Origin of the sequence: Sphingobacterium sp. UBA7625 (assembly GCF_002484085.1) — a bacterium.
GTDB classification, from domain to species: Bacteria; Bacteroidota; Bacteroidia; order Sphingobacteriales; family Sphingobacteriaceae; genus Sphingobacterium; species Sphingobacterium athyrii.
Window position 1 is genome coordinate 1 of record NZ_DLJD01000036.1, and the last position, 41331, is coordinate 41331.

Sequence of the window (41331 nt, forward strand, 5' to 3'; positions counted from 1 at the left end):
CCGTTCAGGAACGCAAAAATGGGAAAAGTATCGTGGAAGCAGCGATCAGTGGGTCAAAACTGCGGTTGAGACCGATCCTAATGACCAGTCTCGCGTTTGTGGCGGGGGTGGGGCCCCCCCCNNCCCTGATGTGGACGGTTGGCCCATCCGCCATAGGTAATCACTCCATTAGCTTCAGCGCTGCGGGAGGGATGTTATTAGGTGTTGCCTTCGGCATCTTTATTATTCCGGTACTGTTTGTTGTTTTCAAAGGTCTGGATGAAAAATTACAGGATAAACTCGCTAAAGAAGAAGAAGAATGAAGAACATAAAAAAATACATTTCAGCGCTATGTCTAGCTACGGGGCTACTGATTTCGATGAATGCCTGTAAAATCGGTAAAGATTATGTTCAGCCCAAATTAAAACTACCCAGTGCCTTCCGTGGCGATACATTGGATTTTTTTGGAGATACCTCAAGTATGGGGCTGATCCATTGGAAAACCTTCTTTCATGATCCCACGCTCAAGATGCTGATCGATTCAGCACTTGCCAACAATTTTGAGATGAAAACAGCACTGCTGAATCTGCAGATCTCCAACAGAGTTCTGGCACAGAATAAATCAAATTATTTACCAAGTGTAAGTGCCACCCTAGCCAATGGAAGCCGTACCTGGCGATCGAAAGATTTTGGAAGCGGCCCCCTCACAAAGTATTATGACCGCAAAGGTGAAAAAGCGCCCGAAAATATGTTTGTCTACCAATCCCAGTTTGGTTCCGACATCAGTTTCAGCTGGGAAATAGATATCTGGAAAAAGATCAGCAGCAAACAAGAGCAGCTTTTAGCCGAGTATCTGGATACACAAGAAGCCAAAAATGCGATTCAGACCAATATCATTACCTCTGTCGCCAAAGGCTATTTCAACCTGCTGATGTTAGATGCCAAGATTGAAGTAGCCAAACGTAATGTTCAGCTGAATGACAGCACATTGCGCATGATCAAGCTTCAATACACCGCTGGAGAGATCACTGCACTGGCCATTCAGCAAACAGAATCTCAGCGTCTGCTAGCAGCCTCACTGGTACCAGAATTGGAAAAGCAGATTGTTATTCAGGAGAATGCCCTTCAGACATTAACGGGAAAACTCCCCGACAGCATCAAGCGCGGGACTTCATACGAACATCTCTTTGCCGAAAGCAAAGAGATATCCTTAGGTTCACCCGTCGAAATTATACGAAATCGGCCAGATATCCGCTCTTCTGAGTTTCAACTGATGGCCGCCAATGCGAACGCCAATATTCAGCAGGCCATGCGCTACCCTTCGTTCAATATAGGCGGTGTGCTCGGTGTAAATGCGATGCTTCCCCGAAACTGGTTCAATATTCCCGGAGCCCTATTAGGTGGCATCACCGGCAATCTGACCACGCCTATATTCAAGAATAAAACATTAAAAACACAATATGAAGTTGCGAAACTGGAACGGGATAAAGCCGAAATCCAGCTTCAACAGAAAGTGGTTGAAGCCGTTGCCGAAGTCTCCAATGCTGTCGTAACAGTAGACAAACAGCGGGAACAGCTTGAACTGGCAAGAAAAAGAGTGGACAATGCACATCTTGCGGTAAAAAATGCAAACTTGCTCTTCAAAAGCGGATATGCAACGTACCTGGAAGTCATCACCGCCCAAAGCAATGCTCTGGATAGTGACTTAGATCTCGTCGAATTGCGCCAGCAACATCTGGATGGATTCTTAGATCTCTACCGATCTTTAGGAGGTGGTTGGAGATAATGATTTAAAACTCTATTTTTGTCTTATGACACCAGAGGAATTACAAGAATATTTTCAGTCACGGGACTTGCCCAAATCACTGGAGATACAACAAGATATGCAAGTATTTGATGTGGAGCGATTTATCAGCACAAGTTTTATCCATGTTGGATTATGGAAAAAAGACCTGAACAAATGCCCTTCATGGGTCAGGCTCTTAAAGTTTAAAGAAGCATTGGAAAATAGCGAAAAAGCCTAACAAATGTTAGGCTTTTTATTTTTTTAGCTAAGTTGCTTCAACAATACGGACATCTCCTCCTTCGAAAAGATCTGCTCCGCTCCTCCCGCCAGCATTTCAAGGCGTTCACGCTCATCACTACTCGAGGTCAGACCAAAAATACGAATGGCGGGAAACTTATCCCTGACTATCTTCGCGGTTTCAATGCCATTTAAGATCGGCATGTGCAGATCCAATATACATACCTCAGGAAGTGCGTTTTTATGTTCAGTCAAATAGTCGATCAGATCTCTACCATTAGCAGCGCAATAAATTATTTCCAATGAATGGGATTGGGCCATTGCCTTCATCATGACATGATGGATCATCGCATCATCTGCGTAGACAATCTTACATTTGCTTTTGGTATCCATTCGAAAAAGATCTCATTCAACTAATTAATATAATAAAATTCTATAAATATGTGATAAAAATAAAAAATTTGATAAGAAGTTAGCAAAAATTATGTTAATATGCAAATCTTATTAAAAAAAATGCACAACAGCTCTTCCATTAAATTCAGTTAGTTCGAATAATAAGAACATCATTAGGTAGTAAAATGTTGCTTAGACAATAAGTCTAACTCATTTGGATCAGTCGAAGGATTTAATTTAACGACAACATGATATCATTAAAAGTCATCCGCTATAATTTCAGCCACTCGCCCCACCTGGCCATCCGTCAGTCTTACTTTTATCCCTCTTGAATGATAAGATGAGGATGTCAGTAAATCCTTTACAATGCCTTCTGTGAGATTACCGCTGCGTTGGTCCTTTTTCAAAATAATATTGACCAACATTCCTGGTTTTACGTCCGCTCTATTTCTTCCGTCCATGGTCAAATGTAAGAAATAAAAAAGGAGTTTTCCAAAAGAAAACTCCCCTATTTTTTGTTGAATTATGTATTTTTTTTCCTCCCCCTATATACGCCGGGGTCCTTGCTGTGATCACCATGACCTATATTTTTTGTTTTCAGCAATATACGTCAGCAGTTAATGGATCTTGGCTTATTACAACGACAAGATCGCCTGGAATATTCCTATTAATGATGGTGTTCCATCACGGCCATGCGTCAATCTATTTGAACAACTTGAAAATATCATTTCCGAATATAAACACCATCAGGCCCAAAAGGATAAAGAATCCGACCATTTGTGCTTTTTCTAGAAATTTTTCACTCAGCGGCTTGCCTTGAATCATCTCAATCAGTAAGAATACAACGTGACCGCCATCCAGTGCTGGAATAGGTAACAAATTCATAAACGCAAGAGCCATTGAAAGCATACCAACCAAAGACCAGAACCGAATCCAATCTACTTCAGTGCCGAACAGTGTAGCAATACCGATAGGTCCAGATAGCGCTTTATCAGCACGCACCTCCCCTTTGAAGATTTTACCGAATCCTTTCGCATTATCCGTGATTACCGTAAATGCTTTTTTAGCACCGATCGGAAAAGCTTCCATAAGTGTATAATGCGTTGTAAACGACTTGATCGAATTATCATGATTGACACTGATACCCAACATCGCATCCGCTGGTACATTTCCTTTTAGGGAAACCTCCGTTCCCGCACGGATTACTTTAATGGCAACAGGTTTATTGATATTTGCTTTAACTAATGTTCTGAATTGATCAAAGAAAGGTACCGGAGTGTCATTTAGAGCAACAATACTATCTCCTTTAACGAAGCCCATCTTGCTGGCCACGGATCCCGGAGCCACCTGTGCTACACTTGTTGTTTTAAAACGAGGTTCAATAAACTTCTCCCCCTTTTTATCGGACAAGGTATTCAATAAGTCTGCTGGAACCTTGATTTCTTTTGTCGCGCCATCACGTTCTACCGTAAGAGCCACACCGCCCATCAATACTTTCGAACTGATTAACTCGGAGTAATTTTCAACGCGTTGCCCATCTATTGCGACGACTTTATCACCGGCCTTCAGACCGATAGATTCACCGATAGATCCCGGTACGATACCGTTTACCAATTGATCCATCTTGACATCTGTATTGCCCATTTTGAAGGTCAACATCCAAAAGACAAGAATACCTACGACGATATTGACAATAATACCACCCAACATCACAATCAGACGTTGCCATGCCGGTTTGGAGCGGAACTCCCAAGGCTGAGGCTCGCCCTTCAACTGTTCAGTATCCATTGACTCGTCGATCATACCGGCAATCTTGACATAGCCACCCAAAGGCAACCAGCCTATACCATACTCACAGCCTTTATAATTGAATTTAAACAACTTCACTCCCCATGCATCAAAGAACAAATAGAATTTCTCCACTTTAATGCCAAATGCATGTGCTGCTAAAAAATGTCCTAACTCATGTAGAACAATTAAAATTGACAAGCCTAAAATCACTTGTCCGACCATAATTAAAACACCCATGTATGCTTTCTATATTTAATCTTTGATTATTTCTTTTGTTATTAACCGCGCCAACCGATCAGTTTCTAAATAGTCTTCCAGTGTCGGATTAGCTATAAATTCCACTCTATCCAAGGTACGCTCGATCACATCGCTCATTTCCAGAAAGCCGATTTTATCGTCTAAAAAAGCGCCTACAACGACCTCATTAGCGGCGTTCAGTATACAGGATTTATTTCCGCCGGCACGAAGAGTTGCGTAAGCCAGTGCCAAGTTACGAAACGTTTCCATATCCGCTTTTTCAAAATGAAGCGTTGGATAGTCCATAAAATTGAACCGTTCGAAATTGTTTTCAAATCGGGCAGGATAAGTCAATGCGTATTGAATAGGCAACTTCATATCCGGTACCCCCATTTGTGCTTTCATCGAACCATCTTTAAATTGGACCAGGGAGTGCACGATTGACTGAGGATGTACGATAACATCCACCTGATCAATGGCAAGATCGAAAAGCCATTTTGCTTCGATTACTTCCAATCCCTTATTCATCAATGAAGCGGAATCTATCGTAATTTTTGCTCCCATAGACCAATTGGGATGTTTTAAGGCCTGTACTTTCGTTACCTGTAACAGTTCATCCCGTTTTCTCCCGCGAAAGGGTCCCCCAGAGGCAGTCACGTAAATTTTCTCAATCGGATTTTGGTCCTCGCCAACCAGACATTGGAAGATTGCCGAATGTTCGGAATCTACAGGTAACATATTGACACCATATTCTTTGACCAAGGCCATGATCAGCTCCCCTGCGACCACAAGGGTCTCCTTATTGGCCAGGGCAATATCTTTCCCGGCTCGGATGGCCGTTACGGTAGGTTTTAATCCTGCAGAACCAACAATCGCATTTAAAACAATAGCAATTTCGGCATATTGCACCGCCTCGATCAGGCCCTCTTCACCGTATAAGACAGCCGTCTCCTGAGATGCCAAGGCTTCTTTAACTTTTTTGTATTGGATCGGATCGGTCACAACGACCGATTTTGGTTTAAACTCTAACGCTTGTTTGATCAATAATTCGCCATTGCTGCCGCAAGTCAGAACAACTGCCTCAAACTTATCCGAAAAGGCTCTAATAACATCCAAGGCTTGTGTACCGACACTACCCGTTGCCCCTAAAATGGCAATTCCTTTTTTACTCAAAACCTTCTCTCTTTATTAAAATATATTATTCAAAATCTTCGGATCCTCTCCACCGTGGTAGTCCGACATCATTTCCCGGTAAGCAACCGAGACAACAATACAAGCCAAAGGTACCACTAAGAACGAGCTCACAAGGTTCAAAATAATAAAAATTATGTAATATTCTAAATAATTAAAATACATCTGCAGTAATTGAAAAAAAGCAAATACTGCTAAGATCAATAATAATTTGAATACATTTCCTTTGGTCAACGCAAAACTAAAGCGTAATGACTTAAAGGTTCCCGCATGTTTATCAATGATAAAGAAAGGGTAAAACGCTACGCGAATAATCAAAATAAAAGTCAGTATTGCTGCTACGAAAACTACAAAAACAGTAAACTTACCCATGATTTCAGCACGATTTTCGCCATTTTCAAATAAATACAAAAACGGAAGCGATACTGCTCCCAATAGCATCAATAACGCAATAGACATTACCATGATACTCAGCATGGCGCCGAAAAAACAAGCTAATTCTTTTGAACTTGGTATGCAATGGATCAATTTTTTATCCTCGTTACCATCGATGAGATTGAGGATATATTTAAACAAAGTAAGATTCAGTCCAAAATACATTACCATAAAAAAGAAGGCCATAAAACCACTCAGTACCACATTAAAATCACTGATCGTCGTGGCCAAAAAATTAGATAAACCAGAGGTTACAAACAGTAAAAAACACAAGCCAGCAACCGAAAAATAATGCTTTTTCAGTAGCTCCAACGACCTATTAAAAACTTCATTTACGGCAAAAGTACTTTCCTTTAGGAATTGAATCATTTTTTCTTTGAATAAACTTTTACAAAGATGCCATTATTTTTAATTTTCAACAATTTACACCCACATAAAATTGACTTTTTTTAAGTTTTTTAACATCATATTCGATCCAGCTATTTTTTCAGGACATCTATCCATCTCACTTTATTTCAATACCCGTAAAAATGCCCTTCAAATGTGGCTAAATAAAAAGTGCGGCAGTCTAAATATTCACGACATTTTCTAAGATTTTTGCTATTTTAGAATATCCTGACAAAGTCATTTATAGTTTCATGAGAGATGCGGCTGATCGGAAAAAAGACGGTTTCGCAGGACGACCAAAAAGCCAAAAATAAGTTAAAGCAAAATCACTATAAGATACAACCAATACGTATGGAAACAGAAGATGCCTATCGGCACATGGAATTTGAAGAATTTCAGCTTTTAAAAACACCCCAGGAGCTTCATAAATTAGCGACACAATGTTTTTTCTACATCCAACAATGGATCGTTGAGAGCCCATTTTGTAGTGAGGCTACTGCCCTGATGCTATTCTGGAATAACTATCCTTTTGAAGCTATTCGTCGAAGCTGGAAAACAAGGAAAGGAACTGACGAAAACTTTGACATTATAAAAACAGTTATAAACAACTCTAAAAAAGGGTTTTATCTCAAAACAGACATCCGTTACGATCCTGCTGAAAAAATTGCACAAGCTCAAAAAATACCAGCGGCCGTCTTGCAGGCAAGCCAAGGAGAGGAACCCTATATTTATTTAGAAGAGACGGAAGTCCATAGCTGGTTTGGAGAACATCTGATCAATCAGATCAGGCGGGCTGATAGCACCATTGAATTGTTCAACATTGCCGTCTTATTGAAACATCGCGAATTCGACGTATATCAAACCGTAATCGAACATAAATACTGTGATAAAGCAATTGCTCTTATGGTCTATTGGCTGCTTGAAAGGTATTCGACCTTGGCATTATATGCTGAAGATTGGCCGGAAATAAGGCCGATTTTGGAAAATATTATTGATAAGCTCGAACGAAATGAATATCCGGAGATTTTAAGTTATGATCCGATCAAAGAAGTAAATCCCATTAAATGGCAGATTCCCGATTACTTATTTAACAGAATCAACTAACTTTTGGGCTGCAATTTCCTAGCCTGTTTTTTCTCCTCAATCCTTTGGTAATACAATTTCCTTTGCCTTTGTTTATGAAAAGGATCAACCGTAAAATAAATGAACAATAGGATGACGAGTGCAGATAATAAGGCAGCAATATACATCAGCCAAGTAAAAATAACTTTCATTTCCTTTGAATTTAATCAGTCAAAATAGTAAAGCAAATTTTAGACAGACAACATGAACTTTGAGCAACTATCTTACCTGATATCCAAAGACTATCCTATAAAAAAACACGCGATTTAGCTTAACCGCGTGTTTTTTCTGTAATTACAGCCAACAACCTACTTAAATTCTTTTGGAAGAGGTTTCTCCAATAGATATTGATAGTAGAAACGTGCACGCTCATTAAAGTCGTATTTACTTTTTGAACGGTCAAATCCATGACGGCTGCCCGGGTAGATCATCAATTCAAAAGGTACATTTCTATCTGTTAATTTATCAACCAGTTGCGTTGTATTCTGCAGATGGACATTATCATCCATATCGCCATGCATAATACGTAATACACCTTTGTAATGGTCTGTATAGGTCAATACGGATCCTGCTTTGTAACCATCAGGATTATCCCGCGGTGTATCCATCCAACGTTCGGTATAATGGGTATCGTACAACTCCCAAGACGTCACCGGAGCACCGGCAATGCCAAAGTCAAATACATCGGCCGCTTTCGTCATCGCCAGACAGGTCATGTAACCGCCATAACTATGGCCCGTGATCAATACTTTGTTTTTGGCTACCCAAGACTGAGATTTCAACCATTTTACGATGGTAGAATAATCGATAATTTCCCAATGCCCCAAATTACGGTGCATATAAGCTACGCCTTGTTTACCGAAGTGGCCAGAAGCCCTGTGATCCGCGGATACCTGGATAACACCTTCATTCGCCCAATACTGATTGCCGGTACCTTTCCAAGTATCCTTGACGGTACCCGCATCGGGGCCACCATAGATACTGAAAACAACCGGATAAGTTTTCGATTTGTCAAAATCCGTAGGATAAGTAATCGTTAATGGCAAATCAAATAGACCGTCATCTGATTTGATATGTAAATATTCTGTTTTCCCATACGTATAGGAATCAAAGTCCGCAGCTTTGCTATCCGCCAGCTGACGCACTACTTTGCCTTGATTATTCACCAAGGCAAAACGGTCCGGTGTGCTCACATTAGAATACCGGGTGATAAAATACTTGCCATCAGGTGATACGTTGACATCATGTGAATATTCACCAAAGGTCAAACGTTTCAGATTTTTACCCGAGTAATCTACGCGGTACAGATCAAAACGGGCCGAATTTTCCTTACGTGCGGTAAAATAAAGCACCTTATTTTTCTCGTCTATACGTTTGATTTCGGTCACCTGCCAATCGCCAGATGTAATCGGATTTACTAAAGTGCCATCCAACTTATACAGGTAATAATGTGCCCAGCCCGTTTTATCCGATTTTAAAATGTAATATTTGTTGTCGGCAAGGTAAGTAATACGCTCATCATGATCCAGGTTGATCCAAGAAGCTTGGCGTTCATCATAAATCTCCTTTTTAGAACCGGTATTTGGATCCACCTGGTAGAATTTCAGGTTGTTCTGATCCCTGTTCATCCATTGCACCATGATATTTTTACTATCAAAAGCCCAATATGGCTGCCCGAAATACTGATCATCCTTCTCATTGAAATCCGCCCAAGTTACCTTGCCCCCGTTCAGCTGCACGATACCCATTTTAACTTCAGGATTGGGATCACCCGCTTTCGGATAACGGGTCTCTTCGAGATAACCATGCTGTCCTTTGGATGAATAAATAGGGAACATAGGTACTTTGGTATCATCAAAACGCATAAAAGCGATTTTTTTGCTATCCGGAGACCACCAAAAAGCTTTATAATTTGTCGAACGACCCAAAATTTCCTCGTAGTAAACCCAAGAAGACCAGCCGTTGTAGATGACATCAGTACCGTCGTTGGTATATTGTGCTTCTTTTCCCGTATTTACTTCCACGCTATACAAGTTGCTTTTGCGTGTGAAGGCCACATATTGACCATCTGGCGATAAAGTTGGATTCTGTTCAGCAATCTCGGGTGAATTGGTCAGTTTTTTTGCTGTTCCAGAGCCATTTTTGATAAAAATATCATTATTCTCAACATAGACCACAGTCCCCTCTTTTGCTGGAATAGTATAGATACTTCTCTTGCCCGATTTGACATCGACCTGATAGAGCCGGCTATCGTTGACATCATTTTCGAGATAAGCAGCTCCATCCGCCCAGCCCGGATATTGATTTGTGCGCACGGTCAAAGACTGTTTCTGTCCCCAGGATTGCGCAAAATCCAATTTTTTCTGCGCAAAAGTCAGATCATGCACAAAAAACACAATAGATGCGCCTAAGAGCACTCTTGATACTGTATTCATTAATTCTTGGATATGTTTATTAATTATTTCAGCTAAGATAAAGAATTGCGGTAAATAACAACGATTTTACCTGTAACAAGCTTATTCAGTCCGATACTTGTCAGATGACCATTCTTTAAATGGGGAGGATTTTACAGCCTACCGATAATTTTCAAAAAGAGCAAGCTGCACACCTTCTTTTGGAAAATCGGTCTCTTCGACGAAGTTAGAAATTGAAATGCCAAGCAGCCTCACCTTATTCGCTAAAGCAATCTTACTCAACAGACTATGGGCTGTCGCATAAATTTTCTCTTCGGAATCAAAACTTGTATCCAGTGTAAGGCTCCGTGTCATCTGCACGAAATCAGCATACTTAAGTTTCAGCGTTAATGTCCTGCCCGATATTTCCTTTTTTCCGATACGCTCCCAAAGCTGTCTACTCAGTCTCTGAAGAATGGCGTTCAGTTCTTCAAAAGTTTCGATATCAGCCTCAAAAGTATCCTCTATTCCGACCGATTTACTGCTCCGATTGGGGGTGACCGGCCGGTCGTCTATGCCGCGGACAATACGGTAAAAAAAATGTCCGGTCTTACCAAACCAACGCACCAGATCGTCCTCACGCTGCTTTTTGAGGTCCATACCTGTAAACAAACCCAGCTCGTGCATTTTCTTGGCGGTCACCTTACCCACACCAAAGAATTTCTCTACCGGTAAGGATTCCATAAATTTCAGGATCTTTGAAGGACCGATAAATGTGAGGCCGTTGGGTTTATCCATATCGGAAGCAATCTTTGCAATGAATTTATTAACGGAAACTCCGGCAGAGACAGTCAGATTAAGTTCTTCCTTAATCGCGGTTTTAATCGCCCTTGCGATGTCAATAGCTGAACCGATCCCCTGTTTGTCCATCGTTACATCCAGAAAGGCCTCATCCAGCGACAAAGGTTCAATCAAGTCAGTATACCGCTGAAATATTTCCCGGATCTGATAGGAAACCTGTTTATACACATCAAACCGCGGGCGGGTAAATATGATATCCGGGCAGAGCTGAAGTGCTTTACGGGAGCTCATGGCAGATTTTACCCCAAATTTGCGGGCTTCGTAACTCGCTGTCGCCACGACACCCCGTCCATCTGGCGAACCACCTACCGCGATAGCCTTACCCCGGTATTCCGGAAAATCCCGCTGTTCTACAGATGCATAAAAAGCATCCATATCCAGATGGATAATCTTACGGTATGTTTGGGATGAATCCATTATCCAAATTTACAAAAATTAGCAGGAATCAAGACAATTCGCAATCAAATACTAATATAATTAGCTCACTTAACCAATTATCAGGCAGTTAATATTTTAATCGTATAATTAGCTTTTTGTTTGTCAATTTCTCAACCCGTTATAATTGGCCGAGTTCTTGTGAGAATAGGTTTTCAGTTAAAACCGTTTCAATGTGCCTACACTATAGAATGGACATGAATAACTTGAAGTGAAAGTATCGTTGGATAAAATGAAAAGAAATAATACAGTAAAAACTAGCGTAAAAAATTATGGAAAATTTACCGGAACAAAAAAAGACTAAATCAGGATTTAAGAAATTTCTATTTATTCTGTTGCTCTTTTTGTTAGTAGGCTTTGGGTCTTATGGTTACTGGAAATACTATTACGTCTTTGGTGAAGGCGTAAAATCAGGTTATCTAAATTTTGCTGTCAAAAAAGGCAATATATTTAAAACCTATGAAGGAAAGCTCATTCAGGAAGGATTTGGCAGTGCCAAGACAGGCGGAATTGCCAGCAATCAATTCGAATTTTCCATCGAAGATGACTCGATATTCCGCCAGCTGGAACTAAATAGCGGTAAATATTTTGACCTTCGGTACAAAGAGTACCATGGCGTATTGCCCTGGCGTGGCAATACGGTATATGTAGTTGACAAGATCATTAATATGAAATGATGAAGGAGGGTATCCCCTCCTTTTATGCTGAGTGCACATCTCTTACAGTTAACTGTTCTCCAAAATAGCTTTTGAGTATCGTGCCATCACCATGCAATGTCCACACTTCCCGTGGAGCAACCAGCTTAATGTAATGCAAGATATCGTTCCAGTCCACATGATCCGATATATACAACTCAATATCATTCTGTGCCTGTAGCCGCTTCCATCCGGAGGCAAAGGCACGCAATACTTTTGTAGCCCTAAAATAACTGTTGAAGGTCATGGGCGGCACCAGATAAACCTTATTCTGTTCACCCTGCTTCATTTCTCTGCGGTTGTAAGGTTCATAGCTCATTTTTTTAAGCCCATGCTCATCATATAGGCGATGATAAGGCAATATTCCACTGTGTACCAATACCCTTCTTTCCGGGCAGTACCTATTGATCAGATCCGTCACCCGTTGCGCTTTACCAAGCACGTAAGTTCCCAATAGAATATTACTTGCATGTCCCTCAAGTTTCTTGATCTCTGCAATGGGGTCGGGATGGATGATCTCCGGATTTGCGAACGTACTTTCAGTGATCAACACATCAGCCTGTTGCAACTCGATGGGTTCACAGGTCTCATCAGGCTGCAGTTTATAGTCACCCGTATACAAATAACGTACCCCATTGTATTCCATTAAGATCTGTGCCGAGCCCAAGATATGACCTGCGGGTAGAAAAGTAATTTCCACCGGACCTATTTTAAAAGTGCCGTTAAATAACTTGACCTGGTAGGAATCCTTGCGATTCTGCTTATAGCGATAGCTCATAAACAATGCTGTCCCATTGGTACAATAGACATAATCATGTCCTGAACTGGCGTGATCGCCATGGGCATGTGACACCACATTATGCGCTACAGGGCTACCAGCATCGATAAAAAAGTCGCCATAACAGCAATAATACCCTTCCGGTTTTCTGACCAGAAAGTCAGACAATATGATAGACATATATTTATTTTAGAAATTTCTGATGCAATGTCCACACTTGCGGTAGTAGTGGAGTGATTCCATCGTTAACGATGACGAAGTCCGCAAGCTGCAATTTTTCCTCGTCAGACAATTGTTTGTTCATACGTTCGCGTACCTGTTGTTCGGTTGCGCCATCCCGCTCGATGACACGTTGTATACGAATTTCCATTGGAGCAGTGACCAATATGGTATAATCCAAGTCTTTATAGGAGCCGCTTTCAAAAAGCAGTGCAGCCTCTTTAAGGGAATAACGTGTAGTCTGCCGCTCGGCCCAATCTTTCGCTTCCTGAATGACAATCGGGTGTACAATGCTATTTAACAGTTCCAGTTTTTCCTTATCCGAAAAAACCATATCGGCAAGGAAAGCCCGATCCAACCGGCCCTCCTTGTACGTTGCTTCCCCAAACTGCTCAATCAATTTCTCTTTGATCCTTGCATCGGAATTCATCAGTCTTTTGGCTTCTTCATCCGCATTATAGACCGGTATCCCCAAGGCTTCAAAAAGCTTGCCGATAAACGTTTTTCCGGAACCTATTCCGCCTGTTATTCCTATCTTCAGTCCCATTTTATCACACTATTTTCGTACAAAGAAGTCCACATTTTGTGGCACAACACTGATAATCTTACAGTAATCCGGCACCTTGGTCAGCAGTATCGGCAGGTATTGCACCTCATTCTTTTCCCAGTCTGCCAGATCTACCACCGCCTCAAAATCACGGGATGTATAATTGTTATAATCCTTGACCGACATCAGTACCGTGATCACCACTTTACTGGGATTGGGCCTTACGGAACTATAACGCTGTCCATTTTCAACCTTTACAGGCAGTTCGATAACCTTCTCCGTCAACTCCCCTACGGGCATCAGCACCTCCACGGATGTGGGATAGACATTGATATTTCCCTTTTGATTGCGGGCGAGATTGGCCACCGTGCGCACATCAGTTTCCACCTCTTTTCCACGAACAGTATCTGTTTCCCAATATTCTATGGTCGAAACATCCTCGTATGGTCCTGTTATGGTCACGTATGCAGGTGTTACTTTAGTATCAGCGATAACACCATATCCCTTTTTAAATAAGATATTGGACAATGGCTTTACAGGAACCTTGCGCTGTGTTTGTTTTGAGAAATCGAAAAACAGGGTATCAGGGCTCACCGATACCACACGTTGTTCATGTGGAAACTGGCGGTTGATAAATCCTAGCTGATTAGAAAATACGATCCAATCTTTTGTTTTCAAAGAGCTGAGGTCCACCTGTACCTTGGGTGTTTCCAATGCCGCTTTCGAAAAGAGGAATTGCCATCCCGTCATCTCGAGCTTTACTTTGACCGTGTCCGATTGTTGTGGGTGAAACGCACGTTTCTCCGGCAGGTTGACATATTCTATCGCAGCCTTGACAGATACTGTATATTGGTTGGAAATTGAAAACAACAACCAAGCCAGCAACGAAATTGCAACACAACGCACAAAGGTGTTAATCTTGCGCCGTTGGGTCTTATTTAGTCGAACTGCATTTGCCATGTTACAAACTTAATCAATTTGCTTAAAAATCAGTTACAGCATTCATTTTTATCTGAAACATTGTCATTCCATAATAACATAAATCATGTGTAATACTTTGATCAAGTGCAGTTTTCAGCCATTTTGGTTTTGTGATGTTCAACGAAATAATGAGCTGCTTCAATAATTTTGTAATCCTATCGGATTTCGATTCGATATAGACTTTGCATAACTTCCAATCATTATATAATCGACTTTCGATTGTTCGAGATTTCTCCAAAAGTTCCATATCTCCTCCTCAAATATATCCATAGACTATTTTTAGGAAAGGGTTTATGTAGAATTTTAGCCTTTTTAAGCGTTTGCTGAATTTGTAAAGACTCATAGTCATTTCAGGTCGTTCTTTATATGTACGGCTAAGACCTTTTTTCAATAAATCAATCTCAGTTTCGCCAAATGACCGAGAGGGATTTTCTTTGTTACTATGTATTATAAATTTAGTTAAAAACTATCTCTTTACAAAGATGCACCACGATCTGGGCCTCCATTTAACGTACCCAACCGCTCCATCACCTTTTTCTCCTTTTTCGCCAGGATTTTGAGTGTTTCTGAAGCTTGTTGTATATACTCAACCCGAGCTGTCTCACTTATTTGATAAAACAAGTCTGAAACGGATCTCCATAAAAAGGCTATTTCCACAAATTCTTGATGTGCCTCATGAAGTTGCTCAATATGAAGCAGGTCATAACTTTCTTTTAGAAAATCGCGATATAAATTTCTGAACAACGCACCTCCGGTACCCGCTCTTTCCATAAGATTGGCAGCCATTTTAAATTCGGCGGCTATATCCTTACTCCCATTAAACCATTTTATAAGCTCCTGACTTGTCTTCACAATCCCCCTATAAGAAATATTTGTAATGGGCGGATTGAGATATTCGTTTGCATTATTGACTATAGCGGAAATGACGGATTTTTTTAAGTCATAGTCTTCACTCTTTCGCTCTATGGTGTAGTATAAGTTGTTGGAAGCCATTGGCCCTTTCTCCGCCCTAGCCAAAGCCAGACTATCGAGCGAGGTTTTGACTTTCCCACCCTGCTGTCTGGTATCGACCAAAAAAGCATTTTGATTGTCATAACCATAAATCGCTACATAATGCCCAGCGAAATGGAACGGATTGGTGAAATACTCAAGGTAGTAGGCATCAAGTTTGAGCCCGACGATTTGCCCCTTATCCAAAAGCTGTTTGACCTGTTGCCAGGCCTTTGTTTTCGAGGTAGTTTCCCTTACAGAAAGGGCGAGATTGAGGTTTTTACAGAGATTCTTTGTCAACAGATCCGTCTTGATACGTCCACCCAAAAAAGGAAAATCCATTGTTTTCATATTCCAATAGATAAAACTAAGTCCCTCCCCGAGCCCAAAAAGCATGGGTTCGGAAAGTTCAATTCCAAGCTGCCGCAGTAACGTTCCGGTGGCTGTAGTTTCACAATGTTGTCCCTCAAACGCTTTTAGATTGCTCATGATTTTTTCTTTTGCTTAAAATTAACCGTCTAAACTGACATCGCTATGTCAACAGGTAAAATGAGATTTCGGGAAAATAACTATGCCAACAAAAAAGCTTATTACACCATAACAATTAATCAAACATGTTTAAATACTGATGCAATACAAGACACTCTTTATCATTGGTTTATAAACAAGCAATCTAACATAGCAGCTTTCAGAAAAAACAGTTTATTATGGAATTAAATATAAACTAAACAAAACTGAAATTCTGTCAAATTGATAAAGTGACCATTTTAAAAAACATCGCTATTCAACTAATCTCGTTACTACTATAGTAGATCTATTTAAAATCATAATTCGCGCCATCATATTTTATTTTTTGTAACTTTGATATAGCATCAATAACAAGAGTAAAGATGGAAATTACAGTAAAAATAGACAAACGGAGCAAACAAGCAAAAGCTTTTTACGAATACCTTAAAACGCTACCTTTTGTAGAAATTCAAGAGCCTCGGTACAATAAAGAAACTGAACAGGCGATAAAAGACGCCAAATCTGGTAAAACATCAGAAATATCACTTACAGATTTCAGAAAGGAGCTTTTTTCATAGTGTATACATTAGAGCAAACCGGTCAGTTCAAAAAAGACATCAAATTAGCAAAAAAACGTGGTTTTGATATGGGGCTACTTAATGAGCTAGTTACCACTTTAGTTGAACAAGGTGTGCTTTCACAAAAATATAAGCCCCATAAGTTAACTGGTAATTATAAAGGCTTTTGGGAATGCCATATTCAGCCAGATTGGCTGCTGATATGGGAACAAAATGAAACCATTAAACTTGTTACACTTACAAGGACAGGTACTCATAGTGACCTGTTTTAGCTCCCCTCCGTATTAGCTATGGCTCCAATAATATAGCAAGCGACCAGGCATTTTCCCAAAAATACATCAAGACAGCAAGTATCGTCAATACGGTCAGTCTCTTGTCTCGAGCGTCAATATTTATCTTCATAATTGAACACATAAGCCATTAAGTTGCAAAAAATTATTTTCAATAGTAACGCTTTCAATTTTACCTAGGTTGATGATTCCTAAAGCCAAAATCACTTTTGAAGGTCAAAGTATCTATGGGAATGATCTTCGTAATGTCCGATGCAAGCTAACAATTGATTCATACCAACTTCTCTATTAATAGGGTAAATACAGGGGTGTAACAGGGGGTTAACAGGGGTATAACAGGGGTAAATCCCTATTAACTCCTTATTAATATGCTGTAAAAATAGTGTTACTTCACTTTTAATTCAGAATTTGGTATTAACTTGGTAATAAGTTAGATACCAGCAATTATAAACATTAGTAAAATAAGACTATGGCGATTTTACAAAACGGACCTAATGGTCCAATTACCGGAAAATTTGGTTCTGTCAGCGCTTATATATTGAATGGCCAAAATGTTGTTCGCGGACCTAAAAGGAAACGTACATCTCCTCCAAGCGAGTCAGAACTTCTAAATAGGAAAAAGCAAAAAGTTGCCGGAAGATTTGCCGGTGACAATCGGGGGATACTTGATTTTGGGTACAAGTTTTTAGCGAAAAAAGGAAGTCGGATAGGTGCTTTCCAATTGGCTCAGCGCCATATTTTTAAGGAAGCCCTGGAATTGGATTCGGAGGACAATCCTTTTGTTAATCCCGAGAAACTGATCGTATTTGCAGGACAGTTGATGCCATTGACCAGTTGCGAAGTTAGTCTTCACGGCGACGTGATAGACTTTAAATGGGCTCCTAATGCACACTATGAAGATAGCATCTACAAAATCAATATCGCGCTGGTCGGTTTGTATGGGGAGTCTCATTTGAGAACTTCGATCGCTGAAGTAAGACAGGGGGCTTGCTCATTACAATTTGATGGAATAAGTCGAAAAAACCACGATTACCATGTGTATGCTGGTATATGGGATACCTTGTACGACAACTTTTCAAATTCCATCTATTGTGGGGTAATATAAAATAAACAAAGCCAGTCCCTTTTGGAGACTGGCTTTCAATTTTTTAAAGAAAAACCTTATGATGCGCTTTTCTCCGTTGCATTAGCGGCTTTTGAAGCATCTAAAGCAATGGCAGACTTGTCAAAACGAATTCTCACGCCTGAACCTACATCGACCAAGAAAGTCGTGTCAGATACCTCTACGATGCGTCCGTGGATACCTGCAGTGGTAACAATTTTAGAATTTACACCCAATTCTTCAATGTATTTCTTATGGTCTTTTTGCTTCTTCATTTGAGGTCTGATCATGAAGAAATAAAATACCACAATGATCAAAACCATTGGTAAAAAACTCATCATGTTACTTCCGCCTGCCGCTTGTAATAATACTGTATTCATCTGTTATTATATCGTTTAATAATGTGTTATTTCGCTAATACTTCACCCTTTAACTGGACGGTCGTCATACTATTGGAAGCATTTGATTGGATCGTGATGATCTTTTGCTGCTTACCTACCTGTCCCTCACTCTTGAAAGTCACATGGATATCCGATGTTCCTCCCGGTAAAATGGGGCTTTTTGAAAACTCAGGTTGAGTACAACCACAAGAAGCGGTCACTTTGGACAAAATAACCGGCGCATCACCCGTATTCTTCAATACGAACGTGTGTTTCACTTCTGCACCTTCTTTGACCTGGCCAAAATCGAAAGCCGATTCGGCAAATTCTACCTTACCCAATTGTGCCGCAGCTTTAGAAAGACTGTCTGTGGCTACTGCCTCAGTTCCTGTCTTAGCCGTTTCTGCTTGTCTTTTTTGGGAATTTCCACAAGAAAAGAAAAGCACCGATGCCAAAGCTAAGACCGAATATTTACTAAAGTTCTTCATTTGTTGATTGATCTTTAATCCCTTAAACCACGACCTGCCTTCTGGATTCTTCCCTGTTGGTTCAGGTCGCTTAATATTTTATCTAAGATACCGTTAATAAATGTATTACTTTTCAATGTACTGAATACCTTAGAGATTTCAATATACTCATTTATTGTCACTTTCACTGGAATAGATGGAAAATTCACCAATTCACATATTGCCATACGCATCAACAAGGTATCCATCAAAGCAATACGATCTGACTCCCAGTTCTTGGTCTTATCTGAGATCAGTTTCTGATACTCATTTGTATTGCGAATTGTCTTACCCAATAAGGCAATCACATAATCGCTGTCATCATTCCAGTTTTGGGTGATTTCAGCAAGTTTGTTTTTACGCGGATCTTCTGAACTGAAGTTCTTAAAAGTTTTCGCGATCAATGCTTGCAACACTTCTTTATCGACAGGCCAGTTGATAAATTTCTCCTCAAAAACCTGCTCGATAACCGGTGATTTCAAAATGATCTTTTTAAAGATATGCTTAATGATATCTTTTTCCGTACCGATAGAACGGTCCTCCTGCTGTAAATATTCCAAATAAGCCTCAGAATCCTTTAGCTGCAAAAATACCGTACGCACGATTTCCGGGTCAAAGCTCCATGAAATCTTATATTTTTTGACTCCCTCGGCATATTGCGGATTTTGTCTCAATGACTCAATAAAAGTATTTGTACTTAACTTGGTCGTTAAGGACAAGTCTTTTTCAGTCGGCAAAAACTTGTTGGCTCTGCCTTCTGCGTCTATCAATACATAATCGGATACCTCATCCAATAGATTTAGTGTCCAGATATACATCTCGTAGACCTCATCCACATTTTTTAATAGTGCTTTTTCAAATGTTTTGATGTCTTTGTCTTCTGTAAGACTGTACGCATAAAGCGTTTGCACTACTTTTACCCTCAGGTGTCTCCTGTTTAACATAGTAATTTTAAAGAACGATTTTTTATAAACTAATAAATAAGAACGATTTTGGGAAGAAGACTATCTTTTGATTTTTTTAATATCTTGGATCCGTTTCTCCGCAATGCGATTAGCCGCTTCAAAAGTAGAGATATTCTCTTCTTTTGATTTTTTCAACACGTCTCTGGTCGCATTATATATGTTTTTGATCACAAATTCTGTGTGATCCACCCCATAATTCTGAATTTCTGAATAACAGCTGATCAACGCACCTGCATTGATTAAATAGTCCGGTGCATACAATATACCTCGCTCATGAAGAATTGTACTTGTGGTTACCTCATCTTTTAGCTGGTTATTTGCCGAACCGGCAATTATTTTACATTGCATTTTTTTCGCCGATTCCGGATTTACCGTACCGCCCAATGCACAAGGTGAATAGACATCAAACTCATGATCGAATACTTCGTTGTATGGGATCGGCTCGGCTTTGTATTTCGTTGCCACCTTAAGCATTTTCTCCTCAGTGATGTCGCTCACATACACACGTGCATTTTCCTCACGTAACATCGCGATCAATCGCTCTCCGACACTACCTACCCCGTGTACAATAACTTTTTTGCCTGCCACACTCTCCGATCCATACAACTCTTTCAAGCAAGCTTTAATACCGAAATAAACACCTTGGGCTGCAAAAATTGATGTATCGCCAACCCCACTGCCGTGAATTGCTTTTGGCAAACCGGCAACATGGTCAGTCTCCGTATAAATATATTCTAAATCACGCTGTGTCGTACCTACGTCCAAAGAAGCAATGAAATTACCGTTCAATCCTTCAATAAATTGGCCCAAACGGCGCAATAAAACCTCAGATTTGTCCAAACGGCTATTACCGATAATAACAGCACTTCCTCCACCTAAGTTCAATCCGGTGATCGCGGATTTATAGGTAATGGCCTTGGATAAACGTAAAGCATCCTCAATAGCTTCTTCTGTCGTTTCGTATGGCAACATACGAACCCCTCCTATTGCCGGACCCAATGTGGTATCATGGATCGCAACAATAGCTTTTAAGCCCACTAATTCATCATTACAGAAAAATAAGTTTTGATGGCCAGACTGGCTCATCAATTCAAAAATAGAATTTTGAGATGTTGACATAAAATGTACTACTCTAATTTGTTTTAATTTTTTAAGGTACTTGATGCAAAAGTAGGAAAATTATTCGTTGTGCATAATATCTTTTTTTATCCAAGACTTAACATTTGATTTCCCAATGACAGTAATTTCATCGAAATATAAAGCAGAGTTGACGAATTAGTCCTATTTTTGTACCCATAATATGAAGGATCTCGCCTACTTAAATAAGTACTTTTATAAATACCGCTGGAAACTGATTCCGGGGGTGATTTTCGTTATCATTTCCAATTACTTTGGGGTACTCCCCGCTAAAGTAATTCGCGAAGCGTTTGACTTGGTACAAGAAAATATCTACCTCTATCGGCTATTCGATGGTTTTGACAGACAGGAACTTATTTACAAAGTATTTGGCACGAGCCTGCTATTCTTTGGTTTTGTCGTCCTGTTGCTCTCGCTCTTGCGCGGTATTTTCCTGTTCTTTATGCGGCAGACCATTATTCTGACCTCCCGGTATATCGAGTATGATCTTAAGAATGAGATTTACAACCACTATCAGGAACTGAATTTCGGTTTTTTCCGCAAAAACAATACAGGTGATCTAATGAGCCGTGCAACAGAGGATGTCAACCAGGTACGTAATTATCTGGGGCCGGCCATAATGTATGCCATTAATACCGTAGTCCTGTCCATTATGGTCATCTATGCCATGTATAGCGTCAATGGAAGGCTTGCGACGTATGCGTTGGCACCGATACCTGTCTTATCGGTCATCATCCTTTTTGTCAATAAAATCATCAATAAGCGCAGCTTAAAAATCCAAAAACAGCTGGCAAACCTATCCTCTTTTGTTCAGGAAACATTTGCAGGTATCCGTGTCATCAAGACCTATACCCGGGAGCAGAACAAAATGCAGGCTTTTGAAAAGGAAAGTACGATCTACCGCAACACAGCACTGGACCTGGTTAAGGTACAGGCTGTTTTCTTTCCGCTTATCTTATTGCTGATCGGTCTCAGCACCGTCATCACCATCTATATCGGCGGCATTGAAGTTGCCAAGGGAACGGTCACTGCCGGAAACATCGCCGAATTTATTATCTATGTCAATCAATTGACCTTTCCGGCCATGTCTTTAGCATGGGTGACCTCGCTGGTACAACGTGCCGCGGCATCACAAAAACGGATCAATGAGTTCCTTGAAACCCAATCGCCGATTGCCAATGGCAAAATAGATAAAGAAATCGCAGGTGAAATCAAGGTAGACAATATTTCATTCACCTATCCTGAAACGGGTATTCAAGCCATTAAAAATATCTCCTTCCGAGTTCCTATCGGAAAAACATTGGCTATTATTGGAAAAACTGGTTCCGGAAAATCTACGCTGGCCAACCTACTGCTACGCATGTATGATATAGACGAAGGCAATATTCAATACGACGGTATCGCATTAAAGGATCTCAATTTCAAAAATCTACGTCAGCAAATTGGCTTTGTCCCTCAGGATGTATTCTTATTTTCAGATACAATTGCCAATAACATCGGTTTCGGACTGGATCATTTCACGCAGGAACAGATCGAACAGGCGGCCAAGGACGCAGCCGTGTATGACAATATCATCGCTTTTGACGAAGGCTTTGAAACGGCTGTGGGAGAGCGTGGTATCACGCTTTCGGGCGGTCAAAAACAACGGGTTTCCATTGCCAGGGCACTGGTAAAAGAACCAAACGTATTGATCTTTGATGACTGCTTATCTGCCGTGGACACCAAAACCGAGGAAACCATCTTACGCTCATTGAGTCGCATCATGAAGGGCAAAACCTGTATTTTTATTGCCCACCGGATTTCGACCATCAAAAATGCAGACCATATCCTTGTCATGGATCAGGGTGAAATTGTCGAACAGGGCACACACCTTGAATTAATGGAGAAAAGAGGTGAATACTTTGAACTCCATGAGAAACAACTGCTGGAAAGCGTAGAAGGATAAGCTCAGGAGTCAAAAAATAATAGCGATAACACTGCAAAAAATTAAATATCCCTGAATTCAGCTAATGAAAACGGGGATTATCTCTTCTACATTTGCCTTATACATTTATAGCAAACTTTTTATTGTATAAGTATCATGGAGAGAAACCAAGTGCACAGCACATCATCAAATGACGGTAAGACCGTTGCTATCATTTCTTATTTAACCCTAATCGGTCTGATTGCAGCCATCATCATGAACAATAAGGAAAAGACTTCTTTAGGTCAGTTCCACATCAGACAGAGTATCGGCATTACCGTCACAGGAATTGCATTGGGCTTGTTGCGCTTTATCCCGGGTATTGGTGGAATAATTATGAGTGTTGTCGGTATAATCTTACTGATAGCTCTTATATTGGGTTTAATTGCGGCATTCTCGGGCGAGAAAAAAGCCCTTCCTTTTATTGGTGAAAAATATCAGCAATGGTTTAATATGATTTAAACAAGCCTATTTAGCCCCTATTTTAGAAAAAAGGCTGTTCAAAAAACCGGAATGATCCCCAAAAGTAAAATAAGTACTTTTGAAGGCCAGTTCAGCGTTGGAGCAGCCTTTTTCGCTACTTTGCTAGAATTACTTTATATCTTCTACTGTCTCAACCGTTTTTTCTTCTTTGAAAAAAACAGCAAACAGCAGCAGACAGAAAAATGAAATTCCTGCCGGTATAAACCATAGGTACTCCCAGAATTGATCAGCATAGACCACTTTGAGGTAATCTGAAACCCCACCGGCAACCCAGAATCCAATCAGCATCCCCACACCATACATTGCAATCGTAATCAGTCCCTGCGCCGAAGCTTTATATTTCTCTCCTGCAATCCGATCGGTATAGATCTGCCCGACGACAAACATAAAATCATAACAGATTCCATGTAAAACGATACCAAAGATAAGCAGAAAGGCCTTTTCCTGTCCATCCCCAAAAGCAAAGAACAGGTATCGTAATGCCCATGCGGCAATACCCAATAAAATCATTTTCTTATACCCTAAACGTCTAAAGAAAAATGGAATCAACAGCAAACAGATCGCTTCTGAAAACTGCCCCAATGCCATTTTTGCAGTAGGATTGGGCATACCGACATTGACCAAAAAGGGGTTGGCATTTTGGTAATAAAACGAAATCGGAATGCAGATCACTATGGCCGTAACAAAAAAGATCAAGAAACTCTTTTGTTTTAACAGCCCCAGCGCATCCAGCCCGATGGCTTTTCCAAAATCAAATTTTTCATCTTTTACCCGTATCTGCGGTGGAGTTTTAGGAAGAAACAAGCTAAATAGCGCCAAAAGCACGGAACAGACAGCACCCATAATAAAGGTATTATGCAAGGCTCCCCGGCTTATTGCCTCGGGACTATCCCAGCGGAATAGATAGCTGATCACAAGACCTGAACAGATCCAGCCGATTGTTCCCCATACCCGGATCCCCGGGAAATACTTTTTAGCATCCGCGATATGTCGAAAAGCAATACCATTGGAAAGCGAAAGTGACGACATATAGGCCATAAAATAGACAAAGACGTAGGGGTAAAAATGGCTGGCATCGGGTGCTTGAGACATCCCATAAAGCAAAGCCGCCCCCAAGAGGTGTAAAACCGCGAGCACCCGCTCCGCATTAAAATAACGGTCTGCGACAAAACCAACAAAAAAAGGGGCAAATACTGCACCCAGCGACTGCGTAGAAAATATATTAGCAACTTCCATTCCCGATGCATTCAGGGATTTGATCAGATAGGTACCTAAAGTAACAAACCAGGCTCCTTTGATAAAATATTCCAAAAACATCATCAGGGATAACTGGAGGCGTAAGGTAAGCGTCATAACGGTTTAGAATTGTTTCTGTTTACGAATATATCATTTATTTCGAAGACATATCTATCGGGTAAGCAGGCCCTATTGTAACGATCTGCTTACCGTAATCCCTTTTTTCTGTCATCAAATAGTTAACTTGAAGCTGCTGCCCTCTTATTACTCCGGCAGGGCCTTCCGCATAAAATCCAACCAGTTTTGACTGGCAATTTTTGTCAGATCAGCATCGCTGTACCCGCGCTGCTTCAATAAGCCAAAAACCTTTTGGATATCAGCAATGGTCTCCAGATCATAAGGACATTGCTCCCGGCCGAACGCTCCATCTAAATCACTTCCTACGCCAACATGATTGACATTACCAGCCAATTGGCAGATATGATCGATGTTATCGGCCATAATTTCCATCGAGCAGTTGCTGGATTTCGGGTCAGATGTACCGCGCACCCAGTTGGGCACCATCATCCAGGCATCCAAAGCTACACCGATAACAGCTCCCTTGTCCACTAAAATCCTGATCATCTCATCGCTGAACTGCCGATTGTGATCCACAAACTTCCGGCAATTGTTGTGGCTGGCCCAGATCGCACCGCCATACTGTCCCATGGCATCCCAAAAAGCATCGTCATTGAGATGTGTGGCATCCAGAATCATGCCCAATCGTTCCATTTCCTTCAATAACTGCACCCCTTGCGCATTGAGCTTACCGGAGGAATCGGTTCCATTCGCATACCTCCCCGGCCCATAATGCGCCGGGCCGATCGCCCGCAAACCATAATTATAGGCGACTTCCACATAACTGACATCAACCAAAGAATCGGCACCTTCCAGACTCAACAAGTAACCGATGGGCTTATTTGAATGATCCGTTCCCTGAGCCCACAATGCACGATGTTGATCCAAATCGGCCTTTGTTTTGATCATCTTCATGTGCCCGTCAGCTTCCATGGCCTTGTACCAGGCTAATTGTCCCTGTGTCTGCGCCCAGGCCTGCTCTGCTGAATACCAGCCTGGCAATGGACTATCGGGGCGAACAAAGCGCGCAATCTGCGTTGCCACGACCATACCGATATTCCCCTTGCGTAGTTCGTCAAAAGTAACCGTCGCTTTTGCCCGGTCGGGTTTATCGTTCATACCCTCCTCCCGCCGGTTCAATTCCTGAATGGGCAGCCGGAGATCCCGGTTCCATTCCATGGCGTTCATGCTCAAATCGAGGTGTGCATCAACCACAAAAGGCATTTCAAATTCGTACATATCAATAATTTATCTTTTTACTTCGAGCCAATACCTTCCAGACCCGATCAGCAGCTCCTTTATCAACTACCTGCACCTCGTCATAACAGGCGACTGTCGGACAGATGTGCCGTGGCACACAATATAGCTCATCGCCAATCTTAAAATCGGTACTGTCCCGCACTTCAACGACAAGATGCTCCTCACTCTGCATTTTGATCGTTTCGATCCGCCGGTCAAAAAATTTGACACGGGGCTGCGGCGATTCACTTGCAACGGACTTGTAACCCAGATCCAGACACAGATGCTTATGATCCACGATGGAAACAACACGTGTCAGCAACACAGCGGCTACCAGAAAGTCCTGTTCGGCATAATTTTCGGCGTAACCAAAATCCCAGAACACAAAGGTTCCGGGACTGCATTCCACATCGTCACGTTCGGCATGGAACGGAAAACTGGGTGATCCGCCGATCACCTTTGTCAGCGGTGTAGAAGTAGAACCCTGCGCCATCAGATAGGCCATTTCAAGTACACGATATGCCTGCTGGCTTTGTTGTTCACGAACTTGATGATCTTTATCATGAATATGTCCATCATAGCCATGTACACCCATCAAATGAATGCCATCCAGTAACTGAATATCAAGCACAAGACGCTCTATTTGGGCGATAGAAGTCCCGGTACGTCCCATACCGACATTAACATCGATGTAAATTGCAAGAGGCCTGCCATTTTGCAGCCCTCGCGCTGATAGCTCATGCGCTGAATCGGCATTGTCTACCAGACAAGCATAATGTGTATTGGGAAATGCTTCGATCAAATGTAGCAAACGGTCTATCTTTGGTCCTACTGGCTGATAAGCCAATAAAACATCCTTCGCTCCGACCATACCAAGAAGTTCGGCTTCAGCGATGGTCGCACATTTGAATTTGCTGATCCCGCTGTCCAACAATAACTGACAGACCTCCCTACATTTGTTGGTTTTGATATGTGCCCGTAAACGGCCGGCATCCCCATTGACAAATTTCAGTGCCCTTTCTATATTCCGAACAATACGATCAGGATACACCAGCAGTGCCGGGGAATCTACCTGATCCGCATTTTGTACCCGATACCAATTTTCCATAATCCACCGATTAATATAACTCGAATAGCGCTTCTATTTCAACAGGGATATTATCCGGTAAAGAGCCAAATCCGACCGCACTACGTGTACCGATTCCATTTTCCTCCCCCCATACCGCTGCGAACAACTCACTACAGCCATTGATTACCCCGGGATGATACAGAAAATCGGATGTACAGTTGACCATACCCAATACTTTAATAACCCGTTTAATTTTATTCAAGGAGCCCAAATTAGTTTTGATTGTCGATAACATGGTCAATCCCACTTGTCTGGCCGCAAGTTTTCCATCCTCGGGGCTGATATCGCTACCAATCCGTCCAATAATCAGGGAAGCATCGTCCTGTACCGGTCCGTGTCCAGAAAGATAAAGATACTTGCCATCGATAACGTAGGGTTTATATACACCTTTAGGTGCCGGTGCCGGTGGTAGTGTCAAACCTAATTTTTCGAATTGTTCATCTGCGTTGTACATCGTGAATGATTTTAATGTTTAAAAATATATGAGCTAATATAAAATAATTTGCAATAGCAAAACAGCGACAAGCCCGACAATGGAAACGATGGCTTCCATAATCGACCAGGAAAATAAAGTATCCTTGACACTCAGGCCAAAATACTCCTTAAACAGCCAGAAGCCCGCATCGTTGACATGGGAAAACATGAGGCTTCCGGCCCCGATTGCCAATACCATCAGATTGGGGTCAACCTTGCCCGCTGTAACAATCGGCAATAAAACGCCCGCAGCTGTCAGTGCGGCAACTGTTGCCGACCCCACGCAACCTCTTATGACCGCGGTAATTAACCACGCTAGTAGCAAGGGTGAAATCGGAAGCTGCTGTAAGGTATTGGCCAACAACAAGCTCACGCCGCTATCTTCCATGACCTGTTTGAATACGCCCGATCCGGCAATGATCAGCAGGATCACTGCGATATCCCTGACGGCCGACTCATAGATTGACATAACTTTGACCATGGATCGGCCAAGTTTCAACCCCAATAAGTAGGTGGCTATAACTATAGCAATGACCATCACGGCTGTTGGACTGCCTATAAATTTCAGCCAGCGCTGTACTGTCGTGTCATCGGTATGGTATATATAAGGTATAAGGGTAAATAAAATAATCAATAGGACAGGTAACAAGGCTACTGCCAAGCTGGTAACAACGGTAGGCTGCTTATACGCCTGTTGATCAACTGTTTTTTCCTGCCGAAAGATTGATTCTTGACTCGGGAGCATATTCCGCAGGCGGCGGCCGAAAATAGGTCCTCCTAATACAATCGCCGGAATAGCGATCAAAAGACCATAAATCAATGTCAGCCCCATATCTGCATGAAAAAGTGCCACCAATGCAACAGGTGAAGGATGGGGTGGAATAAATCCATGTGTTACCGATAATGCAGCCAACATGGGTAAGCCAATGTACACGGCCGGCAATTTGTACCGATAGGAGACCGAAAAAATCAGGGGTACCAACAGTACGAAACCAACCCCATAGAACAAGGGAATCCCCACTACGAAGCCCGTTAGCATCAATCCCCATTGCAGGTATTTCTCCCCCATTAGTCGGACCATCTGTACAGCAATGATTTCGGCTGCACCACTCTCGGCGACAATCTTGCCCAACATGGCACCCAGCACGATAATCAGGGTCAGGCTACCCATAACGCCCGCGATCCCTTTTTCGACGGTACCGACCAGCTGATCCGGTGCAATGCCCAAACACAGTCCGCTAAGAATCGAAACCAATAAAAACGAAAGAAACGCATTAATTTTAAAATAAGTAATGCAGAGGATGAGCAAACAAATGCTGATTACAATGAGGATTATGGTCATTATATCAATATTAGGTCAATCCCTCATAGGAGAGATTTAATAAAATTTTGGTCTAGTAAATCATTTTTTCATCCTGAAAGTACAATTATTTTTCGTTTTCTGCAAGGAAGACAAAAAAATAATTGAGGATATTGCTAAAGAAGGGCATCATAACCAAGGTGTTTTTTTAAGTGCGTTTAATGGATAAAGAACGGTGACATGGCCTGAATCCTCGGCACTTGGGGGTGAGTACAGCTGTAAAAGAAAGGGCTGTCCAAATCGTTGATATATCCCGGGATATAGGTAAAAACCTCTAGGGTACACATCAACTTTTTTAAACAGCCCTTCGTATGTTGATACGATCGTCTAAGCAGCTATTGTCACAATATATAATAGTATCTTATTTACGTGGAATCTCTCTTAGTATTTCGAGCACAAATTGCCAATATTTCTGAACAGAAGATATGGAAGCACGTTCTGCCGGTGAGTGTGCACCCAATATCGTGGGTCCAAAGGAAATCATGTCCATACCAGGGTAGTTTGTGCCCAATATGCCACATTCTAATCCGGCATGACAGGCGACAACTTCCGGAGCCTCGCCATGTTGTTTCATATAAATGGATTTAAGCAGCTCCAAGATTTCGGAATTCGGGTTGGGCGCCCATCCTGGATAACTGCCGGAGAATGCCACGGCAAAACCACCTAATTCAAAGGCTGCCTGTAAAGAATGTGCCAGATCAAACTTGGAAGTTTCGACCGAAGAACGGGTCAAACATTTTATAGCTATCTGCCCATCCCCCACTTCAACTTTAGCAATATTGTTGGATGTTTCGACCAGGTCCTCGAAATCCGCACTGACACGGTACACACCGTTCAATGCAGCATAAACGCAATTGATTAAATTCTCCTGTACACGGACAGGAACAACGGTGGCATGAACTGCATCGCTTGGCTGTACGACGATTTCCATCAGGGGCTCGGTCGTGGCAAATTCAAATTTGATTTCCTGTGCCAATTGTGTCAGTTCCGCAACGAATGCAGGCGATTTGTCTTTATTTATGACAACTTTGGCTACGCTTTCTCTTGGGATCGCATTGCGAAGGCTGCCGCCCAATAAAGACGCAATACGTAATCCATAGCGTTCATTGGCCTTAAACAAAAGTCGGTTCATCACTTTATTGGCATTTGCAAAGCCCTTATGGATATCCATACCTGAATGCCCGCCATGCAATCCTTTTACCGTAAGTTCAAAAGATATGGCATCTGAAGGGCACGCCTCTGCTGCATAGGATTGTGTTGCTGTAACATCAATACCACCCGCACAGCCAATGTCGATCTCATTGTCATTTTCAGTATCGAGGTTCAATAGGATCTCACCCGACAGGACACCGCCTTTTAATCCTAACGCCCCAGTCATTCCGGTTTCTTCGTCGATGGTAAACAAGGCTTCAATAGCCGGATGAACGATTTCCGCTGATTCTAAAATGGACATGATGGTCGCAACCCCCAGACCGTTATCTGCCCCCAAAGTGGTTCCTTCGGCTTTTACCCAATCGCCGTCCACATACATTTTGATCCCTTCATTATCGAAGTCAAAAACGGTATCGTTATTCTTTTGGTGAACCATATCCAAGTGCGACTGCAATACGATTGTCTTGCGGTCTTCCATACCCGCACTTGCAGGTTTCTTGATCAGCACATTCCCTATTTCGTCCACGCTGGTCACTAATCCCAGTGATTTTCCGAAATCTACCATAAATGAAATGACACGTTCCTCTTTTTTCGAGGCCCGTGGAACAGCATTCAGGGCAGCAAAATTTTTCCAAATTGCTTTTGGTTCTAATTTATCTAAACTATTTTCAGCCATATCTAAAAATTTGTATCTGTCAAAGTTACTCCATTTTTACAACATATCCTGTCTTTATCCGAAGCTTATAAAAACAAAAACCCGCCGCTGATCGTTCTTATAGCGTGTAAACTTGAAAAACGCTGAAATGCATAAACCTGTAAAAGTAGATCGAAAAGACATTTATTTCAAACCGGACAAGAAAAGGGTATTAGCCAGATTTTTCTCTCTCGGTGACGAGCGTACCGTCAAGGTCATCAAACGCACCCTGGGACTGAGCGAATCCGAGCGCAAAGAGGTTTTTGGTCAGATTCTCCGTAGCTATACAAAAAGACATCGTAGCATTATCAACATTTTTGAACGTAATTTTGAACGAGTGAGCCATTTACTGGAGAAAGTTCCTTTTCCGAAAGATAAACTCAGCCAATTGGACAAGCTGTTGATCGGTTCATACTTTACGATGGAGTATTCCATTGAATCCGCAGCGCTTTTTAATCCTTCCATTGTAGAACACCCGGATCAGACCGAGCTCTTTAAAGGTGAAAAACGGGTCATACTGAGCTTTAGGGCCACGGGTGAAGGCCATGTATCTTCGATTGTTTTTCGCGCCGGAACGCTTGACCTGGATAATAATATCCATATAGATTATATCGGTAATTTGCTAGACAAACCAATTCAGGTCAAAAACCACCGTTATCATAAGGAGTCCTTCTTAAAAAAGATGAACGAGCTCCATGCCGAACCTACGGAAGTGAAAATGAAGCTTGAGCAAAAATTGACAGCAACGTTTACTTATGAGGAACTCAAGCGTTATATAGACGAGGTCAGACGGGATAGCGAAGAAAACCTCGAAAACATCACCTTTTTACAACAGGCACTATGGCTGGCCTCATCCCATTATGAAATGACATTTTCACTGGACACCTCCATTTCCGAACGGGTCATCTTCCCGATTGCGGATACAGAAAAAAGAGGCATCGAGGACGCTCGTTTTGTACAGTTTAAGGATGAAAAAGGAGAAAGCATCTATTATGCGACCTACACGGCCTACGACGGATTCAGCATACTCCCCAAGCTTTTGACCACCAAAGATTTCTACCATTTCAAGGTAAAACCGATCTATGGGGAGATCGCCAATAAAGGCGCAGCACTCTTTCCCCGAAAAATCAACGGCAGGTATGCGATGCTGTGCCGTATTGATGGTGAAAACAACTATATCGCCTATTCCAATAACATCAATATCTGGCAGGAAACAGCGATTAGGATTCAGCAACCTGAATATGCCTATGAATATGTGCAGATAGGCAATTGCGGATCGCCGATAGAGACCAAGTACGGCTGGCTGATCCTGACACATGCCGTCGGCCCGATGCGCGAGTATGTCCTCGGCGCAGCCTTACTGGACCTGGACAACCCGCATGTGGAAATAGGCCGTCTTCACAGCCCCTTGATGACTCCCAATGACGAGGAGCGCGAAGGCTACGTCCCTAACGTCATTTATTCCTGTGGTGCACTGGTTCATAATGAACAGCTGATTTTGCCTTACGCGATGTCTGACTATGCATCCACCTATGCGACAATCAACCTGGAAGACTTGCTGCTTGCTATTTTGAATCCTGAGCGCTATCAATAAAAGCACCGTAAACGATAATATAGGCAAGATAGAAACACAGGGTGCTTTCGGCCCCCTGGTTTCTATTGATTCCATAAGATTCAAGGCCATCGCAGCAGCCTTTGGTTTCTTCGTCGTAAAGTCCAAGCTTTAGATCATTCTCACCTAAAAACCAGCGGAATGAAGCAATCATACGGGCAAAATAGACCTTTTTGTTAGTCAGACGAAATGCTTCGCGGTACATAAACACCATCGCTGTGACATCAAGCGGCTGCTGACCGAATTTGCTGATGTGTTTTCCCTGTTTTGCCCAGTCCTGATTGCCGACCAGCGAAAGAGCGCCATTCTGAACGGTAATGCTCTCCAGAAATGTCAGGGTCGATAAGCCCAATTGTTTCACTGCCTCATCGTTGAGAAATGGATAGGCTGTCAGTAAAGCATAAGGCAAAATAGCATTGTCATAGGCCAGTACAGCCTCAAACCATTGCCAGTTGTCATCCGAACTTGCCTCATATTCCCGCATCAACTTGCCGACCAGTTCCCGCATCAATTCGATCATGACTTCGTCATTCGACTGATGATGCAAATACTCCGCGATACCGAGTATGGTATATGCAATGGCCCGATTGGACCGCAGCTGACGAAAATTTGGCACAGATCTAAAAAACAGTTCATGCCCCAACTGATAATAGCTTGTCAGCTTTGTTTCCCGGAGCAGTACCCCCAAAGCCCAGATCGTTCGGCCAAAAGAATCCTCTGATCCGACTTCATCGAGAAAATTATGCTGAAAGCTCATGAAATTATGAAACAGCCCGTCTTCCCGCTGATGATAGTAGATGTAACTCAGATAGGTGGAGATACGACGGTCTAGTCTTTTATCTGAAAAGTCACGCTGTGCCAATAAAGTGACCAATAGTGCACGCGCATTGTCATCCAGGCAATACCCCTCTTTGTAATTGGGCAACGAATAGGTCGCATGCTGCAAAATACCAACCTGGTTGGTCAGCCGATCGATATGCTTCCAGCTGAACTTGGGCATTTCATCTTTAGAAAAAGTGACATTTTCTTTGAAACCATCCAGTGAAGGCACTACCTTATCCAAAAGCCGGGTGTAGCGAAGTCCGATATTTCGCCAGGTCATCTCCCTACCAAAGTTTCGGGCATTGTCGCGCAGGGTCATACGGTATTCCTGATTGCTAAATAATGCCGTCAAGGTCCTCGCCATCTGGACAGGATTTTTAAAGTCTACCAGTACGCCACGACCATCTGCCAACAGCTCTTTGGCATGCCAATAGGGCGTAGATACCACTGCAGCCCCCGCCCCGATGGCATAAGATAGTGTTCCGCTAGTGATTTGCGCTTCGTTGACATAAGGAGTCACATACACATCGCAGGCCGACAGGTAGGTAACGAGGTCCAACTGGCTGACAAAAGAATTGACAAATTGCACATGTTCTTCCAAATTATATGCATCAATCAAGCTCTTGAGATAATCACGGTATTCTTCTCCGGAATGGGCCAGTACATTGGGGTGCGTCTTCCCAACGATCAAATACAAAAGATCAGGTTCGTCTTTAACCACCTCGTCAAGAGACTCAATTACGGTTTCAATTCCCTTATTCCGTCCGATGAACCCGAAAGTCAATAAAATCTTTTTACCTGAAAGCCCCACCTGCGCTTTGGCTTCTTCCTGACTAAGGCGAAACTCAGGTACCCCGTGATGGATGAGCCTCACTTTTGCGGTATTGACACGATAGACAGATTTCAACAGTGTAATCGCGTAATTGCTCATGACAACAACGATGGAAGCGCGTTTGACCAATTCTATCAAGATCGCCTTCTCGTCGACATTCGGTTTCTCCAGAATGGTATGAAAATTTACCAACAGCGGAATATGAAGCGCATTAATGAGCGAAAGAATATACATACCGCTATTCCCTCCGAAAATACCATATTCGTGTTCAAGTACGACGCAGTCGTAACCATTGTCATTGATGTAGTTGGCAGCTTCGATGTAGGAAAGCTGATGGTGCTGGTCAATGGTAAAAACCACTTCACTTGGATAAAGATAATCTCGATCAGCAACGGCAATAACGTGCTGGGTCAGATCCTGATTGTGTAGGGCCACTGCATGCAGCAGATCTGAAGTGAAGGTTGCGATACCACATTCTTTGGGTAAATAGGTACTGATATAAGCGATTTTCATTGAAATGATTGTTTTGAATAAAAGCCTTCCGTGAAGACAATAGCATTCTGTGTGTTCCATTATCTAAATGCTTCTCAGTAGCAAATTGTTTGTAAAGAGCATATTATTTCATCCAGAAAGAATAAATTCAGCCCATAAACGACAGTTTAATTTTAACTGTCCATGTAGTGCCTAAAAAAAACTTCCCGTATATTTGCGCGAGATCAAAAATATTGACTGAATGAAATCACCAAAGGAGAAAATGATTGCGGGCATCCCTTATATCGATACGGATGGACAACTATTTAAAGAGAGGCAATTTGCGAAAGAAGAGCTCAAACGTTTCAATGACTCCGAACCCAAACAGATCAAATTCAGAAAGCAGATCATTCAAAAGCTATTTAAAACGACAGGTAGCCGTTTCTTTCTGGAACCACCGTTTCGTTGCGATTATGGCTATAACATCTCCATTGGTGAGAACTTTTACAGCAATTACAACTGCACCATTTTGGACGGCGCACCTGTGACAATTGGTGCAAATGTCCTGTTCGGGCCAAACGTCAGTCTTTTTACTGCAGGTCATCCGATTTATTTTGAAACAAGAAATCAGGGTTGGGAATTTTCCGCAGCTATCGTTATCGAAGACAATGTATGGATCGGCGGACAAGTAGTGGTCAACCCCGGTGTACGTATCGGAAGAAATTCGGTAATTGGCTCCGGTTCGGTGGTTACAAAAGATATCCCTGCTGATGTCATTGCGGCAGGAAATCCATGTCGCGTCATCCGCCCGATTACAGCGGCAGACCAGATTGATTACACCAACATTTAGGCAGCATAAAGACCGCCGCTGGAAATGAGGACCTGAGGTTAGTCAAAACTTATTGTTAAATGCCTGCTCAGACTATTTTTCGAAATCGGTCCGGCTTACCCGATTCTTTCACCGGAACAAATCCATTTCGTGTCCAAAAATGCTGATGCTCCACATCCATCTGAACAAAAAGACGATGACCATTGAAGGTTTTGATAAATTGCACTGTATAACGCAGCAAGGCACTGCCCACTCCCCGTCTCCTAAAATCGGGATGGACAGCAAAATAAAGAATTTCATAATCGTTTTCTGAACGCCTCAGGCTGAGCACACCGACAACTTCGTTTTCACTGTATGCCGCAAAATGAGATGCCTCAAAATCCCCGTCCAGCATGACCTCCGACAGATTCCCTTTTGAACTAAAAACTTCCTTTCGAAGTTTCCAGGTACGAGCCGCAAATACCTGTTCAATATACCAATCCGTCATAACTGTTTCTCCAGTTCTAAGAATGCAGCGGGGAGGTGACTAATGATATCCGAAGGTAATAAAGAATAAACGCCTAGCGTCTGCACCGCAATATCCGCCGCCCTGCCGTGTAAATATACCCCCATAATCAAGGTTTCCTGCGAAGAATAGCCCTGGCCTAGCAAAGCTGTCAATATCCCTGTCAAAATATCTCCGCTTCCCCCCGTAGCCATCCCCACATTGCCCGTGCTATTGAAATAGACTGTGCCATCAGGAGTAACGATTGCACTATTGGCACCTTTTATCAAAATATAAAGCTGGTATTCCTCCGCAAAGGCCTTCACTTTCTCAAGTTTTTCAAAATCATTCTGCCAAGTTCCCAGTATCCTGCTCAGCTCTTTCGGATGCGGAGTCAATATACTGCCCTTCGGAACAAATTGCCATAAGTCGCGATCCTGTGCCAGTATATTCAATGCATCAGCGTCCAATACCAAAGCAGTATCAAGCCCCTGCATAATAAATACCTTGAAAGCATCAATCGTATACTGTGCCGTCCCCATACCAATTCCGACACCAATAGACTGAAAGGTAGGAGTATCGGGAAACTGCGTAATCATTTCTTCTTCGGGATCACTTATTACCATCGCTTCAGGGACAGCCGTTTGAATGCTGGTATATCCACAGGAAGGAATATAAGCAGAAGCCAGCCCGCATCCCGAGCGCAGAGCTGCTTTCAGTGCCAATTGCACCGCACCCATCTTTCCCCTGCTGCCACCAATAATCAGGCTATGCCCAAACGTCCCTTTATGGTCAAATTTATTCCGTTTCCGGTAGAACGGGCCTAACAATGCCAAATCAATATAATGAAATATGGTATCAACCTGCTCAAGAGCAGATCTGCTCAGCCCGATATCCAATACACGGAATGCTTTGGCCCACCTGCTATTACCGGGCATTAACAATCCCAGTTTAGGTGACTGGAATGTATACACCACATCTGCTTGTATGACGGGGGCCTCAGCTGCTGTTGGCCCGTCACTTAACAGCCCTGAAGGCATATCTATTGCATAAATTGGCCCGGTACAACAATTAATACCAGTGATAAGGCTACGCCATTCTTCGGCAAGCGGACGTTTCAGTCCGTAACCGAACAAGCAATCCAAGACGATTGCCCCAGCAGGAATATGAACCTGAGTGTCGGGACTAATCTTCTGAATAAGGTGGGCAGGCAGGCGTTTTTGATTCGCCAAATTAGCGGTTGAATAATCCATCGCATCAACTAAATACACATTGACTTGAGCCTGCTGCTGATCCAGGAGCCTGGCCAATACCAATCCGTCGCCCCCGTTATTGCCTTTACCACAGAAAATATAAAACGTATGATGCGCCAAACGTGGGTATAACTGCTTTATTTCATCAAAAACAGTTGTTGCCGCCCGTTCCATCAGGTCAAGGCTGCTTACCTCCTGATCTTTCATGGTCTGCTGATCTACCCAGCTCATCTGGGCAGCTGAAAGTATCTTCATATCCGTTGTATTTTATTTTGGGCATCTATTGTCAATGATTCTTAGGAAAACAGACGCCCGTTCTAATTTACTTAGAAAATAGAGTACAACCAAGACATGGACACTATGCAGTTATGATCACTTCCTTCACACCGCCGGTACGTTTCAATGTACCTCAGGTATTCCATTCACCTTTAATGGCTTTTCGCACTGATTTGAACAGCACGAAATACATCAGTTGACGCCAGAAAAACGTTGTGGAAACAGGTAAATTAAATTTTCCAAGACCCCCTACTGTTGCAAATTTATCCCCATGCTCCTTAAAATAATGGATAATGCGGGACAATGCAGCGGGCGGCCCCGATTTCGGCACTCTGCTGAATTTTAGTTACCTTAGTAGAGCAGTAAACATTGACTAAAAAACCCGATATGACTACAACATATTTATTATTAGCTGTACTATCTCTACAAGCACTCATTGGCTGTGGACAGCCAAGTTCGGCTATATCACAATCGCAGCCCAAAGACCAGACCGCTGCTGAGCATACTGAGGCGTTTATTGCCCCCACAGGAATGACTGTCAAAACAAGAATTTCATTACCCAGTGGTTTTGAAAGACTCCCTTATACCACAAAAGACTTTGGCAGTTTTCTGGAAAACCTTCCGCTCTACCCGATAGACCATGAGGTCCGTTATTATAATGGAAAAATTAAGCCCAGGAACAACATCTACAATAGTGTTATCAAACTGGATATTGGTAAACGCGACCTCCATCAATGCGCCGATGCCGTAATGCGCTTACGCGCCGATTACCTCTATCAACAAAAAAGGTATCGAGACATTAAATTTAACTTCCTGTCGGATGGAAAGCCACGCAGTTATACAAATTATGTCAAAGGAGACTATTCTTATGCAAAATACTGGAAATACATGGAGTATATCTTTGCCTATGCCAATACAGCTTCTTTACATGACGAATTACCTAATGTAAAAACAACGAAGGCAGTCAAAATCGGAGACACTTTCATACAGAAAGGCTCGCCCATTGGCCATGCGATTATCGTCGTTGATCTCGCAAAAAATAAGGAAGGCAAGACAATCGTACTACTCGCCCAAAGCTATATGCCCGCGCAGGAAATACAGCTTTTGAATAATTGGAATGATCCACAATTAAGCCCTTGGTATGATATCGACAAGGACGTAATCAAAACTCCGGAATGGACATTTTATGCTAAAAACCTGAAAACTTGGGAATAGTTATCCTATTCAGCAAAGGCAATTAGCCTATTTTGAATCAATAGAGCCCGGCAGTTAGCCATATATCCGGTATCGGTTTTCGTTTAAAATTTAATAAAAGATATTTTTGTCTTTTATTAAATTTTTCTATTTTTGTTTTCGATAGTCATTTGCAAATGTATCCTATCAAGGAGTAATAATAACCTCTAAAAGAGGTTAAATCACATTTCATTCCTTTTTTTTAAAAAAATAAAAGACAAAAAGGTATTTAAATATTTTATTATGATCACCGAAACACAGAAAGATTTAATCAAAGGAACCATACCCGTTTTGAAAGAGCACGGTGTCGCGCTAACCAGCTATTTTTACAAACGCATGTTTACCCACAATCCTGAGCTTAAGCATATCTTCAATATGGGCAATCAGCAAAATGCAAAACAACAGACTGCCTTAGCTACGGCAGTATTGGCCTATGCAGAACATATTGACAATCCCACGGTACTCTTATCTGCCATCAAACACATCGGACAAAAGCACAGTAGTCTTAACATCCGTCCCGAGCATTATCAGATCGTAGGCAAGCATCTGTTGGCCTCTATCCGCGAGGTGCTGGGTGATGCAGCTACAGAAGAACTTATAGCGGCATGGAAAGTAGCTTACTTTCAATTGGCTGATCTGATGATAGGCATCGAAAAAGAGATGTATGATCAAATGGTCCAAAATGAAGGTGGCTGGACAGGCTGGAAGCCTTTTAATATTGTTAAAATCGTTTCAGAGACTGCAGAAATACAATCGATTTACCTGGCACCGACCGACGGTGGGAAAGTTCCAAGACATAGCGCCGGCCAGTATGTAAGTGTGCGCGTTTACCTACCTGAACTCCATCTATATCAACCACGGCAGTATAGTCTGTCCGATGCCAGTAACGGTCAATACCTCCGTATTTCTGTTAAAAAAGAAACTCCTGCTGGAAAACCGGAAGGAATGGTCAGCAACTACCTACATCAATACTTTCAAGTAGGTAAGCAGCTGGAATTGACAGCACCCACTGGTTCCTTTAACCTGATGGAGAATAAATATCCGCATGTGTTTATCAGCGGTGGAGTCGGGCAGACTCCATTGATGGCGATGCTGGAACAGCTGGTCAATACCAACGGACAAAATGCAGTCACCTGGATCCATGGCTGTAGAAACAGTGAGCTACATGCATTTAAAGAAAGGCTCATGGCACTGGAAGAACAATACGAGCACATCAGCTGCTTCTCCTTCTACGATGAACTCCGGGAGAGCGATAAGTACAATCTACCGGGTTGGGTGGATCTTGGTAAAATAGATCCCGAGCATCTGCCGCAAAAAGCCAACTACTACCTATGTGGCCCTTCGGGTTTTATCGCAAAGCATTTTCAGTATTTGACCAGCCGAGGCATTGAAAGCGAAAACATTCATTTTGAAGAATTTGGGCCCGCTTCACTACAGCTCGGTTAAGCGGATAGTTATGGCCATCCGTAAATTTTTCATGGATTGCGGATGGCTATTCTTGATTTTGTACCTTTGTGGAAAAGCAAGAACAGATTATGGGTATTTTTTCCAAAACATGCGAATATGGTCTCCGGGCAGTTTTTTTTATCGCACAACGTTCGCAAGAAAACAAACGCGTAGGCATAAAAGAAATTGCTGAAAATATCCATTCTCCCGAAGCTTTCTTAGGTAAAATCTTGCAAAATTTAAGCCGAGCAGGTATTATTCGGTCCATGAAAGGCCCCGGAGGCGGATTCTATCTGGACGCATCCGATATGTCCACTCCATTGTCAGATGTGGTTAAAGCAATTGACGGAGAGAATCTATTTGTAGGTTGCGGAATGGGCCTGGAGTACTGTTCTGAACAGTACCCCTGTCCGCTACATCACGAATTTAAAAGCATTCGCAACAGCCTGTCCGAGATGCTTCAAAAAACAACCGTCGGTCAATTCAACGACGACCTCATCAAAGGAAAAATCTTGCTGACAAAATCCAAAATTACTCGAGATCAAGACACCTAAAACGACTTTCAAAAGCGGACAACATCGGTCCAAAATAACATATTTTTCATTCCATTATGGATGCCTTCTCAGGATTCCGCTTGTTGTGGCAGTCTTTCACACGCTATCTTTATTGAGATTTTCACATATAAACAAAAGAAATAAATAAACTTTATAATTAAACTGAAATACAACAACTTAACGAAGTTAAAAAACCAACAAACCAGTACCCTATCTCTTTTTGATCTTATAGCTATAACAGCAGGTACTGATGCCGTATCTCCCTAAAAAGAACAGCTATAAAGAATTCCTTCACACTATTACCTACCTTCCAATACCGTCTGTATTAAATAGCTGTAAACGATACGTTAATCAAGAATAAGTCCGTGAATGAGTAGATCTATTTGCGAAAAAATGATAAAATAGCAGAGTTCAAAAGCGCATTTCTTATGGGTTAAAACCACATAGACCATGCGCATTATTGGTCAAAATAGTATTCTTACAGAATTTGCACCCTTTGACACAAAATTCACAAAAATAAATTATATTATCATTTAAAATAGAACACTTTACAAAAATCATATAAATAAAAAAATAACATATAAAATACGGTAAAAACTATGGTTTTCAACTAAAAAAAGGTATGGATAAAATTCTATCCATACCTTTTTCTTCAATACAACAACCTTCCCTGCATCGAGTCAATCTAAAAATGTCATTTTTCAAATGCTGTATATTTCTACTAAACTTTGCTTGCTTGCTTGCTTGCTT

General features: G+C 42.0%; 39 protein-coding genes. 15 read left to right on the forward strand and 24 right to left on the reverse strand.

Annotated features, from left to right (window positions below):
- Positions 1-32: 32 nt before the first annotated feature.
- Genes B4G94_RS16050 through B4G94_RS16060 form a run of 3 tightly spaced genes read left to right on the forward strand, consistent with a single transcriptional unit; the run spans position 33 to position 2003 of the window.
- Positions 33-302 carry an efflux RND transporter permease subunit gene (locus tag B4G94_RS16050; protein WP_422663708.1) on the forward strand — a complete coding sequence of 90 codons (270 nt, stop codon included), beginning with the start codon at positions 33-35 and terminating at the stop codon, positions 300-302.
- Entirely contained in the window at positions 299-1765 is a 1467-nt protein-coding gene (locus tag B4G94_RS16055) for an efflux transporter outer membrane subunit (RefSeq protein WP_286860099.1), read from the forward strand. Before B4G94_RS16050 ends, B4G94_RS16055 begins: the two co-directional genes overlap by 4 nt.
- 25 nt (positions 1766-1790) lie before the next feature.
- The gene (locus B4G94_RS16060; protein WP_108632191.1) at positions 1791-2003 is read left to right on the forward strand and encodes a DUF6965 family protein; all 213 of its coding nucleotides are present in this window, start codon (positions 1791-1793) and stop codon (positions 2001-2003) included.
- Positions 2004-2026: 23 nt separating this feature from the next.
- Here the strand turns inward: B4G94_RS16060 and B4G94_RS16065 are convergent, their stop codons facing one another.
- The 5 genes from B4G94_RS16065 to B4G94_RS16085 all read right to left on the reverse strand — a co-directional run bounded on the left by B4G94_RS16065 (position 2027) and on the right by B4G94_RS16085 (position 6418).
- Entirely contained in the window at positions 2027-2395 is a 369-nt protein-coding gene (locus tag B4G94_RS16065) for a response regulator (RefSeq protein WP_286860101.1), read from the reverse strand.
- 257 nt (positions 2396-2652) lie between these two features.
- Positions 2653-2856: a YwbE family protein gene (locus B4G94_RS16070; RefSeq protein ID WP_121122101.1), complete on the reverse strand. Its 204-nt coding sequence runs from the start codon at positions 2854-2856 to the stop codon at positions 2653-2655.
- A 241-nt stretch (positions 2857-3097) separates the two neighbouring features.
- Positions 3098-4423, reverse strand: a complete 1326-nt coding sequence (gene rseP / locus B4G94_RS16075; protein WP_286860103.1) for an RIP metalloprotease RseP — start codon at positions 4421-4423, stop codon at positions 3098-3100.
- 15 nt (positions 4424-4438) lie between these two features.
- Entirely contained in the window at positions 4439-5596 is a 1158-nt protein-coding gene (locus B4G94_RS16080) for a 1-deoxy-D-xylulose-5-phosphate reductoisomerase (RefSeq protein ID WP_165306370.1), read from the reverse strand.
- 15 nt (positions 5597-5611) lie between these two features.
- A complete protein-coding gene (locus B4G94_RS16085; protein WP_108632196.1) occupies positions 5612-6418 on the reverse strand; it encodes a beta-carotene 15,15'-monooxygenase in 807 nt (268 codons plus the stop codon).
- 369 nt (positions 6419-6787) lie between these two features.
- On the opposite strand from B4G94_RS16085, the gene B4G94_RS16090 reads away from it, so the two are divergent.
- Entirely contained in the window at positions 6788-7540 is a 753-nt protein-coding gene (locus B4G94_RS16090) for a hypothetical protein (RefSeq protein WP_286860104.1), read from the forward strand.
- Positions 7541-7866: 326 nt separating this feature from the next.
- Here B4G94_RS16090 and B4G94_RS16095 read toward each other — a convergent pair whose 3' ends face one another.
- Positions 7867-9993: a S9 family peptidase gene (locus B4G94_RS16095; protein WP_286860105.1), complete on the reverse strand. Its 2127-nt coding sequence runs from the start codon at positions 9991-9993 to the stop codon at positions 7867-7869.
- 138 nt (positions 9994-10131) lie between these two features.
- Positions 10132-11229, reverse strand: a complete 1098-nt coding sequence (dinB, locus tag B4G94_RS16100; protein ID WP_286860106.1) for a DNA polymerase IV — start codon at positions 11227-11229, stop codon at positions 10132-10134.
- A gap of 290 nt (positions 11230-11519) precedes the next feature.
- On the opposite strand from dinB, the gene B4G94_RS16105 reads away from it, so the two are divergent.
- Positions 11520-11924, forward strand: coding sequence for a hypothetical protein (locus B4G94_RS16105; RefSeq protein WP_165306367.1), 405 nt, complete (start codon positions 11520-11522; stop codon positions 11922-11924).
- 22 nt (positions 11925-11946) lie between these two features.
- Here B4G94_RS16105 and B4G94_RS16110 read toward each other — a convergent pair whose 3' ends face one another.
- The 4 genes from B4G94_RS16110 to B4G94_RS16125 all read right to left on the reverse strand — a co-directional run bounded on the left by B4G94_RS16110 (position 11947) and on the right by B4G94_RS16125 (position 15946).
- A complete protein-coding gene (locus tag B4G94_RS16110; RefSeq protein WP_286860108.1) occupies positions 11947-12900 on the reverse strand; it encodes an MBL fold metallo-hydrolase in 954 nt (317 codons plus the stop codon).
- 4 nt (positions 12901-12904) lie between these two features.
- Positions 12905-13486: a dephospho-CoA kinase gene (coaE, locus tag B4G94_RS16115; protein WP_286860110.1), complete on the reverse strand. Its 582-nt coding sequence runs from the start codon at positions 13484-13486 to the stop codon at positions 12905-12907.
- 9 nt (positions 13487-13495) lie between these two features.
- Positions 13496-14446 (reverse strand): CdaR family protein, encoded by a 951-nt coding sequence (locus B4G94_RS16120; RefSeq protein ID WP_108632203.1) that lies wholly within the window; start codon positions 14444-14446, stop codon positions 13496-13498.
- Positions 14447-14941: 495 nt separating this feature from the next.
- Positions 14942-15946 carry a BtrH N-terminal domain-containing protein gene (locus B4G94_RS16125; RefSeq protein WP_286860112.1) on the reverse strand — a complete coding sequence of 335 codons (1005 nt, stop codon included), beginning with the start codon at positions 15944-15946 and terminating at the stop codon, positions 14942-14944.
- A 401-nt stretch (positions 15947-16347) separates the two neighbouring features.
- On the opposite strand from B4G94_RS16125, the gene B4G94_RS16130 reads away from it, so the two are divergent.
- From B4G94_RS16130 to B4G94_RS16140, 3 genes are all read left to right on the forward strand, one after another.
- On the forward strand, positions 16348-16542 hold the full coding sequence (locus B4G94_RS16130; RefSeq protein WP_108632206.1) for a hypothetical protein: 195 nt from the start codon (positions 16348-16350) through the stop codon (positions 16540-16542).
- Complete coding sequence (locus B4G94_RS16135; protein ID WP_108632207.1) at positions 16542-16814, forward strand: type II toxin-antitoxin system YafQ family toxin; 273 nt, start codon at positions 16542-16544, stop codon at positions 16812-16814. Before B4G94_RS16130 ends, B4G94_RS16135 begins: the two co-directional genes overlap by 1 nt.
- Positions 16815-17301: 487 nt before the next feature.
- Positions 17302-17937, forward strand: coding sequence for a hypothetical protein (locus tag B4G94_RS16140; protein WP_286860115.1), 636 nt, complete (start codon positions 17302-17304; stop codon positions 17935-17937).
- A gap of 56 nt (positions 17938-17993) precedes the next feature.
- On the opposite strand, the gene yajC is transcribed toward B4G94_RS16140, so the two are convergent.
- The 4 genes from yajC to B4G94_RS16160 are packed head-to-tail and all read right to left on the reverse strand — an operon-like array spanning position 17994 to position 20904.
- On the reverse strand, positions 17994-18314 hold the full coding sequence (gene yajC, locus B4G94_RS16145) for a preprotein translocase subunit YajC (RefSeq protein ID WP_165306362.1): 321 nt from the start codon (positions 18312-18314) through the stop codon (positions 17994-17996).
- Positions 18315-18340: 26 nt separating this feature from the next.
- The gene (locus B4G94_RS16150) at positions 18341-18802 is read right to left on the reverse strand and encodes a DUF1573 domain-containing protein (protein ID WP_286860118.1); all 462 of its coding nucleotides are present in this window, start codon (positions 18800-18802) and stop codon (positions 18341-18343) included.
- Between the two features lie 14 nt (positions 18803-18816).
- Positions 18817-19764, reverse strand: coding sequence for a transcription antitermination factor NusB (gene nusB / locus B4G94_RS16155; protein WP_108632211.1), 948 nt, complete (start codon positions 19762-19764; stop codon positions 18817-18819).
- Positions 19765-19824: 60 nt separating this feature from the next.
- Positions 19825-20904: a Glu/Leu/Phe/Val family dehydrogenase gene (locus B4G94_RS16160; protein ID WP_286860119.1), complete on the reverse strand. Its 1080-nt coding sequence runs from the start codon at positions 20902-20904 to the stop codon at positions 19825-19827.
- A gap of 181 nt (positions 20905-21085) precedes the next feature.
- On the opposite strand from B4G94_RS16160, the gene B4G94_RS16165 reads away from it, so the two are divergent.
- The gene (locus B4G94_RS16165; RefSeq protein WP_286860121.1) at positions 21086-22867 is read left to right on the forward strand and encodes an ABC transporter ATP-binding protein; all 1782 of its coding nucleotides are present in this window, start codon (positions 21086-21088) and stop codon (positions 22865-22867) included.
- A 135-nt stretch (positions 22868-23002) separates the two neighbouring features.
- On the forward strand, positions 23003-23347 hold the full coding sequence (locus tag B4G94_RS16170; RefSeq protein WP_286860122.1) for a hypothetical protein: 345 nt from the start codon (positions 23003-23005) through the stop codon (positions 23345-23347).
- A 129-nt stretch (positions 23348-23476) separates the two neighbouring features.
- On the opposite strand, the gene B4G94_RS16175 is transcribed toward B4G94_RS16170, so the two are convergent.
- The 6 genes from B4G94_RS16175 to B4G94_RS16200 form a co-directional block, all read right to left on the reverse strand.
- Positions 23477-24721 (reverse strand): MFS transporter, encoded by a 1245-nt coding sequence (locus B4G94_RS16175; protein ID WP_286860123.1) that lies wholly within the window; start codon positions 24719-24721, stop codon positions 23477-23479.
- Positions 24722-24868: 147 nt separating this feature from the next.
- Positions 24869-25960 (reverse strand): dipeptidase, encoded by a 1092-nt coding sequence (locus tag B4G94_RS16180; RefSeq protein ID WP_286860125.1) that lies wholly within the window; start codon positions 25958-25960, stop codon positions 24869-24871.
- A gap of 1 nt (position 25961) precedes the next feature.
- Positions 25962-27068 (reverse strand): D-TA family PLP-dependent enzyme, encoded by a 1107-nt coding sequence (locus B4G94_RS16185; RefSeq protein WP_286860126.1) that lies wholly within the window; start codon positions 27066-27068, stop codon positions 25962-25964.
- Between the two features lie 10 nt (positions 27069-27078).
- Positions 27079-27543: a RidA family protein gene (locus B4G94_RS16190; RefSeq protein WP_108632217.1), complete on the reverse strand. Its 465-nt coding sequence runs from the start codon at positions 27541-27543 to the stop codon at positions 27079-27081.
- A gap of 33 nt (positions 27544-27576) precedes the next feature.
- Positions 27577-28905 carry a gluconate:H+ symporter gene (locus B4G94_RS16195; protein ID WP_286860128.1) on the reverse strand — a complete coding sequence of 443 codons (1329 nt, stop codon included), beginning with the start codon at positions 28903-28905 and terminating at the stop codon, positions 27577-27579.
- 379 nt (positions 28906-29284) lie between these two features.
- Positions 29285-30751, reverse strand: coding sequence for an aminoacyl-histidine dipeptidase (locus tag B4G94_RS16200; protein ID WP_286860130.1), 1467 nt, complete (start codon positions 30749-30751; stop codon positions 29285-29287).
- Between the two features lie 127 nt (positions 30752-30878).
- On the opposite strand from B4G94_RS16200, the gene B4G94_RS16205 reads away from it, so the two are divergent.
- Positions 30879-32363, forward strand: coding sequence for a glycoside hydrolase family 130 protein (locus B4G94_RS16205; RefSeq protein ID WP_108632220.1), 1485 nt, complete (start codon positions 30879-30881; stop codon positions 32361-32363).
- Here the strand turns inward: B4G94_RS16205 and B4G94_RS16210 are convergent.
- Entirely contained in the window at positions 32335-34548 is a 2214-nt protein-coding gene (locus B4G94_RS16210) for a glycosyltransferase family 4 protein (RefSeq protein WP_286860131.1), read from the reverse strand. The genes B4G94_RS16205 and B4G94_RS16210 overlap by 29 nt on opposite strands.
- A 220-nt stretch (positions 34549-34768) precedes the next feature.
- Between B4G94_RS16210 and B4G94_RS16215 the strand changes: the two genes are divergently transcribed.
- Positions 34769-35356 carry a sugar O-acetyltransferase gene (locus tag B4G94_RS16215; RefSeq protein ID WP_108632222.1) on the forward strand — a complete coding sequence of 196 codons (588 nt, stop codon included), beginning with the start codon at positions 34769-34771 and terminating at the stop codon, positions 35354-35356.
- 67 nt (positions 35357-35423) lie between these two features.
- On the opposite strand, the gene B4G94_RS16220 is transcribed toward B4G94_RS16215, so the two are convergent.
- Positions 35424-35822: a GNAT family N-acetyltransferase gene (locus B4G94_RS16220; protein WP_286860132.1), complete on the reverse strand. Its 399-nt coding sequence runs from the start codon at positions 35820-35822 to the stop codon at positions 35424-35426.
- The gene (locus tag B4G94_RS16225) at positions 35819-37327 is read right to left on the reverse strand and encodes an NAD(P)H-hydrate dehydratase (protein WP_286860134.1); all 1509 of its coding nucleotides are present in this window, start codon (positions 37325-37327) and stop codon (positions 35819-35821) included. Before B4G94_RS16225 ends, B4G94_RS16220 begins: the two co-directional genes overlap by 4 nt.
- A gap of 408 nt (positions 37328-37735) precedes the next feature.
- Between B4G94_RS16225 and B4G94_RS16230 the strand changes: the two genes are divergently transcribed.
- From B4G94_RS16230 to B4G94_RS16240, 3 genes are all read left to right on the forward strand, one after another.
- On the forward strand, positions 37736-38563 hold the full coding sequence (locus B4G94_RS16230) for a DUF4846 domain-containing protein (protein ID WP_286860136.1): 828 nt from the start codon (positions 37736-37738) through the stop codon (positions 38561-38563).
- Positions 38564-38824: 261 nt separating this feature from the next.
- Positions 38825-40027, forward strand: coding sequence for an NO-inducible flavohemoprotein (gene hmpA, locus B4G94_RS16235; protein ID WP_286860137.1), 1203 nt, complete (start codon positions 38825-38827; stop codon positions 40025-40027).
- A gap of 68 nt (positions 40028-40095) precedes the next feature.
- Complete coding sequence (locus B4G94_RS16240) at positions 40096-40581, forward strand: Rrf2 family transcriptional regulator (RefSeq protein WP_313533453.1); 486 nt, start codon at positions 40096-40098, stop codon at positions 40579-40581.
- Positions 40582-41331 lie beyond the last annotated feature (750 nt).

Coding starts and splice junctions, on each gene's coding strand:
- B4G94_RS16055 (WP_286860099.1), top strand. CDS start 299: ATGAAGAACATAAAAAAATACATTTCAGCGCTATGTCTAGCTACGGGG.
- B4G94_RS16060 (WP_108632191.1), top strand. CDS start 1,791: ATGACACCAGAGGAATTACAAGAATATTTTCAGTCACGGGACTTGCCC.
- B4G94_RS16065 (WP_286860101.1), bottom strand. CDS start 2,395: ATGGATACCAAAAGCAAATGTAAGATTGTCTACGCAGATGATGCGATG.
- B4G94_RS16070 (WP_121122101.1), bottom strand. CDS start 2,856: ATGGACGGAAGAAATAGAGCGGACGTAAAACCAGGAATGTTGGTCAAT.
- rseP (WP_286860103.1), bottom strand. CDS start 4,423: ATGGGTGTTTTAATTATGGTCGGACAAGTGATTTTAGGCTTGTCAATT.
- B4G94_RS16085 (WP_108632196.1), bottom strand. CDS start 6,418: ATGATTCAATTCCTAAAGGAAAGTACTTTTGCCGTAAATGAAGTTTTT.
- B4G94_RS16090 (WP_286860104.1), top strand. CDS start 6,788: ATGGAAACAGAAGATGCCTATCGGCACATGGAATTTGAAGAATTTCAG.
- B4G94_RS16095 (WP_286860105.1), bottom strand. CDS start 9,993: ATGAATACAGTATCAAGAGTGCTCTTAGGCGCATCTATTGTGTTTTTT.
- dinB (WP_286860106.1), bottom strand. CDS start 11,229: ATGGATTCATCCCAAACATACCGTAAGATTATCCATCTGGATATGGAT.
- B4G94_RS16105 (WP_165306367.1), top strand. CDS start 11,520: ATGGAAAATTTACCGGAACAAAAAAAGACTAAATCAGGATTTAAGAAA.
- B4G94_RS16110 (WP_286860108.1), bottom strand. CDS start 12,900: ATGTCTATCATATTGTCTGACTTTCTGGTCAGAAAACCGGAAGGGTAT.
- coaE (WP_286860110.1), bottom strand. CDS start 13,486: ATGGGACTGAAGATAGGAATAACAGGCGGAATAGGTTCCGGAAAAACG.
- B4G94_RS16120 (WP_108632203.1), bottom strand. CDS start 14,446: ATGGCAAATGCAGTTCGACTAAATAAGACCCAACGGCGCAAGATTAAC.
- B4G94_RS16125 (WP_286860112.1), bottom strand. CDS start 15,946: ATGAGCAATCTAAAAGCGTTTGAGGGACAACATTGTGAAACTACAGCC.
- B4G94_RS16130 (WP_108632206.1), top strand. CDS start 16,348: ATGGAAATTACAGTAAAAATAGACAAACGGAGCAAACAAGCAAAAGCT.
- B4G94_RS16140 (WP_286860115.1), top strand. CDS start 17,302: ATGGCGATTTTACAAAACGGACCTAATGGTCCAATTACCGGAAAATTT.
- yajC (WP_165306362.1), bottom strand. CDS start 18,314: ATGAATACAGTATTATTACAAGCGGCAGGCGGAAGTAACATGATGAGT.
- B4G94_RS16150 (WP_286860118.1), bottom strand. CDS start 18,802: ATGAAGAACTTTAGTAAATATTCGGTCTTAGCTTTGGCATCGGTGCTT.
- nusB (WP_108632211.1), bottom strand. CDS start 19,764: ATGTTAAACAGGAGACACCTGAGGGTAAAAGTAGTGCAAACGCTTTAT.
- B4G94_RS16160 (WP_286860119.1), bottom strand. CDS start 20,904: ATGTCAACATCTCAAAATTCTATTTTTGAATTGATGAGCCAGTCTGGC.
- B4G94_RS16165 (WP_286860121.1), top strand. CDS start 21,086: ATGAAGGATCTCGCCTACTTAAATAAGTACTTTTATAAATACCGCTGG.
- B4G94_RS16170 (WP_286860122.1), top strand. CDS start 23,003: ATGGAGAGAAACCAAGTGCACAGCACATCATCAAATGACGGTAAGACC.
- B4G94_RS16175 (WP_286860123.1), bottom strand. CDS start 24,721: ATGACGCTTACCTTACGCCTCCAGTTATCCCTGATGATGTTTTTGGAA.
- B4G94_RS16180 (WP_286860125.1), bottom strand. CDS start 25,960: ATGTACGAATTTGAAATGCCTTTTGTGGTTGATGCACACCTCGATTTG.
- B4G94_RS16185 (WP_286860126.1), bottom strand. CDS start 27,068: ATGGAAAATTGGTATCGGGTACAAAATGCGGATCAGGTAGATTCCCCG.
- B4G94_RS16190 (WP_108632217.1), bottom strand. CDS start 27,543: ATGTACAACGCAGATGAACAATTCGAAAAATTAGGTTTGACACTACCA.
- B4G94_RS16195 (WP_286860128.1), bottom strand. CDS start 28,905: ATGACCATAATCCTCATTGTAATCAGCATTTGTTTGCTCATCCTCTGC.
- B4G94_RS16200 (WP_286860130.1), bottom strand. CDS start 30,751: ATGGCTGAAAATAGTTTAGATAAATTAGAACCAAAAGCAATTTGGAAA.
- B4G94_RS16205 (WP_108632220.1), top strand. CDS start 30,879: ATGCATAAACCTGTAAAAGTAGATCGAAAAGACATTTATTTCAAACCG.
- B4G94_RS16210 (WP_286860131.1), bottom strand. CDS start 34,548: ATGAAAATCGCTTATATCAGTACCTATTTACCCAAAGAATGTGGTATC.
- B4G94_RS16215 (WP_108632222.1), top strand. CDS start 34,769: ATGAAATCACCAAAGGAGAAAATGATTGCGGGCATCCCTTATATCGAT.
- B4G94_RS16220 (WP_286860132.1), bottom strand. CDS start 35,822: ATGACGGATTGGTATATTGAACAGGTATTTGCGGCTCGTACCTGGAAA.
- B4G94_RS16225 (WP_286860134.1), bottom strand. CDS start 37,327: ATGAAGATACTTTCAGCTGCCCAGATGAGCTGGGTAGATCAGCAGACC.
- B4G94_RS16230 (WP_286860136.1), top strand. CDS start 37,736: ATGACTACAACATATTTATTATTAGCTGTACTATCTCTACAAGCACTC.
- hmpA (WP_286860137.1), top strand. CDS start 38,825: ATGATCACCGAAACACAGAAAGATTTAATCAAAGGAACCATACCCGTT.